A 55091-nucleotide genomic window follows, 5' to 3' on the forward strand; every position below is an offset into this window, starting at 1 on the left:
AGCGCAGACGCCGGCGCTCCTGCTGCGGAAGAACATCCTCTCGCGCGTGCAGGACTGGACGGCCGCATGAGCGCTGACGCTGGGCGTCTGCTCACCCGGGACGAGATCCTGTCGCTGCTCGAGGAGGTCGCGGACCGGCTCGACGCCAGAGGCGTCGGTGTCGACGTGCCGGCGGACGTCGTCCGGGCGGCAGCGTTCCTGCCCGGTTGACGCGCACCGCCGCCTACATCCGCGGTATGAGTTCCTTCTCCGAATCCGACCACCCCCGAGGCCACGCCACCAACCCCGGCCGCTTCGCCACCAAGCCGCAGTCAGACCCGGAATCGGACCTGCTCGCCACCCTGCAGGCAGCACAGGCCGCTACCGGCAACGCCTACGAGCACGAGACGCGCATCGCCGCCCGCGCGATCGCCGCGTCGATTCTGGCCGAGTACCCGACCGCCGACCACCTCCGGATCACCCCGTTCCTGACTGCGATCCCGCAGCGCGCTTCCACGCTCGACTACGACCCGGCGACGAAGTCTTACCCGGCGGATCCCGCGTACGGATGGCTCACCGCGGCCGACAGAGAGTTCGACAGCGGACGCATTTCGCTCCGGCACGAGGCGATCGCACCGCCCATCACACCGGAGGAGCGCATCGCGGCTGCCAAGGAGCGCGTGAAGGCAGCGCAGCAGGCTGCGTTCGCGGCGACGGTTCAGGCAGGCCTCGCGATGCGAGAGATGGTGACGCTGATGTAGCAGGCGGCATACCCAGACGGCACGCAGGTCCTTCTCGCGCAAGCATGGGACGACGACGACGGGCCGCAGGTCCTCGCTGTCATCGGTGAGGATGGGGTCCTCGCCGACTTTACCCAGGACAACGACCTGCCCGGCGCCGACGTCCGCTACGACATGTCCGAGTACTCGGACCGGCTCGACGACGGCGACGCCTTCCGCCAGCACTTCACCGAGTTCGGCTACGGCGAGGAGCACAACGTGTTCGTGATCCCGCTGCGGTAGGCCGGACTGGCGGCTCGCCCTCGATCGTCGTGACCAGTGCTCGCCCATCGGTGAGGCAGCTCGGCCGATCGGTTCGGCCCTCCTGCCGGCGAGGTGCAGCAGATGCTGGGCGGCCAGCCGGTGGCGACTGCGCGAAGAAGGCCCGAGGAGTGGAGTCCCCGGGCCTTCTTCAACGACCGTAGCGTGTCCCACCGGAGGTTTCAAACCCGGTCGAGAAGCGTGTCAATGTTCATGGCCACATTGGGTCTGATTGGCCAGTTTGGGGCAGTACCTGCCCGTAAGGGCCCGTAGACTGGCGCCACTAGATCGGTGCGAAATAGCGGATTCTCGGTGATTCTGAGTCAACCTCGGTAGCGGCGGCACAAGGACCTACAAAACAATAGGTTCTTGGTTCGAGTTCAAGTCGGGGAGCGAAGGGCCTGAGACTCCACTCTTGGGCCCTTTTTCATGCCCGCTTGCTCGGCGGACGCAGGTGACGAGGAGGCGCGATGCGCGAGGATGTGCTCGCCCTCATTCGCCGCCGCCCGGACGTCGAGTCGTCTGCGCTCGTCGCCGTCGACGCGAGCGATCGCCTGCTGCTCGACCTCGCCCCCGCCAGCGGACGGATTGCTGTTGTCGGCGACGCCTACGGAGCGCTCAGCCTCGCCCTTGCTGCCGAGGGCTATCCCGTGCGCGTGGTGCAGGATTCGATCACCGCCGAGCGGGCGCTCGCCCTCAACACGGAGGCGGTGCGCGCGTCGGGAGTCGAACTCGTACCCATCGACATCGTCGAGTCGGTCGCCCAGGCGGTGCGCGACGCCGACGCCGTGCTGCTGCGCCTCCCGCGCTCGCTCGACGCGCTGGCCGCCATCGCTGCCGAGGTCGTGTTCGCGAATCCGGCGGCGACCCTCATTGGGGCGGGTCGGATCAAGCACATGACCCGCGCGATGAACGACATCCTCGGCGTGCGGTACGAGCGGATCGACGTCTCCCTCGCCCGGCAGAAGTCGCGCGCACTGCTGGCACGTCACGCCCGCGTCCAGCAGCCGCTCGCTCCCGCACTCGAGCGTCGCCACCTGGACGAACTGGCCCTCACTGTTGTCGCTGTACCCGGCGTCTTCGCCGGCGCCCGACTCGATCTCGGCACGCGTGCCCTGCTCGACGCTCTCGACCTCGGCTCGCTGCCGGCCGGCACGGCCCTTGACCTCGGCTGCGGCACCGGGATCCTCGCCACGGTCCTCGCCCGCGCCCGTCCCGATATCGCGGTGACCGCCACCGACAGCTCGCGAATTGCGGTCGAATCGGCTCGCGCGACCGCTGCGGCGAACGGAGTTGCCCTGCACGTTCTCCGCGACGACAACGCCTCGACGCTCGCGCCCGGCTCCATGGACACGGTGCTGTGCAACCCGCCGTTCCACTCTGACGGCGCCGTCACCGACCTTGTCGCGCGTCGGATGCTCCGGGCGGCTGGCCGCGTGCTGTGCCCCGGTGGCGCGCTCTGGACCGTGTTCAACTCGCACCTGGCGCACCCAGCCGAACTGCGTCGCGCGATCGGGCCGACCACGGTCATGGCGCGCGACCGTCGCTTCACAGTGACGCGCTCCCTCCGCGAGTAACGCCCTCTCGGTTGCGAGGCTTCGCAACCCCACCCGACCGCTCAGGCGTGTCGACCTGGTCGCGGGTACGCTCTCTCTCCGGTGTTCCCCCGCCGATCCGTTCGAACCGCTCCGGAGGCCGTCGTGCTCGAAGTCGTCCTCGTGCTCACCCTGCTCGCGCTGATTGCGACTCTCGTCCTCTGGCGCCGCGCGGTCGCCGCCGAGCACAGCACCGCAGAGGGCCGAGCAGAGGAGGCAGCGCGCGTCGTCCGCCTAGAGCTGGCCGTCGGCGAGCAAGAGGCGCGGCTGCGCATCGTGGGGGAGTTGGAGCAGCTCGCCGTGCGCAGTGCCGCGCACGTTATCGAGGAGGCCGAGAGCGTGCGACTCACCGTAGACCGCGACCCGGCTGCTGCCGCGCGCTCTGCCACGCGCGCGGTGCGCGCGGCCGAGGCCTCCCTCGCGCAGCTGCGCCGCATCGCGACCGTCGCGAAGGTCGATCCCGGCGAGCTGCCGCAGACCGGTGGCTCCGTGCCGCTGATCGAGAGTGCGCGCGAGCGCGGTCTCAGCGTGCGCGAGGAGTCGTTCGGCAAGCCGTTCCCGCTCCAGGACGGGGCAGAAGTGGCGGTGCTGCGCGTGCTCGAGTATGCCTTCGAGTCCGCTCTCACGTCGGGCGGTGCCGGGACCGAGGTGCGCATCAGCTCGCGCTGGACCACGACGGGCCTGCGGATCGAGGTCGACGACGATCGCGAACGGCACGGTGGCGCCGAAGAGGACGTGAGCGCCCTCGATGCCGACCTGCGCTCCCTCACCGAGCGGATCGACAGCCCCGCCCTGGCCGAGCTGCGTGAGCGCGCCGCCCTCTTCGGCGGTGACGTGACCGAGAAGCGCACCCCCGGCGTCGGCCGCAGCGTTACCGCCTCCTTCCCCACGATCCGTCACCACAACGGCGTGCACGGGGTCGACCTGGCCTGACTCAGTCCTCGAGGTGCTCCACGCCCGGCAACCACGAGACGCCGGGCTCGCCCCAGCCCCGCTTGCGGATGATCTTGGCGACGGGCTTGCGGTACTCGTCCTCTAGGCGGTCAATGTAGAGCACGCCGTCGAGGTGGTCGAACTCGTGCTGGAACACGCGAGCGAACCAGCCCTCCGCGACGATCTCAAACGATTCCTGCGCGAGGTCGACCGCGCGAAGGATCGCACGCTCGGAGCGGCGCAGAGGAAAGCGCTCGCCCGGGAACGAGAGGCAGCCCTCCGCCTCGGTGTCCTCATCGGCCTCGCCCACTGCGGTTGGCGTGACGAAGAGCTCGGGATTGATGGCCACGCCGCGTCGGGCAGTACCGTCCTCGTCGGGGTAGTCGTACACGAACAGCCGCAGCGGCACGCCGACCTGCGGGGCCGCAAGACCGACCCCGGGGGCGATGTCCATCGTCTCGAACATATCGGCGACGAGGCGGTGCAGCGCGTCGTTGAACTCGGTGACGTGGGCGGCGGGGGAGTGCAGGACAGGGTCGCCGGCGATGCGGATGGGGAGGACGGCCATGCCGACCAGGGTAGCGGGGCCCTGGCGGCGATCGTCCGTGCGGCTTGCGCCGTCCCCCGTGCGTCGGAGGCTCCTCGCCCCCGATCTGGGTAGGGTCGACCCCATGCCCGCCGATCTCGCCGAACTTCTCAACGACCCGGCAAAATTCATCGGCATCCCCATCGCCCTCGTCGGCGCCGTGTTCCTCTCTCTCGGCGCGCAGTTCCAGCATCGCGGCGTCGTCAAGGTCGAGCGGTTCTCGAAGCGCTCCGGCTCGTCGGGCCTCAGCGGCGGGCAGATGATCGCTCTGCTCTCCCGTCCGTCCTGGGTGATCGGGACGCTCCTGCTGGGCCTTGCGATCGTGTTTCAGCTGACGAGCCTCGGCTTCTCGCCACTCATTGTGGTACAGCCGCTCGGGGCCGTCGCGCTCGTGATCACGTCGGTCGTGAATGCCCGCGTCAGCCATGTGCGCTTGAACGCGGCGTCGGTCCGCGCGATCGTCTTGTGCGTGGGCGGAGTGGGAACGTTCGTGCTCGTCGCCGCCTTCAACGCCGTGGACAAGGCGATTAGAACGCCCGAACTGATCACCATCCTCGTGATTCTGGCTGTGGTACTCGTGGTCTTCGTGATCGCCTTCCGCGTCTTCCGGCGCGGAGCGAAGGCGCTCTTTTACATTGTCGGAGCAGGAGTGGTCTACGGCTTCGTAGCGACCCTGGCGAAGGTCGTCCTCAACCGCATCAAGTACGCCGAATTCGACGCGCTGACCGTCGTCTGCATCGTGGCGCTCCTGGCCGCTGCCGCGCTCGGCGGCTACTTCGTGCAGAACGCCTACTCGACCGGCCCGCCTGACCTCGTGGTCGCGGGGCTCACGGTGATCGATCCGCTCGTTGCCGTCGCCATCGGAATTGTCGTCCTCGGCGAGGCGCAGTATGCCGCTCCGTGGGCGATCCCCCTCTTCATCGCGGCGGGAGCCGTCGCCATTTCGGGCGTGTTCCTTCTCGCCAAGCACCACCCCCAGGCGCGATAGTCGGCGCGTGCTCCCGGGTGCTGAGAAGTCCTCTGCCTACAATGGACCGCCCCGAGAACCCCGACACCGACCGACCTCCGCCGATCGCTCCCTTCTTTTCACGAGCGGCACGACACCGTTAGGACCACCCCGTGTCAGATTCCCGCGACGAATTCCCTTCTGAGTCGCCCGATTCCCGACCGTTGACGGTCGTCATCGGCTGCGACACCTTCGCTCCGAACGTGAATGGAGCCGCGAAGTTCGCTGAGCGCCTCGCGGCCGGCCTTGCCCAGCGCGGCCACGAGGTCCACGTCGTCGCGCCCTCGGCTGACGGCTGGAGCGGCACCAGGGTAGAAACTCATGAGGGCCAGCGGATTATCCTCCACCGCCTCTACAGCTGGCGCTGGTTCCCGCACGACTGGCTGCGCTTCGCGATGCCGTGGCGGATCCGTCAGAACAGCGCGCGCATTCTCGACGAGGTCAAGCCGGACGCCGTGCACTTCCAGTCGCACATCATCGTCGGCCGCGGTCTCGGTATCGAGGCCGCCAAGCGCGGAATCCGCATCGTCGGTACCAATCATTTCATGCCCGAGAACATGCTCGAATTCACCCTCCTGCCCAAGGCCGTCCAGGCCAAGGCCGTGCAGATGGCGTGGCGGGCCGCGCGTCGCACGTTTGGGCGGGCGGAGGCGGTCACCACGCCGACCCGCAAGGCAGCGCAGTTCCTCGAGAAGTACACGGGCCTCCAGGGCGTTCGCGCCATCTCCTGCGGGATCAATGCCGATAACTACACGCCCGACTTCACGCCGCGCTCCCGCAATTCGATCCTCTTCGTCGGCCGAGTGACGGGGGAGAAGCACATCCATGTCTTGCTGCGCGCCGTCGCTCTGCTCGATCCGTCGCTGGACGTCACGCTCGAGATCGTCGGCGGCGGAGACCAGATGCGTAACCTTCAGCAGCTCGCCTCGACGCTGGGCATCGCTGAGCGTGTGCGGTTCACCGGTTACGTCTCCGACTCCGAGCTGAAAGAGGCATACACCCGCGCGTCCGTTTTTGCCATGCCGTCGATCGCCGAGTTGCAGAGCATCGCGACGATGGAGGCGATGGCATCGGCCCTTCCCGTGGTCGCCGCCGACGCGATGGCCCTCCCGCACCTGGTGCACGATGGCGAGAACGGCTACCTCTTCGAGCCCGGCAGCGCCGAGGCCCTCGCCGAGCGCCTGACGACGGCACTCACGCTCGCGCCAGAGGCGTTCGAGGCGATGAAACGCGCCTCCCTTCGCATCGTTGCGGCGCACGACATCAACCGCACAATCAGCACCTTCGAGAGCCTGTATCGTGGGGAGCCGGTGGCCGATCCGGTCGCCGTCGTAGCGTCCGCGCGCGCCGCCTCCTGACGGCCCGGGCGCCGCGGGGCGTTAGCTCAGCTGGTTAGAGCAGCGGACTCATAATCCGTCGGTCACGGGTTCAAGTCCCGTACGCCCTACTTCCCGGTGGCGCTGCGTTCGCCGCCCAGGCGAACCCCTCACCATCGGGGGCCCTGGGGAGGCGGCTCCCTCACCGGTTGGGGATTCCCCCCCCCGGTGCAGCCGCACAGGTGAGCTGTTGATCTTTGTCAAGCCTTTATCTGCCACGGATGTGGCCGGGACGATTGCGCATCCGGTGAGGAGCAGTGTCGAGACGAGGGCGGCGACTGACGCTCGGGTCAGTCTCCTGCGCCCCTGACTCGACGGCCGTCTGTCTCCAATAAATCGCCAGCCGCCACACCCCGCCGCGGAGGCGTCGACCGCTAGCACGTCCGCCGCCTCCGCGCCCGTACTGGCCCCCCAGTGCGCAACGTGATTGCCTAAATCCGTGCCTGACCTCCCCATGTTCCCGCTCGGCTCGGTGCTCCTGCCGCACATGCCGCTCCCGCTTCGGCTGTTCGAGCCGCGGTACCTGCGGATGCTGGGCGACGTGCTCGAGGACGAAACTCTCGCCTTCGGCGTCGTGCTGATCGAGCGCGGCCAGGAGGTGGGCGGCGGTGACCAGCGTTTTGCGGTCGGCGCGCGCGCTCGCATCCTGAACATCGACGGCGCCGAGGCGTTCGTCACTCTCGACTCCGTCGGCGCGGAGCGGTTCGAGGTCGTGCGCTGGTACGAGGACGACCCCTATCCGCGCGCCGAGGTGCGTGTGCTGCCGGACCTCGAGTGGGACGAGCGGTACTTGCCTGCACTCAGTGCCGCGGAGTCGGCGGTCCGCACTGCGCTGGCCGTCGCAAGCGAGTTCGTGGAGCAGCGCTACGGAGCCGTTGTTGAGCTGGCCGATGATCCCGCCGCGCACGCGTGGCAGCTGGCCGGCGTCGCTCCGGTCAACGAACTCGATCGGCTGGCGTTCCTCCGCAGCACTTCAATGGAGGAGTTGCTGGAGTCGGTGCGTGCACGCTCCGCTGAGGCGACGGAGTCGTTTCGCGCAGGCTGGGCCTGATCCTCAGTCTTCGAGGCTGACGCCGCGTTCCTGGGCCAACTTCATCAGGTCGTCGACGACCACGAGCGCCATCCGCACTGAGCGGTCACGGCGGTACTCCTCGTCATTCGGGTCGAGCCGGGAGGTGTTGTCGAGCTTTTTCTCGATCGACTCGGCCAGTTCGCGCCACGCGTCCTGCCGTGCGTCATCGACGAGGCAGGCGAGGTACTCCTCATCGCGGGCGCGCCTGCGCAAGGAGTCGGCGACCAGGAGCGACAGCTGCTTGCGGTGATCGAGGTTGTCCACGTCGGCCGAGCGGTAGTCGTGGACGTGGTCGGAGCGGCCGCCGAACGACGTCACGTCCTCCGCGATCCCCTGCAGGCGTGCGGCCGCTGCCTCCGATTCTCGCGCGAGCTTGTCGAGTTCCGCCGCCGCGACGGCGGAGTACCTAGCCACGTCGAAGGGCACGTCGGCGGCGAGGCCGTCCATCAGCACCCGGTTCTTCACGGCCATTCGGCTCGCATACTGCGCGAGCATCAGGCCCTCTTCGGCGGCTTCCTCGACCGAGGCCGGCTCGGGCGACGGATTCTCGTCCGGGTCGTACGGCCGCATTTTGAACCTGCGCCGACGCCGGAACCACACGTGCGTCACCTACATTCCGGAACCGGCGCCCCGCCCGCCGGAGCACTCCTTCGAGAGTACCGGGCGAGCGGACGCCGTGGCCGGGTCAGGCGTCGCGCCAGTCGTCGTGGGTGAGGTGCGAGCCCGCCTGTGGGCCCATCTGCAACATCCCTCCGTCGACCACATACGAGGATCCACTGACGTAGCTGGCGCCGGCTGAGGCGAGGAACGCGATCACCGCGGCGACCTCGCGCGCATCGCCGGGGCGGCCGAGCGGGATGCCAGGGCGGTCGACGGTGAACGGATCAACGTCATCGGCGTCGTTGATCGGAGTCGCGATCTCGCCGGGCGCGACAGCGTTGACGGTGATGCCGTGGCCGCCGAGTTCGAGGGCTGCGACCTTGAGTAGGCCGCCGAGCCCGTGCTTGGACGCGACATACGCGCTTGAGCCGACCCGCGGCTGGTGCTCGTGCACGCTGGTCACCGCGATGATCCTCCCGCCGCCGCCCTGCTGCACCATTCGTCGGCCGGCGCGCTGGAGGCAGACGAAGGCGCCGTCGAGGTTCATCGCGATCGTCGTGCGCCAGCTCTCGATGCTCTGCTCGAGGAAGGTCTCGCCCCCGCCTCCGCCCGCATTGTTGACGAAGACGTCGAGGCCACCAAGCCTGTCGGCGAGGTCGTCGATCACCTCGCCCGCGCGGTCGAGTTCAGTGGTGTCCAGGCGCGCGATCTCCGCGCGGCGTCCGTGCGAGCGCACCTCCTCTGCTGTGCCCTGCGCACCCTCCTCGTCGCTGTGCCAGGTGATGCCGACGTCCATCCCTGCTTCGGCAAGAGCCACTGCGGCGGCACGGCCAATACCGGAGTCTGATGCGGTCACGATGGCGCGGGTGGGCTGGAAGTCGCGCGGTCCGTGGGTCATGTCGTCTCCTTGTCCTTTCGAGTCGTCCGTTCGGCGCCGTCGACCGTCCCGGTTCCGGGTGGATCCCGACGACCCGTTCTGATCCCAGCACCCGAGTCGGCGCCGCGGGACCCGCTTGACAGTGATGGGCCTTGATCGAAAGCGTGGCGGAGTCGCCGTCAGTGGCGCCGATCGCGTTGACTATGCAGATGGATCACCGGCGCATCTCGGTCGTCGTCCCTGTGAAGGACGACGCCCGCCACCTCGAGCAGCTGCTCGCCCTCCTCCGTGAGCAGACGCTCGCTCCGTTCGAGGTCGTCGTCGTCGACGACGGCAGTACGGATGACAGTGCGGTCGTCGCGGGTGCGGCGGGAGCGCGGGTAGTGCGGCACGGCGGCGCGGGGATCCCCGCGAGCACCGCGCACGGCTTTGACGAGGCCCGAGGCGAAGTGTTGGCGCGGCTGGATGCAGACTCCCGGCCGGGACCAGACTGGGTGGCGCGTCTCGCCGCGCACTTTGCCGATCCGGAAGTGGGCGCCGTCACCGGACCCGGTCGCTTTGACGAACTCGGACCGCTCGCGCGAGTCCTGGCCAGGGTCGTCTACATGGACGCCTACTTCGTGCTGATGGGGTCGGCGTTGGCGAATTGGCCGCTCTTCGGCTCCAACTGCGCCGTCCGGCGCTCGGCGTGGGAGGAGATCACCGACGAGGTGCACCGCCACGACGCGTACGTGCACGACGACGTCGAGATCAGCGTCCACCTCGGCCTGCGGCACCGGATCGTGCTGGACCGCCACCTTGAGGTCGGCATCTCGGCGCGCCCCTTCGGTGCGCTTGCCGACATGGTCCGGCGCTTCGACCGCGCCGTGCACACGCTGGGTCGCCATCCCGGGCTCGGCTCGCCCACGCAGCGCTGGACCCACCGGGTACGTCGTCGCCACCAGGAGCGTCTGCGCCGCATCATCACTGCACGCCGTAGCGGTTAGTCCGCACGGGTCCAGCCCTCTCCGTGTCGCGGGGCTCGATAGACTGCCTCCATGGAACTCGTGCTCTGGCTCGTCGTAGCCGCCATCGCCGGTGTCGGCATCGTCTCCGGGACAGCGGCACTGATCGCCATGACCAAGGCTCCCTGGTCGGGCGACAGCTAGCCCCGCCTCACTCATAGATCCCCACGACGCTCCAGCGGGGATCGTCGGATGCGACCACGTCGAGCACGAACGGCCGGCTGTAGACCTCGAAGTGGTGTCCACCACTCGCTCGTGCAGGTCCATACCGTTGGGCGGTCGGTGACCCGGTAGCTCTGGTGTTATCCCGGTTAGTTATTCGAACGTATGTTCGATAGTCTGCGAGTGTACGCCGTAGCGACCGTCCTCGCCACGGTGGCGGAGCGAACGGCGGGAGACGCGATGATCGAGTGGAGTCCGCTCCAGATGCTGCGCAGCAGCGGCTCGGACGAATGGGTCATGGTGGATGCGATGCGCACCGGCCGGATTGGCGTGGTGCGCAGGATCGAGGCGGGTCCCTACCGGGAGACGTGGTTCCGGGCCGTCACCTGGGCCGCTGAGCCGAGCGGGCGCGCGCTGGTCGGCTACTCCCGCTCGATGGACACGATCGCGGCAGCTCTGTGGGCGCACCAGCCTCCCACCGCCCAGGAAAAGCCATTCCCGGGCTATCCATCGTCGCAGACCGCATCGTGAGCATCGACGAGCGCGTGTCGGCGGAGGAGAATGGCCGGATGCTCCTCGCACTCGTCGGCGGTCCCACCGGCGCATGGCGGGCGGTCGACGCCGGCACCAGTGCCGAGATAGGCAGCGGCCGAGGGCCGGTCGAGCTGGTCGCGTTCGTGCGTGAACGGGAGGCGGACCGGCCGCGCTGGGTCTGGGACGATACTGCCCGCTGGTATCCCACGTTGCTAGCCGCCGGAGTCGTGGTGGCGCGCTGTCTCGACCTGCGGTTGGCCCGCGCGATCCTTCGCCGCTCGGTTGCCACGGTCGGCTCGCCGCTCGCCCGGGCGTCCCTCGACGCCTGGGATGCGGAAGCCGCAGCGCCCGCCGCCCTCGACACGCTGGTGGGCTTCGAAGAGGCTGGCGACGGCGCGGACGAACTCGACCCACTGGCCGAACTCGCGCGTCAGGAGGAGGCTCTCTCGACCGCGTCCGAGGCTGGCCGCCTCCGCCTCTTACTCGCTGCCGAATCCGTCGGCGCCCTCATCGCCCGCGAGATCGCCGCGGCCGGGCTACCCTGGCGCGCCGACGTGCATGACCGCGTCCTGACCGAGATGCTCGGGCCGCGGCCGCTGTTCGGTGGGCGTCCGTCCCGCCTCGAGGAGCTGGCCGTCCTCCTGCGCAAGGAACTCGATGCGCCCGAACTGAATCCCGATTCGCCGTCGGAACTCCTGAGGGCCCTGCGACGCGCGGGCCTGACCGTTGAGTCGACGCGTTCGTGGGAGTTGCAGTCGATCGAGCACCCGGCGGTGCCGCCGCTCCTGGAATACAAGAAGCTCTCGCGCTTGCTGACCGCCAACGGCTGGGCGTGGCTGGACGCCTGGGTGCACAACGGCCGATTCCGCCCCGAATATGTAGTGGGCGGCGTCGTCACGGGCCGCTGGGCGACGTCAGGCGGAGGCGCGCTGCAGCTGCCTCGGCAGATCCGCGCGGCGGTCACCGCCGACCCGGGTTGGAGCCTCGTGGTCGCCGATGCTGCACAGCTCGAGCCGCGTATCCTGGCCGCCCTCTCCGGAGATTCGGCGATGGCCGCCGCCGGACGCGGACGTGATCTCTACCAGGGCATCGTGGACGCGGGCGTCGTCCCCGATCGGCCGAGGGCCAAAGTCGCGATGCTCGGGGCAATGTATGGCGCAACGAGCGGAGAAGCTGGTCGGCTTCTGCCCAGGCTCGCCCGGGCGTTCCCTCGCTCCGTCGCGCACGTCGAGGCGGCGGCGCGCGCGGGGGAGCGCGGCGAGTCGGTGTCGACCCGGCTCGGACGCAGCTCACCGCCCGGCGCAGAGGGGCTTGCAGCAGACGCGGCGCGAGCACGCGAGTGGGGCCGCTTCACCCGCAACTTCATCGTGCAGGGCACAGCGGCGGAGTGGGCGCTGTGTTGGATGGGCGAGTTGCGCGCGCGCCTCCGTGCAGAGGGCGGCGATGTGGGTCTCGCCCACCTGGTGTACTTTCTTCACGACGAGGTCATCGTGCACGCGCCCACGGAGGCGGCCGAGCGTGTGTCCGCGATCCTCCGGGAGTCGGCAGTGCGAGCCGGACGTTCTCTGTTCGGAGCTAGCGAGGTCGACTTTCCGGTCACCGTCGCCGTCGTCGAGTCTTACGACCGGGCAAAGTAAGCGAAACGATGAGTACCAGTGCGAATTAGTACCAGTGCGGCGAGCGGCTGTTCCAACTTGACCACGCGGCACACGGGGAGCCGTAGGAACCCTTGATGTAGGAGAGGCCCCAGTCGACCTGCGTCGCCGCGTTGGTCTGGTAGTCGGCGCCGGAGTTCGCCATCTTGCTTGCGGGCAGCGCCTGCGGGATGCCGTACGCGCCGGAGGAGCTGTTGAGAGCGTTCCAGCGCCAGCCCGACTCACCGTTCCACAGCGGGATGAGGCAGCGATCGACCTGGTCCTGGCCCCAGCCGTAATTGCCGACGACTGACCGGGCGTAGGCCTGAGCCTGCCCCGGCGACATGCCGTTGGGGTTGCCCGTGTATGTGCCGAGCGCACCGATCGTCTTCGTTGAGCTGTTGCGGGCACCGGTGGGGTCGTCCTTGCCGAGTTCAACTCCTCCGCCTGAGGATGAGTCCGGAGCGGGGGCGCTGGCCGCGCTCTGCCGGGCGGCCTCGGCCTCGGCTGCGAGGCGAGACAGCCGCTGCTGATCGTCAAAGGCGGCCTTCGCATCCTGGCCGTTGGAGTACTGCTTTTCGACTTCGGCCGTGGTGCTCTTGAGCGAGGCGAGCTGGGTGTAGAGCTGCTCGCTGTATTTCTCCTGCTCGGCGACCTTCGCGTCGGCGTCGGTCTGCGCTGAACGAGCGGAGGAGAGCGCGTCAGCAGCGGCGGTGGCGAGCGAGACGCGCTCGCTCCGAGCCTGTTCAGCCTGCGCCGCAAGAGAGACAGCCTGGTTTTCGGTGGATTGCGCTGCCGTCTGTAGGCGGCTGGTCTGCTGGGTGAGCTGAGACATCGTGCCGAGGCGGTATAGCAATTCGCTCGATTTCTCGCCGCCCATGAGCAGATTGAGTGTCGCGTCGGTCCCTCCCGTGCGGTAAAGCTGAGCGGCGAGACGGCCGGCCTGCCCCTTCGCGGCGTCGGCATCGGAGCGGGCGGAGGTGGCTCGCTCGTCGAGTGCGCTCACCCGCTGGGTCGCTTCGTCGAGCGCCCTCTGCGCGGTGTCGGCTTCTGCGGCACGGTTGATCGCGGCGTCGGTCAGTGCTGCGGCCTGATCGCGCAGGTCGGCGAGGAGGCCGGTGATGCGCTCGACCTCGGCGGCGGTGGCGCTCTCACTCGACTTCGCAGCCTCGACATCGGACCACGAGGGATAGTCGGACGGATCGTAGGCGGCAGACGCGGACAGCGGTGCGGCGAGGGCTGTGCAGAGGACGAGGACCGTGCCCGCTCCAGCCGCGAGAAGGCGGCGGCGCGCCCGAGTGGGCACGCTGAGACCGAGGGGGGTGCGGGACATGCGAACCACCCTAGGCGACGGCACCCGTACCTGTCTCGTTCCGGCTCGTTACGCGGCGACCGCGGCGCGGACGCTCACGAGCAAAGCCTCGCACCCCGCGCCCTGGATTCTCGCCCGAGAGTTCGTCGCGGGCCGCGTCGAGGAGGCGTCGAAGCGCCTGAGCGCGCACCTGCGCGGCAATAGCGGCAACGCGGCGCTGCGGGTGCTCGTCGCGATCGTCCTCCTTGGCTGGCTCGACGGGCATCGAGCGCTCGTACGCGTCGAGCACCGCGACGAGCCCATCCGCTGACACGCTTGAGGAGAGCAGGATGCGGTCGAGGACGTCGTCCCAGTCCTCCTCGGGGGAGGCGCCGTCGCCGCGCAGCCAGGCGAATGCCTCGGCGCGGCCCTCCTCGGTGAGGGCATGCAGCGGTAAGCCGTCGTCGGTCGTTCCGGCAGCCGCTACGAGGCCGCGCTCGCGCAGGCGCTCGAGAGTGGAGTAGATCTGGCCGACGTTGACCCGGCGACGGTGGGCGGCACGATCAAGCAGCTCGGCGTGCAGTTGAAGACCATAGGCGGGCCCGAGAGTGAGCAGGCCGAGCAGGCCGTCGCGGACGGACACGGAACTCCTCCCGAGAGATGTCCGGCGGGCGGCGCGGACGACCCGAGTATAGGCAGGGGCATTCACGGCGAGCCGTGTTGTCGGACGTCCGTGCCTCCTGCATAATTCGATGTGGTGCTGTAAGCATCGCCTAATCAAATAGACGCGCCGCAAGGTGTTCCGTGGTCCGGGTCGTTGGGGAAGACGCACCGGGACGATCGGAGGACACCATGGTGGCGCAGCAGACTCGGGGTGTGCTCTTTGTGCACTCCGCCCCTCGCGCGCTCTGCCCCCACCTCGAGTGGGGGACAGGTCGCGCTCTTGGTCGTGCCGTGAACTTCGACTGGATCGAGCAGCCCGTGCTTCGGGGCGCCCGCCGGGCCGAGTTCGTGTGGGACGGGCCGGCCGGCACTGGCGCGGTCATCGCCTCCGCCCTGCGCGGGTGGGCAGACGTCCGTTACGAGGTCACCGAGGAACCGTCGCTAGGTGTCGACGGTGGACGCTGGATGCACACGCCAGCTCTCGGCATCTTTCACGCACAGATCGACAGCGCAGGCAACATGGTCGTCCCCGAGGACCGCATCCGCTCCGCCATGGAACTCGCCGGTGCTGACCCGATCGAGCTGCACCGCGAACTCCGCCTCGCTCTCGGACAGGCGTGGGAGGACGAGCTCGAACCGTTCCGCTACGCGAGCGACTTCGCGCCGGTGGTGTGGATGCACGGAGTGGGCTGAGGGAACTCTCCCGCAGAGTCGTCTCCTCGGGGGGATGCAGATAGTACTCAAGGATGACGCGTTGGCGGTGGTCCCTGTGCTCTGCTGAAGCGCGACCTCCCCTCTTGCTCCTGCGCGGATCACTCCAATGGACCGGCTCCGTCGGTTCGGGCGCGCGCCCCACCTGTTGGGAGTGGACGTCGCGCGCGGGCTCGCCGTGATCGACTCCCGCGTCTCCGGCTCTACGGCGTCCTGTTCATCGCGGTGATCCCCTTTCTCGCTCTGCGCCGCCGGACCCTGTGGATCGCTGCTGCCGCGCTCGCCGGTGCTGGGCCTCCTCTCGTCGAGATCGCACGCGGAGGTCTTCGTGGCCGATGGAAAGGCCGATAGCAAGGCTGATGCAGAAGTTACCGACTCCAGCGGAGTGCGCCCCCGCTACACCGAGCGGAACGCGGCGACAGCGTTATGCCCCCCGAACCCGAACGAGTTCGAGAGGGCGACGAGCGGCCCGTCGTTGAGCCGGCGGGGGCTCGTGACCACATCGAGCGGGATCTGCGGGTCCTGCTCAGTGAGGTTGATGGTGGGCGGAGCGGTGCGCTCGTGCAGGGCGAGGACGGTGAAGATCGCTTCGAGCGCTCCGGTGCCGCCGAGGAGGTGGCCGGTGGCTGCCTTCGTCGCTGACACGGCGATGTGGGGGAGGTGGTCGCCGAAGACTCGCAGAAGGGCGCGGTATTCGGCGATATCACCGACGGGCGTGCTGGTCGCGTGGGCGTTGACGTGAGTGACGTCGGTCAGCGCGGCGCCGGCCTGTTCGAGGGCACCGCTCATCGCTCGGGCGGCGGCCGATCCCTCGGGGTCGGGAGCTGTGATGTGGTACGAGTCGCTGGTGACCGCGCCGCCGGCGAGTTCGGCGTAGATACGGGCGCCGCGGGCGAGTGCGTGCTCCTCGGTCTCGAGGATCAGGGTGCCGGCTCCTTCGCCGAGCACGAATCCGTCCCGCGACACGTCGTAGGGGCGGGATGCCGTCGCCGGGTCGTCGTTGCGACGGGAGAGAGCCTGCATCGAGGCAAAGGCAGCGATCGGGAGGGGATGCACGACTGCCTCCGTGCCGCCGGCGATGACGACGTCGGCGAGGCCGAGTTGCATGTGTTCGTACGCGTTCGCGAGGGCTTCGGTGCTCGACGCGCACGCTGAGACATCTGTGCGGGCGTACGCGCGGGAGGGAATGGCCATGCTGATCGCGGCGGTGGCGGCGTTGGGCATGAGCATGGGAATGGTCATGGGCAGGACGCGGCGGGGTCCGCGCTCACGCAGCGTGTCCCAGGCGTCCAGGAGAGTCCAGAGACCGCCGATGCCGGTCGAGTAGTCGACTCCTACACGTAGCGGATCAACATCGGTGATTCCGGAGTCGGCCCAGGCTTCGCGCGCAGAGATCAGGGCGAACTGGCTGGAGGGGTCGAGGCGCTTTGCCTCGGGACGGGAGAGGACTTCCTCCGGACGCACCTTGGCTTCGGCGGCGAACGTCACGGGGATCTCGTACTGGGCGACCCAGTCGTGCTCGAGGGACCGGACGCCGGACTCGCCGGCGAGGAGAGCGTCCCAGGACTCCCGGGCGGTTCCGCCGAGGGGAGTGCTGGCTCCGATTCCGGTGACGACGATCTTCTTGGTCATGACGAGTTTCTCTGTTCCGTGACGGGTGGGTGCCGGGCGCACCCCGGCCATCGAGCGTCGGCCGGGGTGCGCTGACGCGGACTATGCGGACGCGTTGACGATGAAGGTGACGGCGTCGCCGACCGACTTGAGGTTCTTGACCTCGTCGTCGGGAATCTTCACGTCGAACTTCTCCTCGGCATTGACGACGATGGTCATCATCGAGATGGAGTCGATATCGAGGTCATCGGTAAACGACTTGTCCATTTCGACGGAATCGGTCGCGATGCCCGTCTCGTCGTTGACAAGCTCGGCCAGGCCGGCGAGGACTTCTTCGGTGGACAGTGCCATGGTTCTCTCCTTGAGGGATTGTTATCGGGTCTTCGTCAGGTGACCACAGGCCAGTTTAGGGTGGGGTCGCGCAGGTCAGGGGAGCACCACGACTTGGGCGCCGAAGACAAGTCCGGCGCCGAAGCCGATCTGCAGAGCCAGGCCGCCGTGCAGCTCCGGGTGTTCCTCGAGCAAACGGTGGGTGGCGAGCGGAATCGAGGCCGCCGACGTGTTACCGGTCGTCTCGATGTCGCGGCCGATAGCCACAGACTCGGGAAGCTTCAGCTGCTTCGCCAGTTCGTCGATGATGCGCATGTTGGCCTGGTGCGGGATGAACGCGGCGAGGTCCTCGGGCTGAATGCCCGCCTCCGCCAATGCCTGCTTCGCAACCTTTGCCATCTCCCAGACCGCCCAGCGGAAGACCGAGGGACCGTCCTGGCGGAGGGTCGGCCACTCCGCGGTGCCGTCGCGGTATGCCGCGAGCGGGTTGTCCATGCCGACCGTGTCCCACTTGGAGCCGTCGGAGCCCCAGACGGTCTTCGAGATGCCGGCGGTCTCGCTCGGGCCCACGATCGCGGCGCCTGCTCCGTCGCCGAGAAGGAACGAGATGCTGCGGTCGGTCGGCTTGACCAGCTCGGAGAGTTTCTCGGCGCCCACGACGAGCACATACTCGGCGAGGCCGGAGCGGATGAAGGAGTCGGCCTGGGCGATGCCGTACGTGTAACCGGCGCAGGCGGCCGAGATGTCGTAGGCCGGAGCGGGGTTCGCGCCGATTCGGTCGGCGAGCAGCGCTGCAAGCGACGGGGTCTGCACCGTGTTGCTGATGGTCGAGACGAGGACGACGCCGATCTGCTCCGGGCGGATGCCGGCCTTTTCGATTGCCTCGAGCGAGGCCGTTGTCGCGAGGTCAATCGCGTGGATATCGGCCGAGGCGCGGCGACGCTCGATGATGCCGGTGCGCTGGCGGATCCACTCGTCGGAGGAGTTGATCGGCTCGATGAGGTCGTCGTTGGGGACGACGAGATCGCCGCGAGCCGCGCCGATGCCAAGAATGCGGGTGTAGGCGCTGCCGCTGGACTGAGTGAGGGAAGGGGTCGTCATGGGATCTCTCCTGCTAGGCGGCGTGCTCGTCGAGGAAGGCGCGGGCGGCGCCCAGGTCGTCGGGGGTTTTGATGGCCAGACTCGGCACGCCCTTGAGGCCGCGCTTGGCGAGGCCGACCAGCGCGCCGGCGGGGGCCAGCTCGATGATCCCGGTGACGCCCGCCTCGGCGAACGCCGCCATGCACCGATCCCAGCGGACGGGGGACGCGACCTGACCGACGAGCAGCTCGAGGAATCGCGCGCCGGAGTCCACGAGGGAGCCGTCCCGGTTCGTCCAGAGCTGCAGCGTCGGATCGGCGGGAGCGAGTTTGGCGGCGACGGTGGCGAGGGAGTCGCGGGCAGACGCCATGTAGCGGGTGTGGAAGGCGCCGGCGACCTGCAGGGGGATCACTCGCGTGCCGGGGAGGGGTTCTTCCTTGAGGGCCGCGAGCGCGTCGGTGGCGCCGGCCACCACGATTTGACCGCCCCCGTTGTAGTTGGCGGGCTCGAGGCCGAGTTCGTCGAGGCGCGAGAGGAGTACCTCCTCATCGCCGCCAAGCACCGCGCTCATGGCGGTCGGAGTGTCGCTGGCAGCAGCGGCCATGGCGCGCGCCCGCTCGCGGACGAAGATCAGCGCGTCCGCCTCTGAGAGGACACCCGCTCCGGCGGCGGCGGTGATCTCGCCCACCGAGTGTCCGGCGATACCGGCGATTCGCTCCCGGCGGCCACCCTCGAGGAGCGCGGACAGGCTGACCAGCCCGGCCGAGACGATGAGCGGCTGCGCGACCGCGGTATCGCGGAGGGTGTCCGCATCCGACTCGGTGCCGTGCGCGGCGAGGTCGATGCCGACCGCCTCCGAGTGCGCGGCGACCTGCTCCGCGACGGAGGGTACGTCGAGCCAGGGCGCAAGAAATCCTGGGGTCTGGGAGCCCTGCCCCGGGGCGACGACGACGATCACGATATCCAGTCTTCCGATCTGCGCACCTGAGTGCGGCGCGTGGAGTGACAGACGAACGACAAGGAGCTTGTCGCGGGTCTACAAGGGTCAGCTGCGTGCGGGCCGACGGCGGACGGCACCGTCCGGGTCGCTCATCGAACCGAGGATCAGCGCGGACTGCAGGATGAGCGCCTCCCGCGCGCCCGTCGCATCCCAGCCGATCACCTCGGCCACACGCTTGAGGCGGTAGCGCACTGTGTTCGGGTGAACGAAGAGTTCCCGCGCCGTCGCCTCCAGTGAGCGGCCGTTGTCGAGGTAGGCCCAAAGCGTGGTCAGCAACTCGGTCGAGTGCTTCTGCAACGGGCGGTAGATCCGGGTGATCAGACTTTGCCGGGCGAGCGGATCGCCAGCGAGAGCGCGCTCGGGGAGGAGATCGTCGGCGCTGACGGGACGAGGAGCGTTTCTCCATGAGCGGGCGACAGCGAAGCCGGCGAGGGCGGCACGAGCGCTCCGGGAAGCGTCCACGAGGGTCGGCACCTCATGGCCGAGCACGAGGTAACCCGCGCCGAACCCTGGCTCGAGCGCCTCGGCGATGGCGAGGAAGCCGACCGGCGGACCGGTCTCCTCCGTCGCATTCTCGCTCGGCTCAGCGCGACCGATGACCAGGACGAGGCGGCTGCCCTGAACTCCGATCAGCACGTCGGCGTCCATGTGCCGCGCGGTACGGCGCAGCTGGTCAACGTCGAGCATCTTGGGAGCGGTCCCGACGAGCACCGCGACCTCGCCGTGGCCGTGCCAGCCGAGCGCGGCGATGCGGCTCGGAAGTTCGTCATCGGCCTCGCCCGTGAGGATCGAGTCGACGACGAGGGCCTCGAGGCGAGCGTCCCAGAGCCCGCGGGCTTCCGCGGCACGGGCGTAGACGTCGGCCGCGGCGAATGCTATCTCACGTGAATAAAGCAGGATCGCCTCGCGGAGATCTTCGCCGCCGTTCCTAATGCGATCCTCGACCACCTCGACGGTGACCTTGATCAGCTGGAGCGTCTGCGTCAACGACACCGAGCGGAGCAGTTCGCGCGGAGCTGCGCCAAACACATCGGCGGCGATCCACGGCGTCGCGGACGGGTCGTCGAACCACGAGATGAACGACGTGATACCCGCCTGCGCGACGAGTCCCACTGCGGAGCGCCGGCCGGGCGGCATACTGCCGTACCAGGGCAGCGTGTCCTCGAGACGCTTGATCGTCTGCGTCGAGAGCTCACCCGCGAGCGTGCGCAGCCAGGCGAGGGTCTGCTCCTTCGTTCGCCGAGCGGGTTCCTGCGAGAGCACCGCCTCGTCCGTCAGCTCTCGCCGCCCGCGTTGCCGGTGGTGCCGGCGTTGACGTCAAGCAACTGGTACTTCTCGATGGCCTGGACGGCGAGCGAGGGATCGACTTCGCCGCGCTTGGCGAGCAGCTGCAACGTGCGCACCACGACCGATGGGCCGTCAATCTGGAAGTAGCGCCGTGCGGCCGCTCGGGTGTCCGAGAAGCCGAAGTCGTCCGCTCCGAGCGTCGCGAAGTCGCCCGGGATGAACTGGCGCAGCTGGTCGGGGACCTGGTGCGAGAAGTCGGAGACGGCGACAAAGGGCCCCTTCGCATCGGCAAGCTTCTGCGTCACGTAGGGCACGTGTTCAGCGTCCTCGGGGTGCAGGAAGTTGTGCTGCTCGGCCTTGATGCCGTCGCGCCGCAGCTCGTTCCACGAGGTCACCGACCAGACATCTGCCGAGACGCCCCAGTCCTCCGCGAGGAGCTTCTGCGCTTCAATGGCCCACGATACGGCCACGCCCGACGCGAGCAGCTGCGCCTTCGGCCCGTTCCACTGCCCCCAGGAGATGCGGTGGAGGCCGCGGACGATGCCCTCGACGTCGACGTCCTCCGGCTCCTTCGGCTGCACGATCGGCTCGTTGTAGACGGTGATGTAGTACATGACGTTCGGATCGGGATGCTGTCCGCCGTACATCCGGTCGAGGCCGGACTGCATGATGTGCGCGATCTCGTACCCGTAGGCCGGGTCGTAACTGACGACCGCCGGGTTTGTCGCCGCGAGGATCGGGGAGTGCCCGTCCGCGTGCTGGAGGCCCTCGCCGGTGAGCGTGGTGCGGCCCGCGGTGGCGCCGATCATAAAGCCGCGCGACATCATGTCGCCCGCCGCCCAGATCGCGTCTCCTGTGCGCTGGAAACCGAACATCGAGTAGAAGACATAGACCGGGATGAGCGGCTCGCCCTGTGTCGCGTACGACGTGCCGATCGCGGTGAATGCGGCAAGGGCGCCCGCCTCGTTGATCCCGACGTGCAGGATCTGGCCCTGTGGGCTCTCTTTGTAGGCCAGAAGGAGCTCGCGGTCGACCGAGGTGTAGTGCTGGCCGCGCGGGTTGTAGATCTTCGCGTTCGGGAAGAACGCGTCCATGCCGAACGTGCGGGCCTCGTCCGGGATGATCGGGACGACGCGGTTGCCGAAGTCTTTCGAGCGCAGGATGTCCTTAAGGATGCGGACGAACGCCATCGTGGTGGCGATCTCCTGCGTCCCGGAGCCCTTCTTGCCGATGGCATACGCCGAGTCGTCCGGCAGGTTCAGTTGCGTGTACTTCGAGCGGCGCTCGGGGAGGTAGCCGCCGAGGGTGCGACGACGCTCGTGCAGGTACTCGATCGCCTCGTCGTTCTGGCCGGGGTGGTAGTACGGCGGGAGGTACGGGTTCTCCTCGAGCTGCGCGTCCGTGATCGGGATGCGCATGGTGTCGCGGAACGACTTGAGGTTGTCCAGCGTCATCTTCTTCATCTGGTGGGTCGCGTTGCGGCCCTCGAAGCTGCGGCCGAGACCGTAGCCCTTGATGGTGTGGGCGAGGATGACGGTCGGCTGGCCCTGATGCTCCGTCGCGGCCTTCATGGCGGCGTAGATCTTGCGGTAGTCGTGCCCGCCTCGGCGAAGGCCCCAGATCTGCTCGTCGGAGTAGCCCTCGACGAGCTTCTTCGCGCGCGGGTCGCGGCCGAAGAAGTTCTCGCGGACGTAGGCGCCGTCCTCCGTCTTGTAGGTCTGGAAGTCGCCGTCGGGCGTCTTATTCATCAAATCCAGGAGCGCGCCCTCGGTGTCGCGGGCGAGCAGGTCGTCCCACTCGCGGCCCCAGATGAGCTTGATGACGTTCCAGCCGGCGCCGCGGAAGTACGACTCAAGCTCCTGCACGATCTTGCCGTTGCCGCGGACGGGTCCGTCGAGACGCTGGAGGTTGCAGTTGACGATGAAGTTGAGGTTGTCGAGGCCGTCGTTCGCCGCGACCTGGAGTTGACCGCGCGACTCGACCTCGTCCATTTCGCCGTCGCCGAGGAACGCCCAGACCTGCTGGTCGGAGGCGTCTTTGATGCCACGGTTGGTGAGGTATTTGTTCGCCTGTGCCTGGTAGATCGCGTTGATCGGACCCAGGCCCATCGACACGGTCGGGAACTGCCAGAACTCGGGCATGAGACGCGGGTGCGGGTAGCTCGAGAGTCCGCCGCCGGCGTGCGACTTTTCCTGACGGAATCCGTCGAGCTGGTGCTCGCTGAGGCGTCCCTCGAGGAAGGCGCGCGCGTACGGACCGGGGGAGGCGTGTCCCTGGATGAAAATCTGATCGCCGCCGCCCGGGTGATCCTGGCCGCGGAAGAAGTGGTTGAAGCCGACCTCGTAGAGCGAGGCGCTCGAGGCGTACGTCGAGATGTGGCCGCCGACTCCGATGCCCGGACGCTGCGCTCGGTGCACCAGGATGGCCGCGTTCCAGCGGATCCAGGCGCGGTAGCGGCGCTCGACGTCCTCGTCGCCTGGGAAGTCCGGCTCGTTCTCGGCCGCAATCGTGTTGATGTAGTCCGTCGTCGGCACCATCGGCACGCCGAGGTGCAGCTCCTTCGAGCGCTTGAGGAGGCTGAGCATGACGTCGCGCCCGCGACCCGCACCCCGCTCTTCGACGAGCGCGTCGAGCGACTCGTTCCACTCCGACGTTTCCTCGGGGTCCGAGTCCACGTGACCGACGGAATACGGGTCCTGATCGTTAACAGTCACCCTCGACCTCTCTCTGGGGGCAGATCGTGCCCGAGACATCACTCTCATGAAGTGGTGCGGATCCGCGGATCCGGGGCTCGGATGACGAGCCGCGCGCGGGCACCTCCGTCAGCCTACCGATTTTGGGGGCAGGGAACCGCATCAGGACTGTGGCGATCCACGACGGAACCGCCCCGAGGACTGTAGGTGAGGACCAGCGGAGGCGCGCTCACTGTCCCCTCTTCGAGAGGTGTTTTCTTGGTGTATCCGCCCAGCGGGTCTAGCATTGCCCCTCGTGCTCGCGCGATTCTCGTGCGCACGGAAGGACATCGACAAGATGGCTCTCGAAAAGCTGACCTTGGCTCCCGACTTTGAACTCGCGAATCAGTACGGCGAGCGCATCCAGCTGGGCGACTTCTCCGGGCGGCGCAATGTCGCGCTGGTGTTTTTTCCCCTCGCCTTCTCGGGCACCTGCACGGGTGAGTTCTGCAGTTTGCGCGAGAATCTGTCGCTCTTCCAGCACGCGGACGTCGAGCTGATCGGCATCTCTGTCGATTCGAAGCACACGCTGCGCGCCTGGGGCGACAAGCAGGGCTACGACTTCACGCTGCTCTCGGACTTCTGGCCGCACGGCGACGTGGCGAAGGAGTACGGGGTGTTCCTCGAGGGCAAGGGCTACGCAACCCGCGCGACGTTCCTGATCGATAAGGCGGGCGTCATCCGTGAGACTTTCGTGACCGCGCCTGGCGAGGCCCGCACGATCGACGCCTACCGCGCCGCGATCGACGCGCTCACTTCCGCGCACGTCTGACGCTTCGGGCGAGAATCGCCGTCGGCTGGTGTCGTAGGATGGGGCCGTCGTGCGACGTGCGGCAGGGGCCTTTAGCTCAGTTGGTAGAGCGCCACGTTTACACCGTGGATGTCATCGGTTCGAGCCCGGTAGGGCCCACCCCGGCCTCGGGGGAGTGAGGCTAATTGAGCAGCGCCCGGATGTCATCGGCCGACAGCGAAGAGACCTCCCCGTCCGTGCTATCCATGACCTCGCCGAACAACGTCGCCTTCTTCGCTTTCAGAGCCATCACCTTCGACTCGATCGTGTTCTTCGAGACCAGACGGTAGACCATGACGGGCCGGGTCTGACCAATACGGTGGGTCCGGTCAATGGCCTGCGCCTCCGTCGCGGGGTTCCACCACGGATCGAGCAAGATGCAGTAGTCGGCCTCGGTGAGGTTCAACCCGAAGCCACCCGCTTTCAGTGACACGAAGAAGACGGGTGCTCCACCGCTGGTGAACGTGTCGATAACTGCCGCTCGTCGACTCGTTGAACCGTCGAGGTAGGCAGACGGAATGCCTGCAGCCGTTGCTCGGTCGCGGGCGCGTCCGAGAAATCGGGTGAACTGACTGAAAACCAGGACTTTATGTCCCTCAGCGACCGCTTCACTCACGATCTCGAGAAGGGCGTCGAGCTTGGCCGAGGGGATATCCGCCGCTGTGTTCGCATCATCGCCGAGCGTGGCGTCGAGGGCAAGCTGGCGCAGCATCGTGAGTGAACTGAAAATCTGAAACCGATTCGCGTCGAAGTTCTCGACGAGCCCGAGCACTTTCTGCCGCTCTCGCTGTAGTCGGGTGTCGTAGATCTTCCGGTGCGCGGGGTGCAGTTCGAGTTCGAGGATCTGCTCCTGCTTGGGTGGGAGATCGGTCGCGACGAGCTCTTTCGTGCGGCGCAGGAGAAAAGGGCGCAGCCGTCGTTGCAGCTGCTGGAGCCGGGGTGCGTCGTGCTCGCGCTCGATGGGGTTGCGGTAGTACTCCGTGAAGTGTTTCAGGCCTCCCAGGAGCCCGGGACACGTGAGAGAGACCAGCGCCCACAGCTCGAGGAGGTTGTTCTCCATCGGTGTCCCCGAAATTGCCAGCTTGAACGGGACGTCGAGCAGCCGGGCGCATCGATAGCCTCGCGAAGCGTGATTCTTGATCATCTGAGCCTCATCGAGGAGAAGACCTGACCACTCAAGTGCCTGATAGTCCTCGAACTCGAGTCGAAACAGGGCGTAACTCGTGACGACGATGTGCATACCCTCGACCGCCTCATGCAGAGGGAGCCCGCGGCGTCGCTCCGTCTCGGTGACTGTGAGAACGCGCAAGTGGGGAGCGAAAGCACGGCTCTCGTGAGCCCAGTTTCCGACGACGCTCGTGGGGGCGACGACGAGGAACGGTGCGGCATCGGGCTGAGCCTGGTGGGCGATCGCCATCATCGCAATCGCTTGAATCGTCTTGCCGAGGCCCATGTCGTCCGCGAGCACGCCTCCGAGCCCATTGGCGCGGAGGAAATGGAGCCAGGAGAGTCCTGCCTCCTGGTAACCCCGAAGCGTCGCGGTGAACTCCTCGGGCGGTTCGACCGCCTCGAGCAGCGCTGTGTCAGAGAGGCCATCGACGATCCCTCGCCAGCGGCGAGACTGCGACGCCTCGACACCGAGAGCTACGAGTTCGTGCCAGAGATCCACTTGATAGCGGCCAATACGCAGATGGTTGACGTCGCGATCATTGAGGGTCTTCGCCTCCTCGATCACGGAACGCAGAGTCGCGAACTCAGGACCATCCAGCGGAAAGAAAACCCCGCTCGGCAGGAGGAAGAACTGCTCTTCTCGCGAAAGCGCTGCGAAAAGTTCGACGAACGGGACGATCTCGCCCTCGATCGAGACGGAGACATCGAGATCGAACCAGTCGTGCTGATCGGTGTCGTCCACCGTAATCGAAATCCGGGGAGCTTCGTCGGCGGCTCGATACTGCGGAGATGACCCGCGTTCCTCCACGACGACGTGCTCGATGCTACGAAGCATCGGGAGGACATCGGCCACGAGGACCGCGGTCTGCGCGCCGGTGAGGGTCTGTTCGGGAATGACGTCTCCGGCATCTGCCCAGAGAAAGTCAGCGCCGTCGAGCGCCCGCCGGATCTCTTGCAAGAGGACGGCTTCGGCTGCGGGATCCCGCCCGACCGATGTCGCTGACGAGTGGAGGGGGAACGATCGCGCCAGATCGTCCTCGCCGTAGCGCCAGTTCCATTCGATCTCTGCACCGGGCACGTCTGCGTGCTGGAGGGAGAGCACGAGCGAGGGAGGAAGGGGGCCCTCGTCCTCAAAGCTGCCATCGCCCGACGTGATCGGAGCAAGGGAGCGAAGGCGGGGCAGATAGGCGGCGATAAACTCTTTCTCTTCGCTCTCGGGGATGCTCAGGGGCGAACCGAACAGCTCGCGCAGCTCCGGTGTGATCGGAGCTGTCGTTGGAGCGAGGACGAGCGTCTCACGCTTCGTTCCTTGATCGACCGTCCACGCGACGCCCACAGCGGGGTCCCCGAAAAGAAAGATGTCGCCGGAATCGACGAGCGCGCCGTTGATTTCGAGCGTCGGAACGAGTCGGAGACGTTTGCGGGCGCGGCGCCCGTCGAAGAGGACGCGGACGGGCTCGTCGAGTAGGCGGACGGCGGGCTGCTCGGTGTTTGCGGCGTGGACCAGCTGCACTCCGGCGGACACTGCGGATTCGAGCAGGGACCACAGGCCTCGCGAGGGCAGTGCATCGGCGGGAAGCCACAGGGGCAACTCGTAGCTCTGGGCGATGAAGGAGGAGCCACGGTTCTGCGCGAGACGAGCGAGATCCACGAACTCAGCAACGATCGCCGCATGGTCGGTCTGGACCTTTGTGCTCGTCCTGTTCCACTCGACGCGGGAACGGATCCAGGTGCCGCGCGTTCCCCGAACCGCCGGTCGCAGGGCGAGGTACGGACTCTTCCGTCCGGGCTCCGATAGCCATGAGCTGGGCGAGGGCGTGTCGCGGTGTATCTCGAGAAGAAGAGCTACAGGCTCACCCTCTCCCTGCTGCTCGGGCAGGATCCGGTCGAGAGAACGCCGCCACTTGGGCATCTGCGTGGTCTTCTCCGCGCGCGCGGGGAGCGAATTCTGCCCGTCGCCCGGTGCGTCCCGGAAGTACAGCATCACCGCCGCGAGGTGAGCGCAGCCGTCAGGGCCGTCCGCGGTGCAGTCGACGTGGATCATTCCCTCGGCGGCGTCGACGTCAAAGGTGACGATGGCGATAGGCGCGGCACGCGGGTCGCGTTTCTCGGAGCGGACGAGGCATCGCAGTCGTCGCCACGGGCCCTCGTCGCTCCGCATCAGCTCGGTCACCAGGCCGGTGTGAAGGAGTCGACGGCCCTGATCGAGCGCTGATTCGCTCGTCGTCTCGGCGATGAGGTCGTCGTCGAAATGGATAGCCATGTAGCTCCTCGGTATCTGTCGCGGGTGAGGCCCGCTCGTGGTCAGCGCGACTGGCGGCGCTTGTACGGCTTCGGCTGGCCCTTGACGATCGGGGCGCGGCCGGTGCCCTTCGAGGCCTTGGCCTTGCCGCCTGACGTCGGGGCCGCTTCCGGTTCGTCGCCGAGCGCGGCGAGTTCCTCGCGTGCCGAGGCGAGGCGCTGCCGACCGGCGGCTGTGAGCGTCGTGGTGGCCGCGCCGGGCTCGAAGAGTGGCTTGCCGAGATCGAGTTCGACGGCGGCGACGGAGGAGTCGAGCTTCTGCCGCGAGATCCCGAGCCGCTCGGCGGCGCGCACGAAGTGCAACTCTTCGGCGACCGCCACGAAATGGCGTAGCTGGCTGATCTTCATCCGGAACCCTCCGCTGCCGCGCTCTGCGGCGTGACCACGGTACGCGGTCCGGCGCACTGGTTAGAACCAGAGGTCGATCGTCAAGTCGAACTCGTCGCCCGCCTGCTCCTGAAGCTCCTTGAGGAGCCTGAGGCCCTCGACCTGGAACCATCGCCTCTTTTTCTCGGAGCCGAAAAGGCTCGTATCTAGGTCGGCGTTCTCTTGGAAGAACATCGCCCATTCGCGCAGGCGCTTCTTCAGCTCCGGAGTAATCTTCGAGTCTCAGTCAACGATCGGCCCCGGTCCGATGTAGTCGTTGAGTGGCCACTTCTGCCCCCAGTCGACGGACAGCCGCAGCGGCCGCTTGGCGGGCTTTCCCTGGTCACTCATGGAAGCCCGCGCAATCCGGAACGGTGGTCGGAGAGGACGTGATCACTTTGTGATTGAGCGAACTGATCGCGATGACGACAGTCGTCAGAGCTCTGGTAATGGTCGGCTGGGGGCTGGCCACGGTGTGCTCCTTTCTCGGATCGAGAGGTGGTTGCCGTATCGAGTCTCACGCGCCAGGACCCGTCGGACGAGGCCAGCGCGCTCCACGTTTCGTGAAAACTGAATCAGTTGATTCGCGCCACTCGGGACGACGGTCGTTGCCCGGTTCGACGCTGGGGCCTACCGTCACGCCGGTGACCGGACCCGAAGCCGGCCACGGAAAGAGGCCGGTGTGTGTGCGCTCATCTATAGCGGGATCGCATCCCTCGACGGTTACGTCAGTGACGAGGACGGTGAATTCGCCTGGGCCGAGCCGCGCCCCGAAGTCCACCGGTTCATCACGGAGCGAGACGCGCCGGTGGGCACCTATCTCTACGGCCGGCGGATGTACGAGACCATGCGTGTCTGGGAGGAGCCGTTCGTCCTCGCTGAGGAATATGGGTTCATCCGCGACTTTCAAGAAATGTGGTGGAAAGCGAGCAAGATCGTCTACTCGAGGACACTGCAGGACGTCACGACGCGCCACACTCGGCTCGAACCAGAGTTCGACACCGTGGTTGTCGCGGCGGCGGTGCAGGCCCTCGGGCACGACGTGTCGATTGGCGGTCCGACCCTCGCCGCGACGGCTCTGTTCGCCGGCATTGTCGACGAGGTGCAGCTCTATACGGTTCCGGTTGCCGTGGGCGGGGGGACGCGTTTTCTCCCGAGCGGTTTTCACGCCCGGCTCGAACTGCGCGAAGAGCGGACCTTCTCGGACGGCACGCTCTTCACGCGTTACGCCGTGCGGCGCTAAACCCGGCCCTCCTCGGCGCCGACGAGCGCGGCGATCCGTGAGGCGACGCGGGCTCCCTGCGCGCGGCCCGCTCGCGCTGACGCGGCACGGACGGCCGGATCGAGCGAGTTCGGGCCGAAGGCAGCGACGGAGGCTTCGTCGGCGTAAAGCACCTCGACCCGAGAACCGGCGAGGGCGTCGAGTTCGATGGCGGGAATCAGGCCCGCACCCGGGGCGCCGACGCCTGGGAGTGGAGTAATGACGAGCACCCACTCGGCGCCTGCCGCGAGGTCGGCGTTGCTGCCGGAGCGCACGCCGCCGTCCATATAGCGCACGCCGTCGATGCTGACGGGCGGCCAGACGCCAGGCACGGCGCAGCTGGCCGAGATCGCGTCGACCAACGGGACTCCGTCGGCGCGCTCGAAGACCCGGAGCGCGCCCGTCGCGGTATCGACGGCCGTGATGAGGAGCCGTTGCTCCGGCCAGTCGGCGTCACCGACTCGCGCGGCGATCACGGCACGACGCGTGTCCTCGGGCAAGGTGGCCGTCTCGAGAGCGAGGGTGCCCATGCGGCGCCGGGCGTCTTCGGGCGAGGTCGCTCCCTCGACCGCGGCGGCGAAGAGAGCCTGGAGGCGCTCGCCATCCACGTCGGCGCCGATCTCGGCCGACTCCTCCTGCAGCTGCGAATCGTATGCCTCGTCGAGCCCGGTACCGGTGCTCAGCTGAGCTGCGACGGCAGACCCGGCCGATGTGCCGATGAAGGTCGTCGAGGGGTCGAGCAGCAGGCGGGTGGTCTCGGGGGAAGCCTCGGCGAGACCACGGAGGATCCCGAGTTCCCAGGCGATTCCGGCGAGGCCGCCACCGGCGAGGACGAGTGCACCAGGCATGAAAAGAACTCTTTCGATCAGGAGGGGGAGGCGGCGGGACTGCGTCGCAGGACCAACGCTGTCACATCGTCGTGCGCGTCCACTGCGAGCTCGTCCAGATACCCGAACAGAGCGTCGTCGTCGCCGGCGCGCACGAGCGGGGCGAGTGCGTCGAAGGCATCGAGTCCGCCGCCGAGGGCGTCGAGCAGGCCGTCGCTGCAGCAGAGCACAGCCGGTTGACGCGAGTCGCTCAGTTGATCCATCGGAGCGGAGCAGCAGGGTCAGCCCGTGCCCCACATCCACGAAGGCGAAAGCGCCACTGACGGGATCGAGTCGCGCCACCAGCGCGGTAGCGAACGTGGTTGACCGCGGTGACGGCGTCGGCGGGAGGAAGTGAGGGTCTGGCTTGGAAGGCTGAGTGGATCGCCGCGGCCACGAGCGCCGCGGACACGCCCTTGCCCATGACGTCGACCAGTTCGAACGTCAACACGCCGTCGGCGAACCGCCACGCGGTGTAGTCGCCGGCGACGTCGTGCAACGGAGTGGTCATCGCGTCGATGCTCCAGCCACCTTCGGCGACCCGCTCGGCCCACCGACCCAGTTCGTCGAGGATGGCGCGCTCCTCGTCCGTCATGTGGCGCGCCTCGCTGCAGCAAGAGCGTCGGCAGCGAGACGGACGGACGTCTCGTGGTCGCGGAGCCAGAGCGGCACCGAGACTGCGTGCACGCCTGCCGAGACGAGGGAGGTGATCGCAGCCGCATCCTCCACACCGACCAGCCAGGTGTCGAGCAGCCCACCCGCACGGCGCGCGCCGTAGTGCCGTCCGACGGCCTCGGCCGAGGTCTCCACTCCGATTGCCGCCAGGCAGGCGTCGGCCATGCCGCGCACCACGGCCCCGCCGATGACGGGGGACACTCCGACGACGGGAGCGGCAGTGCTGCGGAGGGCATCCGCGATACCGGGGACGCCGAGAATCGTCCCGATCGACACGACGGGATTCGAGGGGGCGATCAGGACCGCGTCGGTGTCGGCGATGGCCTCCAGTACCCCGGGAGCCGGACGAGCGCTCTCGATGCCGCGCTGCACGAAGCGGCGGGCGGGGATGGAGGCGCGCAGACGCACCCACCACTCCTCGAAGTGCATCAGTCGTACTCCCTCCCCGGGGAGGTCGACCTCGACGTGCGTTTCGACTTCCTGATCGGACATCGGGAGAAGGCGCACCCCGAGCGGCCAGCGTGCGGTGATACGGGCGGTCGCCTCCGAAAGGGTGAGCCCGTCGCGCAGCATCGAAGTGCGCGCGAGGTGAGTGCCCAGATCGAGGTCGCCGAGGGTGAACCACGGCCAACCGACGCCGAAGGCGGCGAGCTCGGCCGAGACTCGCTCGCTCTCGCCTGCGCGGCCCCAGCCTCGCTCGGTGTCGTTGATGCCGGCGAGCGCATAGGTGAGCGAGTCGAGGTCGGGGCAGACCTTGAGGCCGGCGAGCCACAGATCGTCGCCCGTGTTGGCGACGACGGTGATCTCGCTCGCCTCGCCTCCCGCTGCCTCAGCCTCGCGGAGGTGCTCGCGGATGGCCGAGGTGAAGCGGGCTCCGCCGACGCCGCCGGCCAGGATCGTGATGCGCATCCGTTCACGCTAGCGCGGGCCGTGTCCCCCAAGTCGGGCGGGTCGCCATTGCCTTCGGGTTCGACGGGGACCACAGTGGGTCCACGCCCTCGACTCCGCACCGCCCGGCAGAGCCCGACCGGAGTCGGACAGGGACGCCCGAGTATGGAGGTACCGATGACCATCGTCCGCGCAGCGATCACCCAGACCACCTGGACCGGGGACAAGGAGTCGATGCTCGACAAGCACGAGCAATTCGCCCGCGATGCGGCCGCCCAGGGTGCGCAGATCATCTGCTTCCAGGAGCTCTTCTACGGGCCATATTTCGGGATCACCGAGGACAAGAAGTACTACCGCTACGCCGAACCCGCTGACGGGCCGATCGTGCAGCGTTTCGCTGCGCTGGCCGCGGAGCTGCACCTGGTGATGGTGCTCCCGATTTACGAGGAGGAGATCACCGGCGTGTACTACAACACGGCGGTCGTGGTGGACGCGGATGGGACGGTTCTCGGTAAGTACCGCAAGCACCACATTCCGCACCTCGATCGGTTCTGGGAGAAGTTCTACTTCCGCCCCGGGAATCTCGGCTACCCGGTGTTCGACACGGCCGTCGGCAAGGTGGGCGTCTACATCTGCTACGACCGCCACTTCCCCGAGGGCTGGCGCGAGCTCGGACTGAACGGCGCGCACCTGGTCTTCAACCCCAACGCGACCAAGCCCGGCCTGTCGAACCGCCTGTGGGAGGTCGAGGGTCCGGCGGCCGCGGTGGCGAACGGCTACTTCGTGCTTCAACCCAATCGGGTCGGCCTCGAGGACAACGAGTACGGCGAACTCGCCGTCGACTTTTATGGCACGAGTCAGGTCATTGATCCGCGCGGGAATTTTGTCGGCGAGCGGGGCTCGGGTGAAAGCGAAGAAATCCTGATTCGCGACCTAGAGATGGATATGGTGCAGCAGATGCGTGACGACTGGCAGTTTTACCGCGACCGCCGGCCGGAGTCGTACACCAGCATCCCGAAGCCGTGAGCCTGGCACGAGAAGGAGCAGCGATGAAGACGCTCATCACCGGCGGAACGGTCGTCAACGCGACCGGGACCGGAGCCGCCGACGTCCTGATCGACGGCGAGAGCATCGCCGCGGTCCTCGCCCCCGGATCGACCCTCCTGGGTTTCGATGTGGCGGCGAGCGTCGACCGCGTGATCGACGCCGCAGGCAAGTACGTCATCCCCGGCGGGATCGACGCGCACACCCACATGGAGATGCCGTTCGGCGGCACCTTCGCCTCGGACACCTTCGAGAGCGGCACGCGAGCGGCCGCCTGGGGAGGCACCACGTCCATCGTGGACTTTGTTGTGCAGTACCCCGGCGAGAGCGTGATCGACCGCTATCAGGCCTGGCAGGAAAAGGCGGCCGGGAATTGCGCGATCGACTACGGCTTCCACCAGATCCTGTCCGATGTGCAGGACTCTTCGCTCGTCGCGATGGATGAGCTGATGAAGGAGGGCGTGACGAGCTTCAAGTTGTTCATGGCCTACAAGGGCGTGTTTCTCTCGGACGACGGGCAGATTCTGCGGGCGTTCCAGAAGGGAGCCGAGAACGGCGCGCTGATGATGATGCACGCTGAGAACGGCGCCCTCATCGACGAGCTGGTGAAGCAAACGCTCGCGGCGGGGAACACGTCTCCCTACTTCCACGGCACCTCGCGGCCGTGGCAAGCGGAGGAGGAAGCGACACACCGCGCGATCATGATCGCCGACCTCACCGGCGCCCCGCTCTATGTGGTGCACGTGTCGGCGAAGCAGGCGGTGGAGCAGATCGCGCAGGCTCGGGACCGCGGGATGAACGTGTTTGGTGAGACCTGCCCGCAGTATCTCTACCTCTCGCTGGAGGAGCAGCTGGGCGCTCCCGGGTTCGAGGGCGCGAAGTGGGTGTGCTCCACTCCGCTGCGCTCGCGGGCCGAGGGGCATCAGCACCACATGTGGCAGTCGCTGCGAACCAACGACATCCAGATGGTCTCGACCGACCACTGCCCTTTTTGCATGAAGGGTCAGAAGGACATGGGCATCGGTGACTTCTCGAAGATCCCGAACGGGATCGGCTCTGTCGAGCACCGGATGGACCTGATGTACCAGGGCGTCGTCTCCGGTCAGATTACCCTCCCGCGCTGGGTCGAGCTGACCTCGACCACGCCGGCCCGGATGTTCGGGATGTACGGGAAGAAGGGCGTCATCCAGCCGGGCGCGGACGGCGATGTCGTCGTCTACGACCCGAACGGCCACACGTCGATCGGCCTGGGGGAGGGCCGCAGCCACCACATGACCATGGATTACTCGGCCTGGGAGGGGTTCGAGATCGACGGGCACGTCGACACGGTGATCTCGCGGGGAAAGGTCGTTGTCGATGGCGGCGCCTATGTCGGCGCGAAGGGCGACGGACAGTACATCCCGCGCGGCCTCTCGCAGTACCTGATCTAAGAGAAGGAATCCCATGGACTTCGGAGTCGTCCTCCAGACCAACCCGCCCGCCTCGCGCACCGTCGCGCTCGCCGTCCTCGCCGAAACCTACGGATTCGACTATGCGTGGACTTTCGACTCGCACCTGCTCTGGCAGGAGCCCTATGTCATCTACTCGCAGATTCTCGAGAAGACTCACCGAATCACGGTTGGCCCGATGGTCACCAACCCGGCAACGCGGGACTGGACGGTCATCGCCTCGTTGCACGCGACGCTGAACGAGATGTACGGCAACCGCACGGTCTGCGGGATCGGTCGCGGCGACTCCGCCGTGCGCGTGACCGGCGGCGCGCCGACGACGCTGAAGACGCTGCGCGAATCGATCCATGTCATCCGCGAGCTGGCGAACAGCCGTCCGGTCGAGTACAACGGCCAGACGCTGCAATTCCCGTGGAGCCGCGGTTCCTCGCTCGAGGTCTGGGTCGCCGCCTACGGCCCGCTCGCTCTTAAGGTGACCGGCGAGGTCGGTGACGGTTTCATCCTCCAGCTGGCGGACGTCGATATTGCGCGCTGGATGATCGGGGCCGTGAAGGAGGCGGCGGCGAACGCGGGGCGTGATCCGGAGTCACTGCAGTTCTGCGTGGCAGCGCCCATGTATATCGGCACCGACCGCGAGCACATGCGCGGCCAGTGCCGCTGGTTCGGCGGCATGGTCGGCAATCACGTCGCCGACATCGTGGGCCGCTACGGAGGTTCTGGAGCGGTACCGCAGGCGCTGACCGACTACATCGCCGGGCGCGAGGGCTACGACTACAACGAGCACGGGCGCGCCGGGAACAGCCACGCATCATTCGTGCCGGACGAGATCGTCGAGCGCTTCTGCGTGCTCGGGACCGCGGAAGAGCACCTCGAGAAACTGACGGCGCTCGCCGAGATCGGCGTGACGCAGTTCGCCGGCTACCTTCAGCACGACAACAAGGAGGAGACGCTCCGGGTGTACGGCGAGAGCGTCATCCCGGCACTGCGCGAGCACATCGTGGCGCAGGCGCCGGTTTCTATCCGAGCACCTGATAGGCGAGGCGGTAGGTAGTCGCCGCGGCGGGTGTGCCATCGAAGCCGAACGCCCAACCGGTGCCATCGGACTTCGCGACGCCATACGGCCGAAGAGCGGCGGTCGTCCGGTCGACCGGCGTGATCTGCGCGACGGGCATGCGGTCGTACGGCACGGCGAAGGCGATCTCGCCGATTCCGCCGGGGGCCGGCGCCGATCCGGTTGTGATCGTGATCTGACCGGCAAGGTCGGTACCCACGACACTGATGGTGCCGCCGCTGCCAGCGTTCGGGCCGACGGTGACGGCGCCGACGCCGAGGGTCAGGCTGCCCTTGACATGGCGCCCGACCAGGACGTCCCGGGTCGTGCGCAGCGTGCCCTGATGCGTCCAGGTGCGGTAGACGTTCGCCGGTCGGTTGTCGATGACCAGTGGGACGTCCGAGCTTGCGATCGTGGTTGACGGGTCGAGAGTGACGTTCGCGCCGAATTCCGGGCGGATGACAATCGCGGAGGAGGTGCACCGGCCGAACTGGGTGCCGATGAAGGCGACATCATTGCCCGCGCGGAGGTCGACGAGCGTCGGTGTGGGCTTGAAGGGTTCTTCGTCAATCTTCGTGCCGAGAAGCTGACCACCGATGAAACGCACGCCCATGTCCAGAGGAGCCCCTCCCCGGACCATCTGACGGTGCACGAGGACGAGCGGCACCGGGCCACCGCCGAAGATGAAGGGCGAGACGAACTCGAGACCCATCACGTTGCCGATTCGAACGAGGGCGGACTCCGCGTTCACGCTTTCTGCCGGCCATTTCGACGCCTCGGCTTCGACGTGAAGGTGCAGGATCCGGACGAACTCGGCCCAGTAGTTGCCGCTCTTGCCGTACGCGATATCAAATTGGGGACCGCCGATATATCTTTCGATGGTCAGCCCAGCGAAGTCGACCGTGTTATTCTCGCCACTGGCGAAGCCTTTTTCCGTCGGCCCGCGGAGCACGACTGCGGCGGAACCGTCGACGGACTTGCCATCGGTGATCTTCACATCCAGCCAGTGATTGTTGTTCATGTGGTCGATGAGGAGGACGGTCCCAAACTTGGAAAAGAAGTTGACATGGGCCATGGTGAACTCGAAACCGTCGAGAACATGCATGAGTGGGAAGCCGGTCGCAGGATAGTTGTTGCCGCGCAGCGCGATGTTCGTGATGGAGATTCCTCCGCCTGCGATCCGCAGCATGGCACCCGTGTTGTCGCTCACGTGCACGAAATTCACCGTGTTCTCGAGCCCATGGTTGGGGTTCACGTTGAATGCCGCACCGCGCGAGCCAAGACCGGCGAGATGCACGCCCGACTTCACGGTCACCGAGTTCATCCGGTAGGACCCGGGCGGGAAGGCGATGATGCCGCCTCCCTTCTCGGTCACCGAGTCGATCAGCGCCTGCAGCGCAGCAGTATTGTCGATCGGCGCCGAGCCCGACTGGATTCCGTTAGCGACGGCGTTGATGAGCAGTTCGCCCTTGCCGACCGGACGTGCGCCCGTCGTCGTGAGCACCCGATCCGGGAGGTTCTCGACGGGCACCTTCTTGCCGTCCCCCAGTGGCGCGACACCCCCCGCGGCGCCCACCTCGTCGCGGTGGACGTAGGGGTCTTGTCCGGGGTCTGCAGAAGTGCCGGCCATGTGAGAGTCCTTTCGATGACGGTCGCCCGAACGCGGAGCGCCCTCTGTACGCTACCTGAGCGCCGCTCAAGCTAGCAGAGGAATGAGCAGGGCGGTGGGGGAGTAGGCTTGATCCTTGTGACTCACTTCAAGAAGACGGCGTTCAGCGTGAATGTGCGCGACCTCGTCAGGCGCCCAGGGGAGATGCGGGAGCATCGCCTCGAGCTTGAGGCGCCGGAGCAACTGGGCGAGGGGATCGTCGCGGTGCGGCCGGGTTCCGCTCTCGATCTCGATGTACGGCTGGAGTCGGTGCACGAGGGAATTTTGGCCAGTGTCGAGGTGTCAGCCGAGGCCGTCGGAGAGTGCAGCCGCTGCCTGAGGGACATCTCGCTGCCTGTCGATGTCGAGTTCCAGGAACTTTTCGCGTACTCTTCTGACGAAGCTTTCGACTATGAGGTTCACGACGACCATGTGGATCTTGAACCTCTGGTCAGGGATGCGGTGGTTCTGTCGCTGCCGTTCCAGCCGGTTTGCCGGCCGGACTGTCCGGGCCTCGACCCTGTCACAGGGGAGCGGCTGGCCGATTCTGCCACGTCTGAACCCGAGGCGCCGCGCGACTCCCGGTGGGCTGTGCTCGCCGACAGGGCTACCGCAGGCAGCGTTTCCGCAAGCAGTGTTTCCGCAGACAGCGGTGAGGGCGCGACCGCCCGCACCGAATCCGACTAAAGGTAGAGAAGAGAGAATCATGGCTGTTCCCAAGAGGAAGAAGTCCCGCGCGAACACCCACGCCCGCCGTTCGCAGTGGAAGGCGGAGGTTCCGCCCCTGGTCAAGACCATCGAGAACGGCAAGGTCGTCTACAGCCTTCCCCACCGCGCCAAGGTCGTCGAGGACTCCGCGGGCACCGCGCTGTTCCTCGAGTACAAGGGCCGCAAGGTCGCCGACGTCTGATCCGCTCCCGTGCCGTCCCGCGGTCCATGGTGAACCAGACCTCTGCACGACCCTCCAGTGACGACCGGTCGCGTCTGGAGGCCACGCTCGGCGTGAGCCTCGATGGTGAACTCTTCGAGCTTGCCCTGACGCACCGGTCGTTCGCGTTCGAGCACGGCGGCGTCCCGCACAACGAGCGTCTCGAGTTCCTCGGCGACTCGATCCTGGGGCAGGCGGTCACCGTGATGCTCTACACCGAGTACCCCGCTCTCAACGAGGGTGATTTGGCGAAGCGACGCGCGAGTCTGGTCTCGACCGTCGCGCTGGCCGAGATCGCCCGTGGTATCGGGCTCGGCGAGTTCCTTCGACTCGGCCGCGGCGAGGAGCTGACCGGCGGTCGCAACAAGGCGTCGATCCTCGCCGATACCGTTGAGGCGATCATCGGCGCCGTGTACCTCGGCACCGGCCCGGATGCTGCGCGCGATCTGGTGCTCCGGCTCATCGCGCCGCTGCGGGCGGATCCGCTGCGCTTCGGCGTCTCGATGGACCCGAAGACGAGCCTGCAGGAGGCAGCGGCCGAGCGCGGGGCGCCCGCTCCCCGCTACGACATCGCGGCCACGGGGCCCGACCACGACAAGGTGTTCGTGGCGACGGTGGTCGTCGGCGAGCTGGTCACCGCTCGCGGTGAGGGCACGAGCAAGAAGGCGGCCGAGATGGCCGCTGCGCTGGACGCGTGGACGCGGCTGGCGACTCCTGCGGCGCCGGAGTAGCCGTGCCCGAGCTTCCCGAGGTTGAGGTGGTGCGGGCGGGGCTCGCGCCCGCGGTCACCGGATCGCTGGTGACCGCAGTGGAGATCGCCGACGGGCGCTCGCTGAGACGCCATGTGCATCCGCACGGAACCTTCGAGCGCCTGTTAGTTGGGCGTCGACTCGAGGGCGCCGTCCGGCGCGGCAAGTTCCTTTGGCTGCCCGCGGGACGCGACGAGGCCCTGCTAGTGCACCTGGGCATGAGCGGCCAGGTGTTGCTGCGCACGGCCGACGTCCCGTTGCCTCGCCTCGCGCGCATTCGGATCGGCATCGAGCATCCCGAGCACGGCGAGCTGGCGCTGCACTTCGTGGACCAGCGCATCTTCGGCTCGATGGCGGTCGATGCACTCGTGCCGACGCCCGACGGAGCGCCCGGCGGTTACGCGGGGGAGGAGGCGCGTGGCGGCGACTGGCTCCGCGCGGTGCCCTCTCAGGTGGCGCACATCGCCCGCGATCCGCTCGACCCCGCCTTCGAGCTGGGCGGCGTTATCGCTGCGCTCGCGCGGCGAAAGAGCGGGATCAAGCGCGCGTTGCTCGATCAGACGCTGGTGAGCGGTATCGGCAACATCTATGCGGACGAGTCGCTGTGGGCGGCGGAACTGCATCCGGAGCGGCCAAGTTCGGCGCTGGGTGAGGCGCGCATCCGCCGGCTCTTCGCGGAGGTGCGCTCGGTGCTGGAGCGGGCGCTGGCCGAGGGTGGCACGAGCTTCGATGCGCAGTACGTGAATGTGAACGGGGCCTCGGGCTACTTCTCGCACAGCCTGCACGCTTATGGGCAGACGGGAAAGCCGTGCTCCCGCTGCGGTGAGCTGATCGTGCGGGTGCCGTTCATGAACCGCTCCTCGCACCTCTGCCCGCACTGCCAGCGGGTGCCGCACTGACGCTCAAGCTTGAAGAAAACTCAGGCCGCTGTGGGTCTTTCATCGCGATCGATCGGTATGGTCCCGCCCCAGTGACCGCTCCGGACTTGTCGGAGCCCGATGGCAGGACAGGAAGTAGCGCGTGGTCTACGAAGATTTCAGGAAAAAATTCCGGGATGCGCGTAATCAATACAACATCATGGCACTTATTGGAAACGGGTTCGATATCCAGGCCCTGTCGGGCATCGGTTCCAAGGTCGACACTCGATACGAATCCTTTTACCACTTCCTGAAGTACCGCCATTTCGACCCGACCAGTCGTATCGTCGGGCGCATGGAGTCATTGCGTGGCAAGGCTGGGAACTGGAGCGACGTCGAGAATGCGATCGAACAGCTCTGCCTGGTCGACCAAGTGAGCAGTTCGGCTGTGGCTCGGGAGGTGAAGAGCATCCAGCGGGAATTTGCTCTCTTCCTCAATCAGGTGGCCACGCCGGAAGTGCTCTCACTGCTCGGCGAGAAGGCTGTGGCGCATAATCTGACGATGACTAGCTTCACGGAGTTCCTGGGTGACATCGACGATGCCGATGAGTATCGCAAGATGCGGCTGCCTTCTCGCCTGGACATCGGTGATGTCTTCAACTTCAAGTTCATCAATTTCAACTACACGACACTGCTCGACGATTTCGTCTTCCTGGATCAGGAACAGTTTGACCCGCATCCGTACCAGGTCTCCGATCGGAACATTGATTTTCACCCAAATCCCCGCGGCCACGCACGCGCCCGGGAGCGGAAAGATTTCCGCATGGTCTCCTACCTCGTCTCTGACGTTGTCCATCCGCATGGGCTCCAGTACACCCCGCGGTCACTCCTGTTCGGCATTGACGAGGCGGACGGCAGTGCACGGCGCCTTTCGAAGCCGTACTGGGCGCAGAATAGGGTGAAATATGCTGATCTCTTCACTGACACCGACCTGTTCATCGTGTTCGGCAGTTCACTCGGTCTCACCGACCGCTGGTGGTGGCGAGCCATTGTGGAGGGACTTCGGGGCAATGATGAATCCGAGATGATTCTGTATTGGCGCCGAGAGTCCAAGGGAGCGGAAATGGCGGCGCAGGAACTCCGAGAGTACTTCGCCCACTCCGCAGGGTTTAACGCTGATCCGGACGTGCTGAACATTCTCGTTGAGAAGGTGCGGGTTGTACTCTACGACGACTCGACAGAGCGTGCCTGGCTGAATACGAATGCCACCGCGCCGCTGAGCTGGGTGTAAGTAATCGACTCAGCTCTGATCGTCGGCGTAGCGAGAGTGCACGGAGGAGGCGCGTGGCGGCGACTGGCTCCGGGCGGTGCCCGCTTAGGTGGCGCATATCGCCCGCGACTCTTCGCGGAGGCGCGGTCGGTGCTCGAGCGCGCGCTGGCCGAGGGCGGCACGAGTTTCGATGCGCGGTACGTGAACATGAACGGGGCGTCGGGTTACTTCTCTCGGAGCCTCAATGCCTATGGGCTTGCCGGGTATCCGTGCAAGCGCTGCGGAATTCCCATCGTACGAGAGAAGTTCCACTCGCTGTACGTCAACGTGTAGAAACATTCAGGTGATGTCCGAGCTGCGCGTCTACTGCCGTGAAACGTGGGTGCTCCGACGTCGAGGATCTCGGCGGTGGTCGATGCTGCACGAGACGTCCTTGCCGCTGCGCTCGCTCAAGGCAGGACATCGTTCGATTATCTCTATGTCGACGTGGCGGGCAGCAGCGGGTACTTTTCCCGAAGCTTGCGCGTCTACGGGCTTGCTGGGTATCCCTGCCTGCGGTGCGGCACGACCATCATCCGGGAGAAGTTCATGAACCGCTCGAGCCGCTTCTGCCCGGACTGCCAACGAAAGCGGCAATTGAGCGCCTTGGGGCGTCGCCGCATTGAGAGCATTCCCGCGATAGGACGGCTGGCGGACGTCATCCTCGCCGTCAATGTCCGTGGCCCATCGTAGGCTGGTCGAGCAGAGCGAAGTCTTCAGAAGGGTGCGCGATGAAGATGACATCGTTTCGAGTTTGCCTGTACAAGAACGTATTGGACTCGACGGAAGTGTCGGTGGAGTCGGACGTAACGACGCTGGTCGGCATGAACGAGTCGGGCAAGTCGACGATGCTCGACGCCCTCTACCGTTTGAACCCTGTCTACGACGACGCGTTCGTCGAGCGGGACGACTACCCGCGCTGGCGGTGGAAGCGCGACGGCCGGAAGGAGGACCTCTCGGTCGTCACGCCGATCGAGGCGACCTTCGTCCTGGACGAGGACGACGCCCAGGCCTTATGTGACGTGCTGGGCGAAGCTGTGGTCGCACAGGAGGCCGTGACGATCGGCCGGCGCTATAACGGCAACTACTGCGTGGGGGTGTCGGTCGATGAGCCCCGATTCCTGAAGAACGTTCTCGCGGGCCACCCCGATGCCGACACGCTGCTGGAAACGCACACCACCGTCGCATCGCTCAAGGAGGCGCTCGCGCCCAAGGCTACCCCGGCCGCCGTCGACCCGACGAACTCCGCCGGAGAGGTCCCTGATGAGAACGCCGCCGCCGACGCCGAGGCGCTGCAGCGGATCGCGTCCCGGATCGGAGATGCCGAGGACCTGTCCGCAATCGCCCGTAGGACCGTTCGATCGAGGATGCCGCAGTTCTTCCGCTTCGCGTCCTATCAGAACCTCGAGGGGCGCGTGGACGTCTCCACTCTGCGCACCACGGAGGAAGAGCAACCCGGTGCATCGTCGAAGCAGACGGCCCGCGCGCTGCTCCGGCTGGCCGACACCGACATCGATTCGGTAACTGACGCGGAGTTCGAGTCGCGCACCGCGGAGCTCGAGGCGGTGTCCAGCGACCTCTCCCGTGAGATGTCCGAGTACTGGAGCACGAACCCGGAGCTTCGGATCAAGGTGGAGATCGAGCCGGAGACGGTCACCCTCCCGAACGGACAGTCCAGCGTCGTGCGCTACCTCAACTTCCAGGTCGAGGATCGCAAGCACGACTTCACGAACAACTTCTCGCTCCGGTCCTCCGGCTACCAGTGGTTCTTCTCCTTCCTCGCGGCGTTCAGCGAGTTCGAGGATCTCGACGACGTGGTGATCCTGCTCGACGAGCCAGCGCTGACGCTCCACGCGAAGGCGCAGCGCGACTTCCTGCGCTTCATTAACAAGCGCCTCGCTCCCGTCGGTCAGGTGATCTACACGACCCACTCGCCGTTCATGGTCGAGCGGATCGAGCGCGTCCGCGTCGTGGAGGACCGGGGCGACGACATCGGCTCGGTCACTTCGTCGGATGCCTTGGAGGTCGGGGAGGACAGCGCGTTCCCGCTCCAGGCCGCCCTCGGCTACGACCTGTCGCAGAACCTGTTTATCGGCGAGCGGAACCTGCTCGTCGAGGGCCCCTCGGACCTGGCGTACTTGGACGTAGTCGGCCGTCACCTCCGCGATCTGGGGCGCGAAGGGCTCGACGAACGCTGGCGGATCCTCCCGGCCGGAGGTGCGTCGAACGTGCCCGCCTTCGTCTCCCTGCTGGGACAGAAGGTGTCGGTGACGGTGCTGCTGGACTCCGGCACCGAGGGCGGCGGGAAGGTCGAGGCCGCGATCAAGGCGAACAAGATCGTCGGCAAGCGAGTCGTCTTCGTCGGGTCGGTCCTCGAGCAGAAGCACAGCGACATCGAGGACCTGTTCAAGGCCGGCGACTATCTCGGGCTCTACAACGAGGCGTTCGGGAAGAAGCACAAGGTCGGCGACCTGCCGGACCATCCTGATCGGCTGCTGCTCCGGTTGGAGGCGCTGGACGGGAGGTTCGACCACTGGCGACCTGCGGAGATTCTGCTCCGCGACCCGTCCAGAGTCGAGAAGCTGTCGCAGACGACACTGGGGAACTTCGAGGCACTGGCTCAGCGAATCAACGCGACGCATGTCTGAGCCCGCGGCTCCGGCGTCGAGTGCAAACCGAAGTGGTCCCGATCAAGAAGAAGCCGTGGAACGACGGATCGACTTCTGGCGCGATCGGCGCATGCTGTGCGGCGGATGCGGCCACGAATTCGTCGTCGATCTAGACTGGATCGACCGGTGGGAGCAGAGCGGAGAGAAGTGCGCCAGCTGCGGCCTGACCTGCGAGCACGAGGACGCGCCCCCGGTCACGGTCGATCCCAATGACCCCGCGCTCGACGACGCCGAGGTCGCGCGGTTCGCTTGGTACCACACGAGCACCCAGCCGGACTGGCCAACGAAGAGCTTCGACCCGGCGGCCGTCCTCACACTCGAGACCCGCATGCGGATGGGCGGCGACCGCCACGTCGCCGCATGGGCCGAACGACAACGTTCCAAGGCCCTGCACGTCGGCACTTACGAGGCCGCAATCCACAACATGCTGAGGCGGATGCATGACCAAGCCGATCACAGCAGCCAGTTCTACCTCTACCGTGTTCATCTGAAGGCGACGGTCGTCGTGCGGGAGGGATGGCTCATCGATCCGAGCAACTTCGTTGGCGACGTCGCCCTTGATGATGTCTGCCCTCCGTGCGTCGACGTCGCTCGCTACCTGAACTATCACGAGGACCCCGGAGGGCTTTCCCTGGCGCTGGGACGAGACGCGCTCGCCAGCGTCCAGCAGGTTGCCGTTCCGATCGCCGATGCGTGGGACGCCGATTGGGTGCGCGACGCTGTCGCGGCCTTCGAAAACGCATCGGACGTGCCGACCCAGGCGAACGGCGGGCTGGGGCGGCTCATGCGTCCGTCGTCGCCGAGGGACGCGCTGGCTCGCGCACTCGGCAAGGCGCTGACCGACCGGCTGCCGGTCAACCTGCGGGATCAGTTCATCTCGGCCGAGAGGTACACCGAAAGCGACCATCCAGAGCGGTGGGCCCGTCGGGAGAGCGCTCTGTTCCAGCTGATTGTGGAGCCGGGTCGCCTGCTGTCAGCCCTCGACCGACAAGAGCGTCGGCGGGTGTGAAGGCATCTTCAGTCCCCGAAGTTGACGAGCATCTGACCCCAATTCTCATGACAACGACGCGGTCAAGGCATCAATGCCGATGGGGACTGGGGCAATCCTCCGATACGACACCTACAAGTTTGGGACCGGCAAGGGATTCGTCTGGATGACCATCAAGTTGCAGCACAGCATCCTGGCAACCGCCAGTAGCCGTTACCGGCGGTGGAGGCAAAAATCAACTCAGGCTCCTGGGGCACGACACCACTGATGCAGACTGCTCTCCCGGGCTCGCGCTTCCGATCCCAGAAGAAGCTGGGCTCGACTTGGCCACAGACGCTGACTAGAGCAGCCCGATGGCGACTGCCATCGCCAGGAACATGACGAGCTGGTAGCCCGTGTTGATGAGCATCGGAGGCTTCAGTTCGAAGGCGTTGTGCTGAAGCAGCCTGCTGGCCGCGACGCAGAGCCGATTGCCGAAGCTGTAATCAAGCAGCCTTCGGCGGTGCATTTGGTGGACCGTGGCGCCGGATGCGATCTCACAGTTCTGGATGCCCGCTTGTGCCGTCCTAAGTAGTCCTAACCTCGCGGGAGGAGAATCGAGACATGTCCGCCACTGATCCCAAGCAACCGGAGTATCCACCCTGGCCATCTCTCCACGTCAGTTTGCAGCATCCGAAAAACCTGGCTCTCTACGCCCGACGGCAGGCCAAGGTCCCGGACGGCATCCGAGTCATGGTCCTGTAGACAGACGACTATCGCGAGGCTGTCGTGACGGTCGCCGTGGAATGGATGGACGGTGGCCGCGTCGAGCTGGATCTCAACGTTGGCGACAACCCCGATCGGCTCGCCGCGCGCATCGAGGCCGCAGCGCGGACCCTCATGGCGCAGCAGTGATTGGGAAACCGATCTGCTGCGAGGACTCGGCTGAGCTCCGTCTCCGTCTCGCCGACGTTCGGCAACTCGATCACGGCCTCGTTCCCGACAAGAACCTGACGCAGGCGAGCGATTAATGCGCGAGCGTCGAAGTCAGTCTGTCGGTTAACGTGTGAGGTGGGGCTACTTTTCGCACAGCCTGCACGCCTATGGGCAGACGGGGAAGCCGTGCTCCCGCTGCGGTGAGCTGATCGTGCGGGTGCCGTTCATGAACCGCTCCTCGCACCTCTGCCCGCACTGCCAGCGGGTGCCCGGCTGAGGCCCGGGTGATCGCGACCGGCGCTACTTCGTCTCGCTCGGGTGGCTCGTGTGTACCTGCTCGAGGTAAACGGTCTGTCCGTCGACGTAGAACCAAATCCGTGCCGTTCCCTTTGCCGTCGGCTTGTGTTGCCAGCGCTCGTAGGTCGTGTCGCCCCGCACGATGATGCCGAGCGTGTCTTTCAGCGGATAGTTCGTTTCAGTCTTCGCGAGTGGTGTCGCCGTCAGGAAATCCCAGGTGTCGGCCATCGGGTTCCGGATGGTCGCAATAAGGTCGCGCCAGCCCTTCTGCGCTCCGGTGGTCGCGAAGCGGATCTCGTACTCCGACTTCTTCCGCGGACGAGCGACCGAGGTCTCCTTTGCCACGGTCAGGGGCGCTCGACAGGATCTGACGCGCGCAGGTCGTCCAGCCACGTCACCTGATCTTCGCCGAGTCCAGCAGCGATCACGATGGCCGTTTCGCGCCAAGAGGTGAGTTCGGCGATGGCCAGGTGCGGCTGACCGGTGGAGAAGGACGCTCGTGCGGCGTTGACGAGAGCGCGAGCACAGCGTGCTCGACCTTCTGGGGACAGAGCGAGCATCCACGGGAAGGGGGCTGTGAGACGGTCCTCGAGCGGTCCTTCGTCGTCTAGCGCCGCCGCGAGAAGCTGCGCGGCGAGTTCGAGCAGGCGGGCGCGGGCGTCTGATTCGCGCTGCGACATCAGCACGAGGGCGTCGCCGTCCCGACGAGTCACCGTGACGGGATGATTGTCGGCTTCGGCGAATACCTTGGCAGAGTGCTTGCTCAGATCGGAGGATCGCCGGATGTGCAGCGCGGGACCGGTCGCAATGACGTTCATGCGGAACAGGTTATTCGGAACGTGTTCGGAAGTACAGGTTCCAGCGTCAGGTGGGCGCGTAGCGAGAGTGCACGACGAGTTCGCCGAGGAGCGTCGCGACGAGCGTGATGACGGCGGCGATCGCGAGGCCGAGCCAGAGGCCGACGAGGAGGGCGAGCGCACCGACTCCGGCACCCGCGGCGATGAGGACGATGGCGCCTGCTCGACGGATCCAGGGCTGACCGGAGCCGCCCGCGAGACGCGAGTCGGCGGCGAGGCCGGTGATCGTCGAGGTAACGACGACGGTGGTGACGTCCTTCACGGCGAGATGGCGCGCGGTCGCGGCCTGGAGGCCCATCGCTCCGCCGAGGATCCCGGTCACGACGAGTGCCAGGGGCTCGGGGTGCGCGGGCGCGAGGGCGAGGAGGATCGCCAGCGCGGCCAGGAGCAGCCCGACGACGGCGAAGAGCCAGGTGGAGCGGGAAGTCCAGCCCTTCTTCACCGGTCGCAGGACGCGTCCGCCGAGCACTGCTCCGACGATGAATGCTCCAAGCGCGATCAGGGGACCGACGACCGGCAAGTCCGCGACTCCCGAGAGCGCCATGCCCAGGATGACGACATTGCCGGTCATGTTGCCGGCGAAGACGCGGTCGAGGCCGAGGTAGCCGACAGCGTCGATGATGCCGGTCGAGAACGTAAGGGCGAGCATCAGGCCGAGGGTCGCGTCCTCGGTGCGGGTGCGCAGGCGTCGAAGCACGGGAGGTCCTGTCCTGGGAGGGCGGCGAGATGCCTATTCGGTACGGCTCGCAATCGTGACATATGCGTGCACATGGCCGAAACACGAGCTGGCTAGGGTCGGACCGCGCGGACCGGTTGCGCGGGAAGCGGGCGCACATGCGGCAGGCGATGTGGGCGATCCAGCCCGGCGAACACGTTCCAGCGGGGGTCGAGTACCTGCCCGCCGAGCCCGGGGCTGTGCTGTGGGGACGGCTCCCGTGCGCGGCGGATGCGCCGGTGCTGACGGTCGATTCGGGGGCCGAGGTGGTCATTGACACGCTCAGCCACGAGGGTGTGTTGGAGGATCAGGGTCGCGATCCGCTCGCCTTCTTCGGCCGCCACGGCGTTACGCCCGAGGGCGTGCTGCGCGATGCCGTCGCCCTCGCGGCGGAGGGGCCGTTTCGTCATCAGGACGACGGTCCGCACGTGGTCACCGGGCCGATCGCTGTCCGCGGTGCCGAGCCCGGCGACCTCCTACGGATGACGCTGCTGGAGGCTGAGTCGCGGGTGCCCTACGGGGTGGTCTCGAATCGCCACAACCGCGGCGCGCTGCCCGGTGAGTATCCGCTGCAGGAGGGCTCGTTCAGCGTGTTCGCGCGCATGGACGAGGATGACGCAGGCGTGCAGCGGGGCGTGATCCCGCTCGTGCCCGGTGGTCGGCGGGCGGCGCGGTTCGCGCTGCGGCCGTTCCTCGGGATTATGGGGGTCGCCGTCGGGGGCAGGGAGCGCCCCCACTCTGTGCCGCCGGGGCCGCACGGCGGCAACATCGATATCGCGCTGCTCACGGAGGGCACGAGCCTCTACCTGCCGGTCCAGGTCTCCGGCGCGCTCGCCTACGTCGGTGATCCGCACTTCGCGCAGGGCAACGGCGAGGTGGCGCTGACCGCGATGGAGGCGAGCCTGCGGGTGCGGGTGCGATTCGAGGTCGTTCCGCGGGCGCAGGCGCTGGCGGAGTTTGGCGAGATCGTCGGCCCGATGGGCGAGACGGATGAGTTCCTGGTGCCCACGGGTCTGGATGAGGACCTTGACGTCGCTGTGCAGAAGTGTGTGCGCGCGGCCATTGCGCTTCTGGTCGCGCGGTTCGGCATGGATCCGGCTCACGCCTACGCGTACCTCAGTGCGGCGACCGACTTCGACATCTCGCAGGTGGTCGACCTGGTGAAAGGCGTGCATGCGCGGGTGCGGATGGCGGACTTCGATGTCTGACCCACGGGTGACGACGCTGGAGGGTGAGCTGCCCGAGGGGCTGGTCGACGCGGTGGAGGCGTACGAGGCGGCACTGGTGAAGGACGACGTCGCGGCCCTCGCGGACGCGTTCGTCGATGCGCCGACGACGCTGCGGGGTGATGCCGCTCAGGCCCCGGCGCCGGGCCTTGACGCGCGGGTGTGGCGGGCCGTCGGGGCTCCGCTCGTGTCTGCCATCGGCTCCGGACCCCTGAGCGGGCTCGATGTTGCGGTCAAGGATCTCTTCGCGATCGAGGGGCAGCGGATCGGCGCGGGAGTGCCGGACTACTTCGCCGGGGCGCAGGTGGAAGCGGCGACTGCTCCGGCCGTCGCGCAGCTGCTCGCGGCCGGGGCGTCGGTGCGCGGGATCGCGCAGACGGACGAGTTCGCGTACAGCATTGCGGGGCGTAACTCTGGTTACGGGACGCCACCGAATCCGGCGGTCCCGGGCGCACTACCCGGCGGGTCGTCCAGCGGATCGGCCACCGCGGTCTCGCTCGGGCAGGCCGCGATCGGCCTCGCGACCGACACGGCCGGCTCGATCCGGGTACCGGCCTCGTACCAGGGGCTCTGGGGCCTGAGGACGACGCACGGGGCAGTGTCGGTCGAGGGGCTGCTGCCCCTCGCGCCGAGCTTCGACGCGGTCGGCTGGCTGACTCGGGACCTGTCGACGTTGCGGCGTGTGGCGCTGGTCGGTCTGCCGGGGGAGCCTTCGCCGATCGGCGGCTTCGTGGTCGCCGAGGCGCTGCTCGAACACGTGCACGCTCCGGTGCGGGCGGCCTTCACGGCGGCGATCCGCGGCTGCGGAGCGGAGCGCATCGAGCTGCCTCCGGTGCGGGAGATGCTGGAGGCGTTCCGGCTCGTCCAGGCGGCGGAAGCGTGGGTGTCGGATGGTGCGTGGGTCGCGGCGCATCCCGGGGTGCTCGCACCGGATGTGCAGGCCCGATTCGACGTGGCCTCGCAGGTGGACACCGCGACGGAAGCGAGGGCGCGGGCACACGTCGCGCAGTTCCGCGAGGCGCTGGATGCCGCGCTCAGTGGTCGCGTGCTGCTCCTGCCCTCGGCGTCATCGGTCGCTCCTGCACTCGACGCTTCGGCGGAGGTCGTCGATGCGGCGCGAATGGCGACCCTCCGGTTGACGTGTCTTGCCGGGATCGGCGGGTACCCGGCACTGTCGATGCCGCGCTTGAGAGTCGCCGGTGGGCCCGTCGGACTGTGTCTGGTGGGCCCGCGGGGGTCGGATCTGGCGCTGCTCGACGTGGCGGCCGACTGGGAAGAGTAACTCGGCATCAGAACGGCGGTGGAGGGTCGGCGAAGTGCGGCGCTGTCGCGCATGCCGGCGGATTGGGCGGCCGGGTGGTGACGCGGCGTCCGGTGGGAGTGGTCCAGTCGGCCGCGCCGTCGGGGTGCAGGACGTAAGTCCAGCGGTCGCCGTGACGGACATGGTGGTGGGCGACGCAGAGCGAGGCGAGATTGTCGAGGGCGGTGGTGCCTCCGTTTCGCCACTCGATGGTGTGGTCAGCCTCGGCGGAGGCGGCGGGCCTCGTGCAGCCGGGGAAGCGGCACGTTTGATCGCGCAGATGCAGGGCGAGGCGCATTCGAGGGGGAGGGAGGCGGTGCGTCCGTCCGACGGAGATGACCGCGCCGGTGCTCGGGTGCGTCAGGACCGGGGTGAACGAGGCGCCGGCGTCGAGTAGCTGACGGGCGGCATCGGCGGGGACAAGGCCGTAGCCGTCGAGATCGGCGGGAGTGTCGTCGAGGCCCGCGGCCGTGCTCGCTGAGACGGTCAGCCTGACGTCGGCGCGCACCCCGGGAACGAACGTCGGCGCACCCGGCGGGTCGTCCTGGACCGGGGTAGTGCCGGTGACATCTCCGTCGCACACGAGGTCGGCCAGGGCGTCGGCGCGGAGCTGCGCCAGGGTGCGCTCGTCACCGGAACCGGAACCGTCGCCCTCGCGAAGGATGCGCGCGATCCGGTCAAGCCGGGCGTGAGCACCAACAGCGACAGGTGCGGGGAGGTAGGCGCACAGCATCGCCATGCCATCGTGCTCGGGCGTGACCCAGACGGCCCGATCGTCACACGCGCGCGCATGGCGCTCTGCGAGCGGTTGGTCGTGCAGCTCGTCCCGCAGTCGCGCCAGCCGACGACGCAGTTGCGTGGGCGTCAGCGCGGCGGCGAGTGCGGCGGCACGCCTATCGAACTCGGCGCGGGATGCAGCCGGCAGGGTGCCTGCGACACTGCAAATAAGCTGCCCGGCCTCCCAGCGCAGACGTGCCCGCGCCAGAGCCTCGCGCGTGCACGGAAGGTCGTCGACGAGTAGGCGCGCGTGCTCGAGCTCTCGCGTCAGCACTCGCTCGGAGACGCCCAGCGCGACCGCGAGTTCGGCCCGGATCGAGCGTTCGACCAGGTCGCTCGACTCCCGGCGGGACTGACCGGACGCGAACGACTCCGGAGACGTCAGCGCCGCCCGGTACCCCGCGTGCAGGGCCTCGGCGGAGGCGAGGTGCAGCGGGGAGGCGGAGCGCGCTAGCCGAGCTGCGCGGTCGCCGAGCGCGCGAACCTCCGCGTGTCCTGTCTCCGCTTCGTGTGCCATATGGGTATTGAACCAGCGACCACCGACACAGGAGGGGTCACTACCGTTGAGGCTGGACAAGTCGACCTCGATTGGCGCCTGTGGAGGGACGCTGCTTAGGCCGCGAAACACTCACGACACGTCGGTTGCGTACCCTGGACGACTGACACAGCTTTTTCTCCCGGCTCTCGTAGAGGTGGTCCCATGTCTGCGCCCTCGACGTTCCTCCCGATCGACCCGCCGCCGCGCCTGCTGATGGGGCCCGGCCCGATCACCGCCGATCCCCGGGTGCTGCGCGCCATGTCGGCGCAGCTTGTCGGCCAGTACGACCCGTTCATGACGGCGACGATGACCGAGACGCAGGAGTTGTACCGGCAGGTCTTCCGGACCCGCAACGAGAAGACCATGCTCATCGACGGCACGAGCCGCGCCGGCATCGAGGCCGCCCTCGTCTCGATGCTCGAGCCCGGCGACCGCGTCCTGGTGCCCATCTTCGGCCGCTTCGGCCACCTCCTTCGCGAGATCGCCGAGCGCTGCGGAGCCGAGGTGCACGTGATCGAAGCGGAGTGGGGCCAGGTGTTCCCGGTCTCGGCGATCGCGGAGGCGATTGCCCGCGTGAAGCCAACGCTGCTGGCCGTGGTGCACGGTGACACCTCGACCACGATGGCGCAGCCGCTGGAGGAGATCGGTGCCCTCTGCGAGAAGCACGGTGCGCTGTTCTACACCGACGTGACGGCCTCGCTCGCGGGCAATCCCTTCGGCGCCGACGCGCTCGGGCTCGACGCAGTCTCGGCCGGGTTGCAGAAGTGCCTCGGCGGGCCCTCTGGCTCGGCGCCGGTGACGTTCTCGGAGCGGGCGGTCGCCGTGATCGAGTCGCGAAAAAGCATCGAGGCCGGGATCCGCGACGAGGGTGACGCGGTCAGCGCCCATCGCGTGCGCTCCAATTATTTCGACCTCGGCATGGTCTTCGACTACTGGGGACCGCGCCGGCTCAACCATCACACCGAGGCGACGACGATGCTCTACGGTGCCCGCGAGTGCGCGCGCCTCATTGTCGAGGAGGGGTTAGACGCGACGATCTCCCGACATGAACTGCACGGCGCGGCGATGCTCGCGGGCGTTCTGGGCTTGGGCTTGGACGTGTTCGGTGATGTCGCGCACAAGATGAGCAACGTGGTCGCGGTCCGCATTCCGGAGGGCGTGCAGGGCGACGCGGTGCGCGGCGAGCTGCTAGGGGACTTCGGCATCGAGATTGGCACCTCCTTTGGACCGTTGCACGGGAAGGTCTGGCGGATCGGCACCATGGGCTACAACGCGCGCACCGACGCGGTGTTGACGACGCTTGCGGCATTGGAGGCAGTGCTGCGCCGCGCGGGCGCCTCCGTGCCGGTCGGTGGCGGCGTTGACGGAGCGTACGAGGTGTACGGGGCGGCTCGCGCATGATCGATGCCGCGACGATCATGGACCGCTGCGACGAGTTCGCCGCGGTCTCGAGCATGCGTGGCGGGATCGAGCGGGTCTACCTCTCGCCGGAGCACGCGCGCGTGAACGCTCTGGCCGCTCGCTGGATGGCCGAGGCTGGGATGCGCACCTGGCAGGATGCCGCGGGCAACCAGTGCGGCCGCTACGAGGGTGCCAGTCCGGGGCAGCCCGCCTTGCTGCTCGGGTCCCACCTCGACACGGTTCCCGACGCAGGGCGTTACGACGGGATCCTCGGGGTGCTCCTCGCGATCGGCGTGGTCTCGCGCCTGCACGCCGCGGGGACCAGACTTCCGTTCGCTGTCGAAGTCGTGGCGTTCGGGGACGAGGAGGGGACCCGCTTCGGCACGGCGCTTCTCGGCTCGCGCGCGCTCGCCGGCACCTGGGATCCGAACTGGTGGGATCTGGAGGACGCCGCGGGCACGACGCTCGTCGAGGCATTCCGCGACTTCGGTCTCGATCCCTCCCGCATCGGCACGGCCGCCCGCGACGCGCACGACCTCCTCGCCTACCTCGAGGCGCACATCGAGCAGGGCCCGTATTTGGAGGAGGCGGACCGCGCGCTGGCCGTGGTCTCGTCGATCGCCGGCGCGCGCCGCTTCGCTCTGACGCTCACCGGTGTAGCGGGGCACGCGGGCGGAGTGCCGCTCGATCGCCGCCGGGACGCCCTGACAGGTGCGGCGGAGGCCGTGCTCACCGTCGAGCGGATCGCGCGCGAGCGGAGCGTCATCGCGACGGTAGGGCGACTCGAGGTGTTCCCAGGAGCCGTCAACGTTATTCCCGGGCGCGTGGAATTCAGCCTCGACCTGCGGGCCGAGACCGACGAGCAACGGGACGCGGCGTGGGATGCGATCGAGCACGAGATGTTCGAGTCTGCGTCGCGCCGTCGCCTCGCGCTGACGGTGCAGGAGACTCACTCCGCCCCCGCCGTCGTGGCGTCCACACCTCTGCAGGACATCATCCGCGCGGGCATCCAGGCGACGGGCGACGCTGAGCCGATGGTCCTCTTCTCGAAGGCGGGGCATGACGCGATGGCGGTCGCCGACCTCACCGAGTACGCGATGCTGTTCCTCCGTTGCGAGGGCGGCGTCAGTCATCACCCGGACGAGAATGTTACCGAGGCCGACGTCGCGACCGCGCTCGACGCGTTCGAGGCGGCCGTGCTGGCGCTCGCCGTCAAGGTGGAAGCGCACCCGTCGTGACCGCGAGTAGCGGCACGGCTTACGCCGAGCTGGAGGACCGGGCGTGATCGAGGCGGCGGAGCTGATCCGCGCGCACGCGAAGTATCCGGTTGGTCGAGGCGACCCGGCCCCGGCGCTCGGGCGGGCTGAGCTTGTGACACCGACGTGCGGCGATCGGATCGAGGTCCGCGTAGATGGCGCCGCCGAGCAGGTGCGGCTCGCCTGGAGCGGGCGGGGGTGCGAAGTTTCGCAGGGGTCTGCGTCACTGCTGGCAGACGAGCTGAGCGGGCTCTCGGTTGTTCAGGTGCGCCGACGGATCGACGCGTTCCTCACGGGAATGGCGCGTCGCTCGGGTCCGCTCGCGGGTGACGAGGAGGCGCTGCTCGCGGTGGCAGGCAACCCGGTCCGCTCGGTCTGTGCCACGCTCGCCTGGCGGGCGCTTGCCGCTGCGCTCGAGGACGCGGGACTCGCGTGACCGGCTCAGCGTGGCCCGTCCCGGTCGACTCCCGACCACAGGTCGCCGCACTCGACCTCGTGGGCGCCCGCCGCGCGCAGCAGATCGCGGGCACCGGAGTCACCGTGGACCGTCCTGATCAGCGCCAGCCAGTGCTCGCGGCCCAGCAAGACCGGATGGCCGGGGCGCCCGGCGAAGACGGCGCGGGCCAGCACGCCGGGTGTGGGCGGGGCACTACACAGGAGTCGCGCGCCGACTGTCACGGGCTCGTCCGGCAGGTCGACGAGGGTGACCAGGGCGGCGTCGTACGGGGCAGCATCACCCGCGTCATTGTTCGCCGCGGCGAGACCCGCTCGGAGCGAGGCCGAGAGGCCGAGAGGCCAGTTCTCCGCCACGACGATCTCGGCGCTCGGGGGTACCAGGAGGCGCGCCCGTTCGGCCCCGGCGCCGAGCACGACCAGGACGCGCCGGCACCCAACAGCCTCCAGCCGCTGCACCGCACGCTCCACCCACGGAGTCTCTGCGTCGTCGCGGCGGAGCGCCTTCGGACCGCCAGCCCGACGTCCCGCACCCGCCGCGAGTACCACTCCGACCACCGCATTCACTCGATCATCGTGCCTCAGACGATCCCGCTCCGCCCAACAAAGGAGACTGCGTGACTGCCCGCACTGCCCCAGACGAGACTCCGCGCGACGCGCTGCTCGCCTGCCTGGCCGTCCCTCGCTGGGCCGACGAGCTGGCGGCCGGCGCACCCTACGCCTCCGTCGACGTCCTCGTCGAGGCGGCCGACCGTCTCGCGCGGACGCTCAGCGCCGACGAGGTGGAGACCGCCCTGGCCGACCACCCGCGGATCGGTCAGCGGCACGGGGGCGCGGGACGCTCCTCCGCCTTCTCGGCCTCGGAGCAGGCCGCGAGTCTGACCACCGACGAAGCGCTGACCGAGCGACTGCTGGCCGGCAACCGCACCTACGAGGAGCGTTTTGGGCGCGTGTTCCTGATCCGCGCGGCCGGTCGTGACCGCGCCGCGATCGTGGCGCAGCTGGAGCGGCGGCTCGCGCTCGATGACGCCACAGAGGAGCGGATCGTCGCCGAGCAGCTGCGCGAGATCGCTGTGCTGCGCGTGCGCGGGATCGCCGACGGGCTCGTCGGTGAGGCGGAGCCGGAGCGATGAGCGGGTACGCCAGCCACGTGAGTACCCACGTGCTCGACGCTGTGCGCGGGCGGCCGGCGCAGGGCGTGCCGGTGTCGCTCGAGGCGCGGAGCGGATCCGATTGGGAACGCCT

General features: G+C 67.6%; 57 protein-coding genes, 2 tRNA genes and 2 pseudogenes (1 of these 61 running past the window's edge). 36 read left to right on the forward strand and 25 right to left on the reverse strand.

The window, feature by feature from the left end; all coding sequences use genetic code 11:
* From B0H03_RS16460 to B0H03_RS02520, 4 genes are all read left to right on the forward strand, one after another.
* The coding region (locus tag B0H03_RS16460) for a hypothetical protein (RefSeq protein ID WP_207774246.1) at positions 1-210 on the forward strand (210 nt) is incomplete at its 5' end.
* Positions 207-740 (forward strand): hypothetical protein, encoded by a 534-nt coding sequence (locus tag B0H03_RS02510; RefSeq protein ID WP_104264572.1) that lies wholly within the window; start codon positions 207-209, stop codon positions 738-740. The genes B0H03_RS16460 and B0H03_RS02510, both read left to right, overlap by 4 nt.
* Positions 741-1489: 749 nt before the next feature.
* Positions 1490-2596, forward strand: a complete 1107-nt coding sequence (locus B0H03_RS02515) for a class I SAM-dependent methyltransferase (RefSeq protein ID WP_104264573.1) — start codon at positions 1490-1492, stop codon at positions 2594-2596.
* A 123-nt stretch (positions 2597-2719) separates the two neighbouring features.
* Positions 2720-3547, forward strand: a complete 828-nt coding sequence (locus B0H03_RS02520; protein WP_104264574.1) for a sensor histidine kinase — start codon at positions 2720-2722, stop codon at positions 3545-3547.
* A gap of 1 nt (position 3548) precedes the next feature.
* Here the strand turns inward: B0H03_RS02520 and def are convergent, their stop codons facing one another.
* The gene (def, locus tag B0H03_RS02525) at positions 3549-4115 is read right to left on the reverse strand and encodes a peptide deformylase (protein WP_104264575.1); all 567 of its coding nucleotides are present in this window, start codon (positions 4113-4115) and stop codon (positions 3549-3551) included.
* A gap of 103 nt (positions 4116-4218) precedes the next feature.
* On the opposite strand from def, the gene B0H03_RS02530 reads away from it, so the two are divergent.
* The 4 genes from B0H03_RS02530 to B0H03_RS02545 all read left to right on the forward strand — a co-directional run bounded on the left by B0H03_RS02530 (position 4219) and on the right by B0H03_RS02545 (position 7566).
* Entirely contained in the window at positions 4219-5121 is a 903-nt protein-coding gene (locus tag B0H03_RS02530; RefSeq protein WP_104264576.1) for a DMT family transporter, read from the forward strand.
* Between the two features lie 131 nt (positions 5122-5252).
* Positions 5253-6497 (forward strand): glycosyltransferase, encoded by a 1245-nt coding sequence (locus B0H03_RS02535; protein ID WP_241560397.1) that lies wholly within the window; start codon positions 5253-5255, stop codon positions 6495-6497.
* A gap of 15 nt (positions 6498-6512) precedes the next feature.
* A tRNA-Ile gene (locus B0H03_RS02540) sits at positions 6513-6586 on the forward strand.
* 368 nt (positions 6587-6954) lie between these two features.
* Complete coding sequence (locus tag B0H03_RS02545) at positions 6955-7566, forward strand: LON peptidase substrate-binding domain-containing protein (RefSeq protein WP_241560396.1); 612 nt, start codon at positions 6955-6957, stop codon at positions 7564-7566.
* A 3-nt stretch (positions 7567-7569) separates the two neighbouring features.
* Here B0H03_RS02545 and B0H03_RS02550 read toward each other — a convergent pair whose 3' ends face one another.
* Together B0H03_RS02550 and B0H03_RS02555 are read right to left on the reverse strand one after the other, a co-directional pair.
* The gene (locus B0H03_RS02550; protein WP_104264578.1) at positions 7570-8157 is read right to left on the reverse strand and encodes a hypothetical protein; all 588 of its coding nucleotides are present in this window, start codon (positions 8155-8157) and stop codon (positions 7570-7572) included.
* A 115-nt stretch (positions 8158-8272) separates the two neighbouring features.
* Complete coding sequence (locus B0H03_RS02555) at positions 8273-9085, reverse strand: SDR family oxidoreductase (RefSeq protein ID WP_104264579.1); 813 nt, start codon at positions 9083-9085, stop codon at positions 8273-8275.
* Between the two features lie 188 nt (positions 9086-9273).
* Between B0H03_RS02555 and B0H03_RS02560 the strand changes: the two genes are divergently transcribed.
* From B0H03_RS02560 to B0H03_RS02570, 3 genes are all read left to right on the forward strand, one after another.
* On the forward strand, positions 9274-10050 hold the full coding sequence (locus B0H03_RS02560; protein WP_104354289.1) for a glycosyltransferase family 2 protein: 777 nt from the start codon (positions 9274-9276) through the stop codon (positions 10048-10050).
* A gap of 363 nt (positions 10051-10413) precedes the next feature.
* A complete protein-coding gene (locus tag B0H03_RS02565; RefSeq protein ID WP_127843915.1) occupies positions 10414-10761 on the forward strand; it encodes a hypothetical protein in 348 nt (115 codons plus the stop codon).
* 38 nt (positions 10762-10799) lie between these two features.
* Positions 10800-12401, forward strand: a complete 1602-nt coding sequence (locus tag B0H03_RS02570; protein WP_104354288.1) for a bifunctional 3'-5' exonuclease/DNA polymerase — start codon at positions 10800-10802, stop codon at positions 12399-12401.
* 25 nt (positions 12402-12426) lie between these two features.
* Here B0H03_RS02570 and B0H03_RS02575 read toward each other — a convergent pair whose 3' ends face one another.
* Both B0H03_RS02575 and B0H03_RS02580 read right to left on the reverse strand, forming a co-directional pair.
* On the reverse strand, positions 12427-13731 hold the full coding sequence (locus B0H03_RS02575; RefSeq protein ID WP_104354284.1) for a coiled-coil domain-containing protein: 1305 nt from the start codon (positions 13729-13731) through the stop codon (positions 12427-12429).
* A 10-nt stretch (positions 13732-13741) separates the two neighbouring features.
* Positions 13742-14332 carry a PadR family transcriptional regulator gene (locus B0H03_RS02580; RefSeq protein WP_160487278.1) on the reverse strand — a complete coding sequence of 197 codons (591 nt, stop codon included), beginning with the start codon at positions 14330-14332 and terminating at the stop codon, positions 13742-13744.
* 209 nt (positions 14333-14541) lie between these two features.
* On the opposite strand from B0H03_RS02580, the gene B0H03_RS02585 reads away from it, so the two are divergent.
* On the forward strand, positions 14542-15045 hold the full coding sequence (locus B0H03_RS02585) for a DUF3145 domain-containing protein (protein ID WP_104354283.1): 504 nt from the start codon (positions 14542-14544) through the stop codon (positions 15043-15045).
* 414 nt (positions 15046-15459) lie between these two features.
* Here B0H03_RS02585 and B0H03_RS02590 read toward each other — a convergent pair whose 3' ends face one another.
* The 6 genes from B0H03_RS02590 to aceE all read right to left on the reverse strand — a co-directional run bounded on the left by B0H03_RS02590 (position 15460) and on the right by aceE (position 23085).
* A complete protein-coding gene (locus B0H03_RS02590) occupies positions 15460-16695 on the reverse strand; it encodes a beta-ketoacyl-[acyl-carrier-protein] synthase family protein (RefSeq protein WP_104264584.1) in 1236 nt (411 codons plus the stop codon).
* 81 nt (positions 16696-16776) lie between these two features.
* Complete coding sequence (locus B0H03_RS02595; RefSeq protein ID WP_104264585.1) at positions 16777-17025, reverse strand: acyl carrier protein; 249 nt, start codon at positions 17023-17025, stop codon at positions 16777-16779.
* A 75-nt stretch (positions 17026-17100) separates the two neighbouring features.
* Positions 17101-18105 carry a beta-ketoacyl-ACP synthase III gene (locus tag B0H03_RS02600; protein ID WP_104264586.1) on the reverse strand — a complete coding sequence of 335 codons (1005 nt, stop codon included), beginning with the start codon at positions 18103-18105 and terminating at the stop codon, positions 17101-17103.
* A 13-nt stretch (positions 18106-18118) separates the two neighbouring features.
* A complete protein-coding gene (locus B0H03_RS02605; protein ID WP_104354282.1) occupies positions 18119-19042 on the reverse strand; it encodes an ACP S-malonyltransferase in 924 nt (307 codons plus the stop codon).
* Positions 19043-19129: 87 nt separating this feature from the next.
* Positions 19130-20347: a PucR family transcriptional regulator gene (locus B0H03_RS02610; protein WP_241560394.1), complete on the reverse strand. Its 1218-nt coding sequence runs from the start codon at positions 20345-20347 to the stop codon at positions 19130-19132.
* A gap of 11 nt (positions 20348-20358) precedes the next feature.
* Entirely contained in the window at positions 20359-23085 is a 2727-nt protein-coding gene (gene aceE, locus B0H03_RS02615) for a pyruvate dehydrogenase (acetyl-transferring), homodimeric type (RefSeq protein WP_104264589.1), read from the reverse strand.
* 316 nt (positions 23086-23401) lie between these two features.
* Here aceE and B0H03_RS02620 point away from each other — a divergent pair, with 316 nt between their 5' ends.
* A complete protein-coding gene (locus B0H03_RS02620) occupies positions 23402-23875 on the forward strand; it encodes a peroxiredoxin (RefSeq protein WP_104264590.1) in 474 nt (157 codons plus the stop codon).
* A gap of 65 nt (positions 23876-23940) precedes the next feature.
* Positions 23941-24013: transfer RNA gene (locus B0H03_RS02625), tRNA-Val, on the forward strand.
* Between the two features lie 22 nt (positions 24014-24035).
* Here the strand turns inward: B0H03_RS02625 and B0H03_RS02630 are convergent.
* The 3 genes from B0H03_RS02630 to B0H03_RS16465 are packed head-to-tail and all read right to left on the reverse strand — an operon-like array spanning position 24036 to position 27925.
* Positions 24036-27326, reverse strand: coding sequence for a DEAD/DEAH box helicase (locus tag B0H03_RS02630; protein WP_104264591.1), 3291 nt, complete (start codon positions 27324-27326; stop codon positions 24036-24038).
* Between the two features lie 41 nt (positions 27327-27367).
* The gene (locus B0H03_RS02635; RefSeq protein WP_104354281.1) at positions 27368-27712 is read right to left on the reverse strand and encodes a helix-turn-helix domain-containing protein; all 345 of its coding nucleotides are present in this window, start codon (positions 27710-27712) and stop codon (positions 27368-27370) included.
* Between the two features lie 60 nt (positions 27713-27772).
* Positions 27773-27925: a hypothetical protein gene (locus tag B0H03_RS16465; RefSeq protein WP_160487279.1), complete on the reverse strand. Its 153-nt coding sequence runs from the start codon at positions 27923-27925 to the stop codon at positions 27773-27775.
* A 487-nt stretch (positions 27926-28412) separates the two neighbouring features.
* Between B0H03_RS16465 and B0H03_RS02640 the strand changes: the two genes are divergently transcribed.
* On the forward strand, positions 28413-28973 hold the full coding sequence (locus B0H03_RS02640) for a dihydrofolate reductase family protein (RefSeq protein WP_104354280.1): 561 nt from the start codon (positions 28413-28415) through the stop codon (positions 28971-28973).
* Here B0H03_RS02640 and B0H03_RS02645 read toward each other — a convergent pair.
* The 4 genes from B0H03_RS02645 to cofD are packed head-to-tail and all read right to left on the reverse strand — an operon-like array spanning position 28970 to position 31441.
* Positions 28970-29839, reverse strand: coding sequence for a patatin-like phospholipase family protein (locus B0H03_RS02645; protein WP_104354279.1), 870 nt, complete (start codon positions 29837-29839; stop codon positions 28970-28972). The two genes, B0H03_RS02640 and B0H03_RS02645, sit on opposite strands and share 4 nt — an antisense overlap.
* Positions 29840-29856: 17 nt before the next feature.
* Entirely contained in the window at positions 29857-30081 is a 225-nt protein-coding gene (locus B0H03_RS17020; RefSeq protein WP_127843913.1) for a hypothetical protein, read from the reverse strand.
* Positions 30069-30452, reverse strand: coding sequence for a SpoIIE family protein phosphatase (locus tag B0H03_RS16470; RefSeq protein ID WP_104264596.1), 384 nt, complete (start codon positions 30450-30452; stop codon positions 30069-30071). The genes B0H03_RS17020 and B0H03_RS16470 overlap by 13 nt, the downstream gene beginning before the upstream one ends.
* Positions 30449-31441 (reverse strand): 2-phospho-L-lactate transferase, encoded by a 993-nt coding sequence (gene cofD, locus B0H03_RS02655; protein WP_104354278.1) that lies wholly within the window; start codon positions 31439-31441, stop codon positions 30449-30451. The genes B0H03_RS16470 and cofD overlap by 4 nt, the downstream gene beginning before the upstream one ends.
* Positions 31442-31597: 156 nt before the next feature.
* Between cofD and B0H03_RS02660 the strand changes: the two genes are divergently transcribed.
* The 3 genes from B0H03_RS02660 to B0H03_RS02670 are packed head-to-tail and all read left to right on the forward strand — an operon-like array spanning position 31598 to position 34963.
* Positions 31598-32446 (forward strand): nitrilase-related carbon-nitrogen hydrolase, encoded by an 849-nt coding sequence (locus B0H03_RS02660; RefSeq protein WP_104264598.1) that lies wholly within the window; start codon positions 31598-31600, stop codon positions 32444-32446.
* A gap of 23 nt (positions 32447-32469) precedes the next feature.
* Complete coding sequence (gene hydA, locus B0H03_RS02665) at positions 32470-33894, forward strand: dihydropyrimidinase (protein ID WP_104264599.1); 1425 nt, start codon at positions 32470-32472, stop codon at positions 33892-33894.
* 13 nt (positions 33895-33907) lie between these two features.
* Positions 33908-34963: a TIGR03842 family LLM class F420-dependent oxidoreductase gene (locus B0H03_RS02670; RefSeq protein WP_104354277.1), complete on the forward strand. Its 1056-nt coding sequence runs from the start codon at positions 33908-33910 to the stop codon at positions 34961-34963.
* Here B0H03_RS02670 and B0H03_RS02675 read toward each other — a convergent pair.
* A complete protein-coding gene (locus tag B0H03_RS02675) occupies positions 34929-36593 on the reverse strand; it encodes a pectate lyase family protein (RefSeq protein ID WP_104354276.1) in 1665 nt (554 codons plus the stop codon). The two genes, B0H03_RS02670 and B0H03_RS02675, sit on opposite strands and share 35 nt — an antisense overlap.
* Before the next feature lie 117 nt (positions 36594-36710).
* Between B0H03_RS02675 and B0H03_RS02680 the strand changes: the two genes are divergently transcribed.
* The 9 genes and pseudogenes from B0H03_RS02680 to B0H03_RS02720 all read left to right on the forward strand — a co-directional run bounded on the left by B0H03_RS02680 (position 36711) and on the right by B0H03_RS02720 (position 44132).
* On the forward strand, positions 36711-37298 hold the full coding sequence (locus B0H03_RS02680; protein WP_419956899.1) for a YceD family protein: 588 nt from the start codon (positions 36711-36713) through the stop codon (positions 37296-37298).
* Positions 37299-37317: 19 nt separating this feature from the next.
* Positions 37318-37521, forward strand: a complete 204-nt coding sequence (rpmF, locus tag B0H03_RS02685) for a 50S ribosomal protein L32 (RefSeq protein ID WP_097165773.1) — start codon at positions 37318-37320, stop codon at positions 37519-37521.
* A gap of 26 nt (positions 37522-37547) precedes the next feature.
* Positions 37548-38270 (forward strand): ribonuclease III, encoded by a 723-nt coding sequence (gene rnc / locus B0H03_RS02690; protein WP_104264602.1) that lies wholly within the window; start codon positions 37548-37550, stop codon positions 38268-38270.
* 2 nt (positions 38271-38272) lie between these two features.
* Complete coding sequence (gene mutM, locus B0H03_RS02695) at positions 38273-39187, forward strand: bifunctional DNA-formamidopyrimidine glycosylase/DNA-(apurinic or apyrimidinic site) lyase (RefSeq protein WP_104264733.1); 915 nt, start codon at positions 38273-38275, stop codon at positions 39185-39187.
* Between the two features lie 121 nt (positions 39188-39308).
* Positions 39309-40436 (forward strand): AbiH family protein, encoded by a 1128-nt coding sequence (locus B0H03_RS02700; RefSeq protein WP_127843912.1) that lies wholly within the window; start codon positions 39309-39311, stop codon positions 40434-40436.
* Positions 40437-40541: 105 nt separating this feature from the next.
* Positions 40542-40748, forward strand: a pseudogene (locus B0H03_RS17025) (hypothetical protein); the annotation flags it as partial.
* 81 nt (positions 40749-40829) lie between these two features.
* A pseudogene (locus B0H03_RS02710) lies at positions 40830-41147 on the forward strand (zinc finger domain-containing protein); the annotation flags it as partial.
* A 101-nt stretch (positions 41148-41248) separates the two neighbouring features.
* On the forward strand, positions 41249-43102 hold the full coding sequence (locus B0H03_RS02715) for an ATP-dependent nuclease (RefSeq protein WP_164860185.1): 1854 nt from the start codon (positions 41249-41251) through the stop codon (positions 43100-43102).
* A gap of 55 nt (positions 43103-43157) precedes the next feature.
* Positions 43158-44132 (forward strand): hypothetical protein, encoded by a 975-nt coding sequence (locus tag B0H03_RS02720; RefSeq protein ID WP_104264606.1) that lies wholly within the window; start codon positions 43158-43160, stop codon positions 44130-44132.
* A gap of 319 nt (positions 44133-44451) precedes the next feature.
* Here B0H03_RS02720 and B0H03_RS02725 read toward each other — a convergent pair whose 3' ends face one another.
* Positions 44452-44619 carry a hypothetical protein gene (locus tag B0H03_RS02725; protein WP_181075030.1) on the reverse strand — a complete coding sequence of 56 codons (168 nt, stop codon included), beginning with the start codon at positions 44617-44619 and terminating at the stop codon, positions 44452-44454.
* Between the two features lie 260 nt (positions 44620-44879).
* On the opposite strand from B0H03_RS02725, the gene B0H03_RS17230 reads away from it, so the two are divergent.
* Both B0H03_RS17230 and B0H03_RS02730 read left to right on the forward strand, forming a co-directional pair.
* Entirely contained in the window at positions 44880-45005 is a 126-nt protein-coding gene (locus B0H03_RS17230; RefSeq protein WP_258061962.1) for a hypothetical protein, read from the forward strand.
* Between the two features lie 151 nt (positions 45006-45156).
* Entirely contained in the window at positions 45157-45303 is a 147-nt protein-coding gene (locus B0H03_RS02730; RefSeq protein ID WP_104264607.1) for a zinc finger domain-containing protein, read from the forward strand.
* Between the two features lie 23 nt (positions 45304-45326).
* Here B0H03_RS02730 and B0H03_RS02735 read toward each other — a convergent pair whose 3' ends face one another.
* From B0H03_RS02735 to B0H03_RS02745, 3 genes are read right to left on the reverse strand one after another with little or no spacing between them, the layout of a single operon-like run.
* Complete coding sequence (locus B0H03_RS02735) at positions 45327-45668, reverse strand: hypothetical protein (RefSeq protein ID WP_104264608.1); 342 nt, start codon at positions 45666-45668, stop codon at positions 45327-45329.
* Positions 45669-45670: 2 nt separating this feature from the next.
* Entirely contained in the window at positions 45671-46141 is a 471-nt protein-coding gene (locus B0H03_RS02740) for a type II toxin-antitoxin system Phd/YefM family antitoxin (RefSeq protein WP_104264609.1), read from the reverse strand.
* Between the two features lie 46 nt (positions 46142-46187).
* Positions 46188-46877 carry a YoaK family protein gene (locus B0H03_RS02745; protein WP_241560393.1) on the reverse strand — a complete coding sequence of 230 codons (690 nt, stop codon included), beginning with the start codon at positions 46875-46877 and terminating at the stop codon, positions 46188-46190.
* A 137-nt stretch (positions 46878-47014) separates the two neighbouring features.
* Here B0H03_RS02745 and B0H03_RS02750 point away from each other — a divergent pair, with 137 nt between their 5' ends.
* Entirely contained in the window at positions 47015-48103 is a 1089-nt protein-coding gene (locus B0H03_RS02750) for an acetamidase/formamidase family protein (RefSeq protein ID WP_104264610.1), read from the forward strand.
* Positions 48096-49403, forward strand: a complete 1308-nt coding sequence (locus tag B0H03_RS02755; protein WP_181075029.1) for an amidase family protein — start codon at positions 48096-48098, stop codon at positions 49401-49403. The genes B0H03_RS02750 and B0H03_RS02755 overlap by 8 nt, the downstream gene beginning before the upstream one ends.
* 7 nt (positions 49404-49410) lie before the next feature.
* Here the strand turns inward: B0H03_RS02755 and B0H03_RS02760 are convergent, their stop codons facing one another.
* Positions 49411-50715, reverse strand: a complete 1305-nt coding sequence (locus B0H03_RS02760; protein WP_104264611.1) for an HNH endonuclease signature motif containing protein — start codon at positions 50713-50715, stop codon at positions 49411-49413.
* A gap of 183 nt (positions 50716-50898) precedes the next feature.
* Here B0H03_RS02760 and B0H03_RS02765 point away from each other — a divergent pair, with 183 nt between their 5' ends.
* The 3 genes from B0H03_RS02765 to B0H03_RS02775 are packed head-to-tail and all read left to right on the forward strand — an operon-like array spanning position 50899 to position 53829.
* Complete coding sequence (locus B0H03_RS02765; RefSeq protein ID WP_237399415.1) at positions 50899-52137, forward strand: pyridoxal-phosphate-dependent aminotransferase family protein; 1239 nt, start codon at positions 50899-50901, stop codon at positions 52135-52137.
* Positions 52134-53375 carry an allantoate amidohydrolase gene (locus B0H03_RS02770; RefSeq protein ID WP_104354275.1) on the forward strand — a complete coding sequence of 414 codons (1242 nt, stop codon included), beginning with the start codon at positions 52134-52136 and terminating at the stop codon, positions 53373-53375. The genes B0H03_RS02765 and B0H03_RS02770 overlap by 4 nt, the downstream gene beginning before the upstream one ends.
* A gap of 43 nt (positions 53376-53418) precedes the next feature.
* On the forward strand, positions 53419-53829 hold the full coding sequence (locus B0H03_RS02775) for an iron-sulfur cluster assembly scaffold protein (RefSeq protein WP_104264613.1): 411 nt from the start codon (positions 53419-53421) through the stop codon (positions 53827-53829).
* Positions 53830-53834: 5 nt separating this feature from the next.
* Here the strand turns inward: B0H03_RS02775 and B0H03_RS02780 are convergent, their stop codons facing one another.
* Positions 53835-54413 carry a nucleotidyltransferase family protein gene (locus B0H03_RS02780; RefSeq protein WP_241560392.1) on the reverse strand — a complete coding sequence of 193 codons (579 nt, stop codon included), beginning with the start codon at positions 54411-54413 and terminating at the stop codon, positions 53835-53837.
* A gap of 50 nt (positions 54414-54463) precedes the next feature.
* Here B0H03_RS02780 and uraD point away from each other — a divergent pair, with 50 nt between their 5' ends.
* Complete coding sequence (gene uraD / locus B0H03_RS02785; protein ID WP_104264614.1) at positions 54464-54979, forward strand: 2-oxo-4-hydroxy-4-carboxy-5-ureidoimidazoline decarboxylase; 516 nt, start codon at positions 54464-54466, stop codon at positions 54977-54979.
* Positions 54976-55091 carry the beginning of a hydroxyisourate hydrolase gene (gene uraH / locus B0H03_RS02790; RefSeq protein ID WP_104264615.1) on the forward strand. Its footprint extends 232 nt past the window's final position, so 116 of the gene's 348 nt are visible here — the first part of the coding sequence; its start codon is at positions 54976-54978; its stop codon lies off the right edge, out of view. Before uraD ends, uraH begins: the two co-directional genes overlap by 4 nt.

Origin of the sequence: Rathayibacter iranicus NCPPB 2253 = VKM Ac-1602 (assembly GCF_003149025.1) — a bacterium.
In the GTDB taxonomy this organism is placed as follows: domain Bacteria; phylum Actinomycetota; class Actinomycetes; order Actinomycetales; family Microbacteriaceae; genus Rathayibacter; species Rathayibacter iranicus.

What these genes read in the sequence shown, in the direction of transcription:
- B0H03_RS02645 (WP_104354279.1), bottom strand. Translation starts at nt 29,839, where the DNA reads ATGCCTGGTGCACTCGTCCTCGCCGGTGGCGGCCTCGCCGGAATCGCC.
- B0H03_RS02595 (WP_104264585.1), bottom strand. Translation starts at nt 17,025, where the DNA reads ATGGCACTGTCCACCGAAGAAGTCCTCGCCGGCCTGGCCGAGCTTGTC.
- B0H03_RS02750 (WP_104264610.1), top strand. Translation starts at nt 47,015, where the DNA reads ATGCGGCAGGCGATGTGGGCGATCCAGCCCGGCGAACACGTTCCAGCG.
- rpmF (WP_097165773.1), top strand. Translation starts at nt 37,318, where the DNA reads ATGGCTGTTCCCAAGAGGAAGAAGTCCCGCGCGAACACCCACGCCCGC.
- B0H03_RS02585 (WP_104354283.1), top strand. Translation starts at nt 14,542, where the DNA reads ATGGTGGCGCAGCAGACTCGGGGTGTGCTCTTTGTGCACTCCGCCCCT.
- B0H03_RS16465 (WP_160487279.1), bottom strand. Translation starts at nt 27,925, where the DNA reads ATGTTCTTCCAAGAGAACGCCGACCTAGATACGAGCCTTTTCGGCTCC.
- rnc (WP_104264602.1), top strand. Translation starts at nt 37,548, where the DNA reads ATGGTGAACCAGACCTCTGCACGACCCTCCAGTGACGACCGGTCGCGT.
- B0H03_RS02760 (WP_104264611.1), bottom strand. Translation starts at nt 50,715, where the DNA reads ATGGCACACGAAGCGGAGACAGGACACGCGGAGGTTCGCGCGCTCGGC.
- B0H03_RS02515 (WP_104264573.1), top strand. Translation starts at nt 1,490, where the DNA reads ATGCGCGAGGATGTGCTCGCCCTCATTCGCCGCCGCCCGGACGTCGAG.
- B0H03_RS02675 (WP_104354276.1), bottom strand. Translation starts at nt 36,593, where the DNA reads ATGGCCGGCACTTCTGCAGACCCCGGACAAGACCCCTACGTCCACCGC.
- B0H03_RS02555 (WP_104264579.1), bottom strand. Translation starts at nt 9,085, where the DNA reads ATGACCCACGGACCGCGCGACTTCCAGCCCACCCGCGCCATCGTGACC.
- B0H03_RS02600 (WP_104264586.1), bottom strand. Translation starts at nt 18,105, where the DNA reads ATGACGACCCCTTCCCTCACTCAGTCCAGCGGCAGCGCCTACACCCGC.
- B0H03_RS02670 (WP_104354277.1), top strand. Translation starts at nt 33,908, where the DNA reads ATGGACTTCGGAGTCGTCCTCCAGACCAACCCGCCCGCCTCGCGCACC.
- B0H03_RS02570 (WP_104354288.1), top strand. Translation starts at nt 10,800, where the DNA reads ATGCTCCTCGCACTCGTCGGCGGTCCCACCGGCGCATGGCGGGCGGTC.
- B0H03_RS02590 (WP_104264584.1), bottom strand. Translation starts at nt 16,695, where the DNA reads ATGACCAAGAAGATCGTCGTCACCGGAATCGGAGCCAGCACTCCCCTC.
- B0H03_RS16470 (WP_104264596.1), bottom strand. Translation starts at nt 30,452, where the DNA reads ATGACGGACGAGGAGCGCGCCATCCTCGACGAACTGGGTCGGTGGGCC.
- B0H03_RS02620 (WP_104264590.1), top strand. Translation starts at nt 23,402, where the DNA reads ATGGCTCTCGAAAAGCTGACCTTGGCTCCCGACTTTGAACTCGCGAAT.
- B0H03_RS02560 (WP_104354289.1), top strand. Translation starts at nt 9,274, where the DNA reads ATGGATCACCGGCGCATCTCGGTCGTCGTCCCTGTGAAGGACGACGCC.
- B0H03_RS02770 (WP_104354275.1), top strand. Translation starts at nt 52,134, where the DNA reads ATGATCGATGCCGCGACGATCATGGACCGCTGCGACGAGTTCGCCGCG.
- cofD (WP_104354278.1), bottom strand. Translation starts at nt 31,441, where the DNA reads ATGCGCATCACGATCCTGGCCGGCGGCGTCGGCGGAGCCCGCTTCACC.
- B0H03_RS02575 (WP_104354284.1), bottom strand. Translation starts at nt 13,731, where the DNA reads ATGTCCCGCACCCCCCTCGGTCTCAGCGTGCCCACTCGGGCGCGCCGC.
- B0H03_RS17020 (WP_127843913.1), bottom strand. Translation starts at nt 30,081, where the DNA reads ATGGATCAACTGAGCGACTCGCGTCAACCGGCTGTGCTCTGCTGCAGC.
- B0H03_RS02635 (WP_104354281.1), bottom strand. Translation starts at nt 27,712, where the DNA reads ATGAAGATCAGCCAGCTACGCCATTTCGTGGCGGTCGCCGAAGAGTTG.
- B0H03_RS02740 (WP_104264609.1), bottom strand. Translation starts at nt 46,141, where the DNA reads ATGAACGTCATTGCGACCGGTCCCGCGCTGCACATCCGGCGATCCTCC.
- B0H03_RS02725 (WP_181075030.1), bottom strand. Translation starts at nt 44,619, where the DNA reads ATGCACCGCCGAAGGCTGCTTGATTACAGCTTCGGCAATCGGCTCTGC.
- B0H03_RS02660 (WP_104264598.1), top strand. Translation starts at nt 31,598, where the DNA reads ATGACCATCGTCCGCGCAGCGATCACCCAGACCACCTGGACCGGGGAC.
- B0H03_RS02530 (WP_104264576.1), top strand. Translation starts at nt 4,219, where the DNA reads ATGCCCGCCGATCTCGCCGAACTTCTCAACGACCCGGCAAAATTCATC.
- B0H03_RS02755 (WP_181075029.1), top strand. Translation starts at nt 48,096, where the DNA reads ATGTCTGACCCACGGGTGACGACGCTGGAGGGTGAGCTGCCCGAGGGG.
- B0H03_RS02630 (WP_104264591.1), bottom strand. Translation starts at nt 27,326, where the DNA reads ATGGCTATCCATTTCGACGACGACCTCATCGCCGAGACGACGAGCGAA.
- B0H03_RS02765 (WP_237399415.1), top strand. Translation starts at nt 50,899, where the DNA reads ATGTCTGCGCCCTCGACGTTCCTCCCGATCGACCCGCCGCCGCGCCTG.
- B0H03_RS02550 (WP_104264578.1), bottom strand. Translation starts at nt 8,157, where the DNA reads ATGCGGCCGTACGACCCGGACGAGAATCCGTCGCCCGAGCCGGCCTCG.
- hydA (WP_104264599.1), top strand. Translation starts at nt 32,470, where the DNA reads ATGAAGACGCTCATCACCGGCGGAACGGTCGTCAACGCGACCGGGACC.
- def (WP_104264575.1), bottom strand. Translation starts at nt 4,115, where the DNA reads ATGGCCGTCCTCCCCATCCGCATCGCCGGCGACCCTGTCCTGCACTCC.